53 protein-coding genes (2 of these 53 cut by a window edge) are annotated in these 56995 nt (G+C 64.5%); 28 read left to right on the top strand and 25 right to left on the bottom strand.

Annotation, left to right across the window (positions count from 1 at the left end; all coding sequences use genetic code 11):
• The 4 genes from K6301_RS10805 to K6301_RS10790 form a co-directional block, all read right to left on the bottom strand.
• Nucleotides 1-778, bottom strand: partial view of an ABC transporter permease gene (locus tag K6301_RS10805; RefSeq protein WP_134646811.1) — the 5' portion only. Its footprint begins 242 nt before the window's first position; only the first 778 of its 1020 coding nucleotides appear in the window; the start codon lies at nt 776-778; its stop codon lies beyond the left edge, outside the window.
• 32 nt (nt 779-810) lie between these two features.
• Complete coding sequence (locus tag K6301_RS10800; protein WP_247216824.1) at nt 811-2349, bottom strand: sugar ABC transporter ATP-binding protein; 1539 nt, start codon at nt 2347-2349, stop codon at nt 811-813.
• 90 nt (nt 2350-2439) lie between these two features.
• The gene (locus K6301_RS10795) at nt 2440-3369 is read right to left on the bottom strand and encodes a sugar ABC transporter substrate-binding protein (RefSeq protein ID WP_134646816.1); all 930 of its coding nucleotides are present in this window, start codon (nt 3367-3369) and stop codon (nt 2440-2442) included.
• Between the two features lie 249 nt (nt 3370-3618).
• Nucleotides 3619-4431 (bottom strand): TIM barrel protein, encoded by an 813-nt coding sequence (locus tag K6301_RS10790; RefSeq protein ID WP_247216822.1) that lies wholly within the window; start codon nt 4429-4431, stop codon nt 3619-3621.
• A 191-nt stretch (nt 4432-4622) separates the two neighbouring features.
• Here K6301_RS10790 and K6301_RS10785 point away from each other — a divergent pair, with 191 nt between their 5' ends.
• Nucleotides 4623-4853, top strand: a complete 231-nt coding sequence (locus K6301_RS10785; protein WP_134646820.1) for a hypothetical protein — start codon at nt 4623-4625, stop codon at nt 4851-4853.
• On the opposite strand, the gene K6301_RS10780 is transcribed toward K6301_RS10785, so the two are convergent.
• A complete protein-coding gene (locus K6301_RS10780) occupies nt 4850-5338 on the bottom strand; it encodes a hypothetical protein (RefSeq protein ID WP_247216820.1) in 489 nt (162 codons plus the stop codon). The genes K6301_RS10785 and K6301_RS10780 overlap by 4 nt on opposite strands.
• A 22-nt stretch (nt 5339-5360) precedes the next feature.
• Nucleotides 5361-6368, bottom strand: coding sequence for a LysR family transcriptional regulator (locus K6301_RS10775; RefSeq protein WP_247216817.1), 1008 nt, complete (start codon nt 6366-6368; stop codon nt 5361-5363).
• Between the two features lie 254 nt (nt 6369-6622).
• Between K6301_RS10775 and chvE the strand changes: the two genes are divergently transcribed.
• The 7 genes from chvE to K6301_RS10740 all read left to right on the top strand — a co-directional run bounded on the left by chvE (nt 6623) and on the right by K6301_RS10740 (nt 15783).
• The gene (chvE, locus tag K6301_RS10770) at nt 6623-7696 is read left to right on the top strand and encodes a multiple monosaccharide ABC transporter substrate-binding protein (protein WP_247216814.1); all 1074 of its coding nucleotides are present in this window, start codon (nt 6623-6625) and stop codon (nt 7694-7696) included.
• A 117-nt stretch (nt 7697-7813) separates the two neighbouring features.
• Complete coding sequence (mmsA, locus tag K6301_RS10765; protein ID WP_247216812.1) at nt 7814-9349, top strand: multiple monosaccharide ABC transporter ATP-binding protein; 1536 nt, start codon at nt 7814-7816, stop codon at nt 9347-9349.
• Nucleotides 9349-10557 carry a multiple monosaccharide ABC transporter permease gene (mmsB, locus tag K6301_RS10760; RefSeq protein WP_134646830.1) on the top strand — a complete coding sequence of 403 codons (1209 nt, stop codon included), beginning with the start codon at nt 9349-9351 and terminating at the stop codon, nt 10555-10557. The genes mmsA and mmsB overlap by 1 nt, the downstream gene beginning before the upstream one ends.
• A gap of 129 nt (nt 10558-10686) precedes the next feature.
• On the top strand, nt 10687-11682 hold the full coding sequence (gene araD1 / locus K6301_RS10755) for an AraD1 family protein (RefSeq protein WP_247216809.1): 996 nt from the start codon (nt 10687-10689) through the stop codon (nt 11680-11682).
• 24 nt (nt 11683-11706) lie between these two features.
• On the top strand, nt 11707-13140 hold the full coding sequence (locus tag K6301_RS10750) for an aldehyde dehydrogenase family protein (protein ID WP_247216806.1): 1434 nt from the start codon (nt 11707-11709) through the stop codon (nt 13138-13140).
• A 48-nt stretch (nt 13141-13188) separates the two neighbouring features.
• The gene (gene araD / locus K6301_RS10745) at nt 13189-14928 is read left to right on the top strand and encodes an L-arabinonate dehydratase (RefSeq protein WP_160869838.1); all 1740 of its coding nucleotides are present in this window, start codon (nt 13189-13191) and stop codon (nt 14926-14928) included.
• Nucleotides 14929-15129: 201 nt separating this feature from the next.
• On the top strand, nt 15130-15783 hold the full coding sequence (locus tag K6301_RS10740) for a hypothetical protein (RefSeq protein ID WP_247216803.1): 654 nt from the start codon (nt 15130-15132) through the stop codon (nt 15781-15783).
• Nucleotides 15784-15820: 37 nt separating this feature from the next.
• Here the strand turns inward: K6301_RS10740 and K6301_RS10735 are convergent, their stop codons facing one another.
• From K6301_RS10735 to K6301_RS10725, 3 genes are read right to left on the bottom strand one after another with little or no spacing between them, the layout of a single operon-like run.
• Entirely contained in the window at nt 15821-16642 is an 822-nt protein-coding gene (locus K6301_RS10735; RefSeq protein WP_247216802.1) for a transglutaminase family protein, read from the bottom strand.
• 20 nt (nt 16643-16662) lie between these two features.
• Complete coding sequence (locus tag K6301_RS10730) at nt 16663-17604, bottom strand: alpha-E domain-containing protein (RefSeq protein WP_134646842.1); 942 nt, start codon at nt 17602-17604, stop codon at nt 16663-16665.
• A gap of 4 nt (nt 17605-17608) precedes the next feature.
• Nucleotides 17609-19003 carry a circularly permuted type 2 ATP-grasp protein gene (locus K6301_RS10725; protein ID WP_202402138.1) on the bottom strand — a complete coding sequence of 465 codons (1395 nt, stop codon included), beginning with the start codon at nt 19001-19003 and terminating at the stop codon, nt 17609-17611.
• A gap of 333 nt (nt 19004-19336) precedes the next feature.
• Between K6301_RS10725 and K6301_RS10720 the strand changes: the two genes are divergently transcribed.
• Nucleotides 19337-20221: a DMT family transporter gene (locus tag K6301_RS10720; RefSeq protein WP_247216799.1), complete on the top strand. Its 885-nt coding sequence runs from the start codon at nt 19337-19339 to the stop codon at nt 20219-20221.
• Between the two features lie 24 nt (nt 20222-20245).
• On the opposite strand, the gene K6301_RS10715 is transcribed toward K6301_RS10720, so the two are convergent.
• From K6301_RS10715 to K6301_RS10705, 3 genes are all read right to left on the bottom strand, one after another.
• Complete coding sequence (locus K6301_RS10715) at nt 20246-21985, bottom strand: peptidoglycan D,D-transpeptidase FtsI family protein (protein ID WP_247216798.1); 1740 nt, start codon at nt 21983-21985, stop codon at nt 20246-20248.
• A gap of 219 nt (nt 21986-22204) precedes the next feature.
• Entirely contained in the window at nt 22205-23614 is a 1410-nt protein-coding gene (locus K6301_RS10710; RefSeq protein WP_247216796.1) for a DEAD/DEAH box helicase, read from the bottom strand.
• Nucleotides 23615-23966: 352 nt separating this feature from the next.
• On the bottom strand, nt 23967-25067 hold the full coding sequence (locus tag K6301_RS10705; RefSeq protein ID WP_247216795.1) for a DNA alkylation repair protein: 1101 nt from the start codon (nt 25065-25067) through the stop codon (nt 23967-23969).
• Between the two features lie 208 nt (nt 25068-25275).
• Here K6301_RS10705 and K6301_RS10700 point away from each other — a divergent pair, with 208 nt between their 5' ends.
• Nucleotides 25276-25728, top strand: coding sequence for a host attachment protein (locus K6301_RS10700; RefSeq protein WP_247216792.1), 453 nt, complete (start codon nt 25276-25278; stop codon nt 25726-25728).
• 7 nt (nt 25729-25735) lie between these two features.
• Here K6301_RS10700 and K6301_RS10695 read toward each other — a convergent pair whose 3' ends face one another.
• Nucleotides 25736-27328 carry a trimethylamine methyltransferase family protein gene (locus K6301_RS10695; RefSeq protein ID WP_247216790.1) on the bottom strand — a complete coding sequence of 531 codons (1593 nt, stop codon included), beginning with the start codon at nt 27326-27328 and terminating at the stop codon, nt 25736-25738.
• Nucleotides 27329-27534: 206 nt separating this feature from the next.
• On the opposite strand from K6301_RS10695, the gene K6301_RS10690 reads away from it, so the two are divergent.
• A complete protein-coding gene (locus K6301_RS10690; protein WP_247216788.1) occupies nt 27535-31161 on the top strand; it encodes a PAS domain-containing hybrid sensor histidine kinase/response regulator in 3627 nt (1208 codons plus the stop codon).
• A 3-nt stretch (nt 31162-31164) separates the two neighbouring features.
• On the opposite strand, the gene mnmC2 is transcribed toward K6301_RS10690, so the two are convergent.
• Nucleotides 31165-31884: a tRNA (5-methylaminomethyl-2-thiouridine)(34)-methyltransferase MnmC2 gene (mnmC2, locus tag K6301_RS10685; protein WP_247216786.1), complete on the bottom strand. Its 720-nt coding sequence runs from the start codon at nt 31882-31884 to the stop codon at nt 31165-31167.
• Here mnmC2 and K6301_RS10680 point away from each other — a divergent pair.
• Nucleotides 31883-33061 carry an NAD(P)/FAD-dependent oxidoreductase gene (locus tag K6301_RS10680; protein ID WP_247216785.1) on the top strand — a complete coding sequence of 393 codons (1179 nt, stop codon included), beginning with the start codon at nt 31883-31885 and terminating at the stop codon, nt 33059-33061. The genes mnmC2 and K6301_RS10680 overlap by 2 nt on opposite strands.
• 6 nt (nt 33062-33067) lie before the next feature.
• Here K6301_RS10680 and K6301_RS10675 read toward each other — a convergent pair whose 3' ends face one another.
• Nucleotides 33068-33442 (bottom strand): PRC-barrel domain-containing protein, encoded by a 375-nt coding sequence (locus K6301_RS10675; RefSeq protein ID WP_247216783.1) that lies wholly within the window; start codon nt 33440-33442, stop codon nt 33068-33070.
• A gap of 150 nt (nt 33443-33592) precedes the next feature.
• Here K6301_RS10675 and puuE point away from each other — a divergent pair, with 150 nt between their 5' ends.
• The 4 genes from puuE to uraH are packed head-to-tail and all read left to right on the top strand — an operon-like array spanning nt 33593 to nt 35937.
• Nucleotides 33593-34525, top strand: coding sequence for an allantoinase PuuE (gene puuE / locus K6301_RS10670; RefSeq protein ID WP_134646867.1), 933 nt, complete (start codon nt 33593-33595; stop codon nt 34523-34525).
• Nucleotides 34522-35019 (top strand): 2-oxo-4-hydroxy-4-carboxy-5-ureidoimidazoline decarboxylase, encoded by a 498-nt coding sequence (uraD, locus tag K6301_RS10665; RefSeq protein ID WP_247216780.1) that lies wholly within the window; start codon nt 34522-34524, stop codon nt 35017-35019. Before puuE ends, uraD begins: the two co-directional genes overlap by 4 nt.
• A gap of 51 nt (nt 35020-35070) precedes the next feature.
• A complete protein-coding gene (locus tag K6301_RS10660; RefSeq protein ID WP_247216778.1) occupies nt 35071-35565 on the top strand; it encodes an ureidoglycolate lyase in 495 nt (164 codons plus the stop codon).
• Between the two features lie 9 nt (nt 35566-35574).
• A complete protein-coding gene (uraH, locus tag K6301_RS10655) occupies nt 35575-35937 on the top strand; it encodes a hydroxyisourate hydrolase (protein ID WP_247216776.1) in 363 nt (120 codons plus the stop codon).
• Here the strand turns inward: uraH and guaD are convergent.
• From guaD to K6301_RS10640, 3 genes are all read right to left on the bottom strand, one after another.
• Complete coding sequence (gene guaD, locus K6301_RS10650; protein ID WP_247216774.1) at nt 35934-37241, bottom strand: guanine deaminase; 1308 nt, start codon at nt 37239-37241, stop codon at nt 35934-35936. The two genes, uraH and guaD, sit on opposite strands and share 4 nt — an antisense overlap.
• A gap of 5 nt (nt 37242-37246) precedes the next feature.
• Nucleotides 37247-38479, bottom strand: coding sequence for a urate hydroxylase PuuD (puuD, locus tag K6301_RS10645; protein WP_247216771.1), 1233 nt, complete (start codon nt 38477-38479; stop codon nt 37247-37249).
• A 1036-nt stretch (nt 38480-39515) separates the two neighbouring features.
• A complete protein-coding gene (locus K6301_RS10640; RefSeq protein WP_247216760.1) occupies nt 39516-40409 on the bottom strand; it encodes a LysR substrate-binding domain-containing protein in 894 nt (297 codons plus the stop codon).
• Between the two features lie 100 nt (nt 40410-40509).
• Here K6301_RS10640 and K6301_RS10635 point away from each other — a divergent pair, with 100 nt between their 5' ends.
• Nucleotides 40510-40689 carry a hypothetical protein gene (locus K6301_RS10635; protein WP_247216757.1) on the top strand — a complete coding sequence of 60 codons (180 nt, stop codon included), beginning with the start codon at nt 40510-40512 and terminating at the stop codon, nt 40687-40689.
• Between the two features lie 37 nt (nt 40690-40726).
• Here K6301_RS10635 and xdhC read toward each other — a convergent pair whose 3' ends face one another.
• A complete protein-coding gene (xdhC, locus tag K6301_RS10630) occupies nt 40727-41536 on the bottom strand; it encodes a xanthine dehydrogenase accessory protein XdhC (RefSeq protein ID WP_247216755.1) in 810 nt (269 codons plus the stop codon).
• Nucleotides 41537-41564: 28 nt separating this feature from the next.
• Nucleotides 41565-42338, bottom strand: a complete 774-nt coding sequence (locus K6301_RS10625) for a 3-hydroxybutyrate dehydrogenase (protein WP_247216753.1) — start codon at nt 42336-42338, stop codon at nt 41565-41567.
• Between the two features lie 196 nt (nt 42339-42534).
• Here K6301_RS10625 and glpK point away from each other — a divergent pair, with 196 nt between their 5' ends.
• Nucleotides 42535-44028, top strand: coding sequence for a glycerol kinase GlpK (gene glpK / locus K6301_RS10620; RefSeq protein WP_247216750.1), 1494 nt, complete (start codon nt 42535-42537; stop codon nt 44026-44028).
• Between the two features lie 24 nt (nt 44029-44052).
• Here the strand turns inward: glpK and K6301_RS10615 are convergent, their stop codons facing one another.
• Nucleotides 44053-44586, bottom strand: a complete 534-nt coding sequence (locus K6301_RS10615; RefSeq protein ID WP_247216748.1) for a GNAT family N-acetyltransferase — start codon at nt 44584-44586, stop codon at nt 44053-44055.
• A 140-nt stretch (nt 44587-44726) separates the two neighbouring features.
• On the opposite strand from K6301_RS10615, the gene K6301_RS10610 reads away from it, so the two are divergent.
• The 7 genes from K6301_RS10610 to sbmA all read left to right on the top strand — a co-directional run bounded on the left by K6301_RS10610 (nt 44727) and on the right by sbmA (nt 51453).
• Nucleotides 44727-45155, top strand: a complete 429-nt coding sequence (locus K6301_RS10610; RefSeq protein WP_247216746.1) for a YkgJ family cysteine cluster protein — start codon at nt 44727-44729, stop codon at nt 45153-45155.
• A gap of 75 nt (nt 45156-45230) precedes the next feature.
• Entirely contained in the window at nt 45231-45605 is a 375-nt protein-coding gene (locus K6301_RS10605; protein WP_134646892.1) for a YciI family protein, read from the top strand.
• Nucleotides 45602-46873 carry an RNA polymerase sigma factor gene (locus K6301_RS10600; protein WP_247216744.1) on the top strand — a complete coding sequence of 424 codons (1272 nt, stop codon included), beginning with the start codon at nt 45602-45604 and terminating at the stop codon, nt 46871-46873. Before K6301_RS10605 ends, K6301_RS10600 begins: the two co-directional genes overlap by 4 nt.
• A gap of 81 nt (nt 46874-46954) precedes the next feature.
• Entirely contained in the window at nt 46955-48016 is a 1062-nt protein-coding gene (locus K6301_RS10595) for an LLM class flavin-dependent oxidoreductase (protein ID WP_247216742.1), read from the top strand.
• A 46-nt stretch (nt 48017-48062) separates the two neighbouring features.
• The gene (map, locus tag K6301_RS10590) at nt 48063-48815 is read left to right on the top strand and encodes a type I methionyl aminopeptidase (RefSeq protein WP_247216740.1); all 753 of its coding nucleotides are present in this window, start codon (nt 48063-48065) and stop codon (nt 48813-48815) included.
• 74 nt (nt 48816-48889) lie between these two features.
• Nucleotides 48890-50080, top strand: a complete 1191-nt coding sequence (locus K6301_RS10585; protein ID WP_247216738.1) for a YbfB/YjiJ family MFS transporter — start codon at nt 48890-48892, stop codon at nt 50078-50080.
• Nucleotides 50081-50175: 95 nt separating this feature from the next.
• Complete coding sequence (sbmA, locus tag K6301_RS10580) at nt 50176-51453, top strand: peptide antibiotic transporter SbmA (protein WP_247216736.1); 1278 nt, start codon at nt 50176-50178, stop codon at nt 51451-51453.
• Between the two features lie 28 nt (nt 51454-51481).
• Here sbmA and K6301_RS10575 read toward each other — a convergent pair whose 3' ends face one another.
• The gene (locus K6301_RS10575; RefSeq protein WP_247216735.1) at nt 51482-52444 is read right to left on the bottom strand and encodes a polysaccharide deacetylase family protein; all 963 of its coding nucleotides are present in this window, start codon (nt 52442-52444) and stop codon (nt 51482-51484) included.
• A gap of 192 nt (nt 52445-52636) precedes the next feature.
• Between K6301_RS10575 and K6301_RS10570 the strand changes: the two genes are divergently transcribed.
• The 3 genes from K6301_RS10570 to der all read left to right on the top strand — a co-directional run bounded on the left by K6301_RS10570 (nt 52637) and on the right by der (nt 55464).
• Nucleotides 52637-53221 (top strand): NnrU family protein, encoded by a 585-nt coding sequence (locus tag K6301_RS10570; protein ID WP_247216733.1) that lies wholly within the window; start codon nt 52637-52639, stop codon nt 53219-53221.
• A 101-nt stretch (nt 53222-53322) separates the two neighbouring features.
• Nucleotides 53323-53994 (top strand): tetratricopeptide repeat protein, encoded by a 672-nt coding sequence (locus K6301_RS10565; protein ID WP_247216731.1) that lies wholly within the window; start codon nt 53323-53325, stop codon nt 53992-53994.
• A 36-nt stretch (nt 53995-54030) separates the two neighbouring features.
• Entirely contained in the window at nt 54031-55464 is a 1434-nt protein-coding gene (gene der / locus K6301_RS10560) for a ribosome biogenesis GTPase Der (RefSeq protein WP_160869783.1), read from the top strand.
• Here the strand turns inward: der and K6301_RS10555 are convergent.
• The 3 genes from K6301_RS10555 to K6301_RS10545 form a co-directional block, all read right to left on the bottom strand.
• Complete coding sequence (locus tag K6301_RS10555) at nt 55415-56272, bottom strand: AraC family transcriptional regulator (RefSeq protein ID WP_247216729.1); 858 nt, start codon at nt 56270-56272, stop codon at nt 55415-55417. The two genes, der and K6301_RS10555, sit on opposite strands and share 50 nt — an antisense overlap.
• A 64-nt stretch (nt 56273-56336) precedes the next feature.
• Entirely contained in the window at nt 56337-56888 is a 552-nt protein-coding gene (locus K6301_RS10550) for a YbhB/YbcL family Raf kinase inhibitor-like protein (protein WP_247216727.1), read from the bottom strand.
• A gap of 93 nt (nt 56889-56981) precedes the next feature.
• On the bottom strand, nt 56982-56995 hold the 3' end of the coding sequence (locus K6301_RS10545) for a sugar kinase (RefSeq protein WP_247216725.1). 904 nt of this gene lie beyond the right edge of the window; 14 of the gene's 918 nt are visible here — the last part of the coding sequence; the start codon falls outside the window, past its right edge — the gene reads right to left on this strand; the stop codon is at nt 56982-56984.

Genomic DNA, 56995 nt, shown 5'->3' with positions numbered 1-56995 from the left:
CCTGGGCCGTCTGGGCGCGCGCCGCCGTGACGACGCCGGCGAGGCCGGCCAGCGCACCGGCGATGGCATAGACCTTCACGAGATGCGATTCGACATTGATGCCGGAGACGCGCGCGGCCTGCACGTTGGCGCCGATGGCATAAGTGAACTTGCCATAGCGGGTGTAGCGCAGCGCGATGTGGAAGATCACGGCGACGACCAGGAAGATGACGACGGGCCAGATGCCGGTGCCGATGAATGTGAACTGCTCGGTGAGGCCGGAGACCGGCTGGCCCTTCGTGTACCACTTGGACATGCCACGCGCCGACACCATCATGCCGAGCGTCGCGATGAAGGGCGGAATCTTGGTCCTGGCGATCAGCTGACCGTTGATGATGCCGGCAAGCAGGCCGACGCCGATGCCGACGGCGAGCGGCACGATGACCGGCAGGTCGGTCAGTGAGGGATAGAGCGCGCGCGGCCAGGTGGAGGCCTGGGCGAGGGAGGCGCTGAACATCGCCGTCATGCCGACGACCGAGCCCGACGACAGGTCGATGCCGCCGGTGATGATGACCTGCGTCACGCCGACCGCGATGATGCCGATGACCGCGACCTGGAGGATGATGATCGTCAGGCGCTGGGTGTTCATCAGGAAGCTCTGGCCGACGAAGATCCAGCCAAGGACTTCATAGACCAGCGCGATGCCGATGAGGACGAGAAAGATGTTGAGTTCCGGCGGGAGCCGGCGGGCAGATTTCTGCGCTGCGGCCTGTGCCTGCGCTGCGGAATTCGTGCTCATGATTACCTCCCTGGTGGCCGTTGGGCCTGAATTTACTGGGCTGCCAGTTCCATGACCTTGACCTGCGTCGCCTCGGCGCGGTCGAGGAAGCCCGTGACGCGCCCCTCATGCATGACCATGACGCGGTCGCTCATGCCGAGAACCTCGGGCATTTCCGACGAGATCATGATGACGGCCACGCCATCGCGCGCGAGCTCGGTCACGAAACGGTGGATCTCGGCCTTGGCGCCGACGTCGATGCCGCGCGTCGGCTCGTCGAGGATGAGGATGCGCGGATTGGTGAGAAGCCAGCGGCCGATCAGCACCTTCTGCTGGTTGCCGCCCGACAGGTTCTCGATGCGCTCCGACAGGTTCGGCGTCTTGACGCGCAGCTTGCGGCTCATCTCCTCGCAGACCTTCGCCAGCTCTCCTTCGGAAACGAAGCCGCCCTTGACGAACCGATCCTGGAGAACGGCGATCTGCATGTTCTCGAGGATGTCGAGGATCAGCAGGCAGCCGGTCTCCTTGCGATCCTCGGTCAGGAACGCCATGCGGTGCCTGATCGCCGTGTTCGGGCTGTCGATGTCGACGTCTTTGCCATGGATCGAGATCGTGCCCGACGTGGCCGGCACCACACCGAAGATCGCCTCGGCGACGTTCGAGCGCCCCGAACCCACGAGCCCGGCGATACCGAGGATTTCGCCGGCGCGCACATCGAAGGATACGTCGTGGAAAACACCCTTGAGGCTCAAGTCCTTCACGGACAGGACGACATCGCCGATCGGGACTTCCTCTTTGGGGAACATCTGCGTGATCTCGCGGCCCACCATCATGCGGATGATATCGTCGCGGGTCACGTCGCTGGAGGCGTGCGTGCCGATATACTTGCCGTCGCGGAACACCGAGAACTCGTCGGCGATCTCGAACAGTTCGTTCATCTTGTGCGTGATGTAGACGATACCGATGCCCTGCGAACGCAGGTCGCGGATGATCGTGAAGAGATGGGCCACCTCGCGTTCGGTCAGCGCGGAGGTCGGCTCGTCCATGATGAGGACGTCGCTTTCATAGGAGACGGCTTTCGCGATCTCCACCATCTGGCGATTGGCGACGGAGAGGTCGCGCACCTGCGTTTCCGGGTCCATCGTAATGTTGAGGCGCTTGAACAGCGCAGTCGTCTTGCGGTTCATCTCGCCGTGGTCGACGAAACCGAAGCGGTTCTTCGGCTCGCGGCGGATCCAGATGTTTTCCGCGACCGTCATGAAGGGCATCAGGTTCAGTTCCTGATGGATCATGGCGATGCCGTTCTCCAAGGCGTCGAGCGGTGATTGCAGGCGGATCTTCTGGCCCTTCAGCAGCACCTCGCCCTGGTCGGGCGTGTAGATGCCGGCAAGGATCTTCATCAGCGTGGACTTGCCTGCGCCGTTTTCGCCCATCAGCGCATGCACCGAGCCGCGCTTGAGCTTGAACTCGACGTCGTCGAGCGCGACGACACCCGGAAATTCCTTGCGGATGCCCTCTGCGGAAAGCAGGTATTCGGCATTCGGAATGGCGCCGCTTGCGCGAACCGCGGCCATGGTGGTCGGACTGACCATCGTCCTCTCCCTCCCGGATCGACCTGAAACCGGAGGACCGCGCGCGGACGCGCGGCCCTCCCTGTCATAGGGTTTCGATGCCCTGTTCGATCAGTTCTTCTGCTGGTAGTCGGCGATGTTGGCGGGGGTCACGAGCTGGAAGGGGATGTAGACCTTCGCCTCGACCTTCTCGCCCTTGGCAAGCTTGATCGCCGCGTCGAGCGCGCCCTTGCCCTGGCCGGCCGCGTCCTGGAAGACGGTGACGTCGAGATCGCCGGCCGCCATCGCGGCGAGCGCGTCCTGGGTGGCGTCGACGCCTGCGATGACAACGCTGTCCATCGAGCGGCCGGCGGCCTTGAGCGCCTGGACCGCGCCGATGGCCATCTCGTCGTTGTTGGCGATCACGGCGTCGAACTCGACGCCGGCAGCAAGCCAGTTGGTGACGAGGTCCTGGCCCTGCGTGCGCTGCCAGTTGGCGGTCTGCTCCTCCACGATCTCGATGCCCTTGCATGCGTCGGTGGCGAGAACGTCATGGACGGCCTTGGTGCGCATGCGGGCACCCTGGTTGGAAAGCTCGCCCATCATGACGACGGCCTTGCCCTTGCCGTTGAGCAGGCGGCAGACTTCCTGCGTTTCCAGCGTACCGGCGACGGTTTCTTCCGAAGCGACGAACGCCTGCTTTTCGGGAAGCTGGTCGACATTGACCGGCTCGCGGTTGACGTAGACGAGCGGAATGCCCGCATCGGCCGCGGCCTTCGACATGGCGGCGGTCGCATCGGTGTCCACCGCAGTCACGATGATGGCGTCGACGCCGGAGGCGATGAAGTTCTGGATCTGGCTCTGCTGCTTGGCGACGTCGTTCTGCGCGTCCTCGATCTGCAGCTGCACGCCGTCCATCGTCTTGGCGTAATCGGACATGCCGTTGCGCAGAACGGTCAGGAAGTTGTCGTCGAACTGCGCCATCGTCACGCCGATCGTCTCGGCATGGGCGGCGGTGGACATCATGACGGCAAGCGCCGAGCCAAGGATGAATTTTTTCATGTCGTATCCTCCTCAATGTGGTGTCCGGCGCACCACAGACATATCCGGATGGTCGGCCCTTGCGGGCCCATGACCTTTGCTCCTCCCGGGATGCAAGGATCAAAACAGAATAAACAAACCGCAAATTTCAAACTTCGGAATGTTTATTCCATTTTGTGCGCATGGCGTCAAGTCTGTTCCATTGCAGTCCGGGTTCGGCATGAGGGGCAGGGAAAAGCAGCGGCGGGACGTGTGGTCCGCTTGGTGCGGTCAGACGGTTTCGCAAAGGAACGCCATGCTCCGGGCGATGGCGGCCTGCGGGTCGGGGAGGTCATGGACGGCGGGTGCGAAGGGTTCGAAGGACAGCGGGCCTGCATAGCCGGCGGCAGCCAGCGCCTTGATCTGCTCGATATTGCCCAGCCTGTCGCCGGGGCCGACCAGCACCCGGTGGCCGTCGCGCATGTCGCCGATGGAAATGCCGCTGTCCTCGACGCCCGAGATGTGGACGAGGCCCGTCAGGTCCGCAAAGAGCGCAGGCTCACCGGCAAGGTGATGATGGAACGTGTCGTGCACAAGGCGGAACGTACCGGCCCCGCCAACGGATCGGATCGCCTCTGCGGCTTCCCGCTTCGAGCGAAGCGAGCAGGTTTCGAAGCCGAGCGGTTCGACGAGCCCGACGATGCCGGCCTCATCCAGCAGCGGTTTGAGTGCCGTCAGGGCCGCGCGCAGGTTGGTCTGTCGTTCGCCGTCGGCTTGTCCGGTGCCGTCGTTCGTCGGCACGAGCACTAGCGCCTGCGCGCCGCAGGCGGCGGCGTAGTCGATGAGCGAACGCGCTTCGGCCGCACGCTCGGGCGACCATTCGTTGAAGCGTTGCAGGGCGTTGATGGAGACAATGGTGACGCCGTGACGATGCGCCGCCGCCTTCACATCGGCGGGCGTCGTGCCGTCGAGAATGGCGTTGCCCGGAAGATCGTTGCGGATTTCGACCGCCGCGATCCCGAGGCCGGCCGCCAGGGCGAAGAAGGCATCGAGCGGCAGGGTCGGCGCGGTCATGTGGTTGAGGGCAAAGGTCAGCTGCGGCATGAATGGTTTTCCTCCGGTCCTTGCGACCGCCGAGCGGCGGTCTCGCATGCACGCACGATGATCGACAGTTCAGGAGGGGGCGTCAAAGCCGATTGTTGCGACGCTGCCTTTGGGTCGCAGGCGCACGCAAAGCCGGTTTCCTAATGCCGGAAAACCGCCTATGTAGGCGCGAGAGGACCGAGGAGACGTTCATGAAAATCATCGACACCGACCACCCGTTCTACCGTCCGCTATGGCGGCGGCTGCTGCTGGTCGCGGTGTGCGCCGCATGGACGGCCGTGGAATTCTACAACAACGAGCAGACCTGGGGCACGATCTTCCTCGTCGTCACCGCCTATGTCTTCGCCAACCTGATCCTCTTCTTCAAGCCGTCCGCCGCTGCCGAAAAATCGGCAGAAGAGACGGGAGAGACGAAGGGCTAGCGCGACAGGCCGAGGTTCTTTTCCACGTTGATCCGGCGGATCGTTTCGTCGATCAGCATGTTGGCGATCTTCATGCGCAGGGTGGCGTTGGCGCGCATGTCCGGCGGGGCCTGGTCGGGATGGTTCTCGCGTGCGAAACGCCGGCGCAGCCCGACGAGATCATCGACGCTCTCCGTCCCATCGAGCGCCAGATCGTCGGCCACTTCCTCGAGCGTGGTGCGCAGCAGATGCGGCGGTGGCGCCGGGGGCGGGGGAGACGGTGCGGGTTCGGCGGGCTCCGGCGGCGTTGCCTCCTCGTAGAGGTCGAGATAGGCGGCGGCCGCCTGCGAGCCGGAAACGAAGGCGTCGTTGCCGCCGGGACCGGTAAAGCCGCTGGTCAGGCCGCGGATCGTCGGAACGGGCGTAATCGGCTCGGCGTCGTCTTCCGGCTCGGCCTGAAGCGCCTCGGCCTTCAGCCTTTCCAGTACCGATTCGAAAACCGTCATGCCGAGCATCGTGTGTCCTTGCTCATTCCGGTGATAGCGTCTGGCTGCGCTGCCAGATCAGATCGTAGAGCAGTTTGGCGCTGGGGGGCAGCGCCCGCCCTTTGACCGAGATAAGGCTGTAAGGCTTGATGTCAATCTCGAAATCCGTGTTGAGAATGCGGATTTCGCCGGCCTGCGCGCCGACATCGGCGATGAAGGTGGCCATGTCGCGCGCGACGGGGGCAATCGCGTTCGAGCCGTGCACGATGGCGGTCGTGAGCAGGATCGACGAGGTGTTGACGACGGTGGACGGCAACGGCACCCCGGCGGCGATGAACAGCTCCTCGATGCGCCGGCGCAAAAGCGTGCCGGCGGACTGGAAGACCCAGTCGTAATGCGGCAGGTCCGTCAGTTGGACGACTGGCTTCTCCGTCAGCGGGTGCCCCTTGCGCACGATGAGGCAGGCCTTCTCGATGCCGATCTCGGTCACGTCGAACAGGCGCGGATTGAGGTCGTCGGGCACACGGGCGATGATGAAATCCTGTTTTGCATCAAGCAGTTCGCGGGCAAGGACGTTGCTCGTTTCGACGCGCACATTCACCTCGATGCCGGGATAGGCGGCGCTGACCTGCTTTATGGCGGGCACGGCCAGGCTGATGGCGGGCGCCGTCACCGAGCCCAGAAAGACCGAGCCGCCGGTGCCGGATTTCAGCGCCGAAAGCTCGCGGTCGACCTCGCGCAGTTCGAGCAGGATGGCACGGGCACGCCGCGCAAGCGCCCGGCCTGCGGCGGTGAGCGTGACGCCCCGCGCCGCGCGTTCACAAAGCTGTGCCTTGAGAATGGTCTCCATGTCCGTCAGCATGCGGGAGGCGGCAGGTTGCGAGATGTTGAGAACGTCGGCGGCGGCGCTGACCTGCTTGTGCTCCTCGATAGCGAGGATCATGCGCAGGTGGTTGAGCTTGAGGCCGCTGCGCAGCAGACCGACATTCTGCAGGGCATCGGCGCCCTCGTCGGTAAAGCCTGGATCGTCTCTGGTGTCTTCGGAGCGCATCGCGACCGCTTTTCCTAAAAATAATATATATCGGCTTTTATATATCAGTTTTGATATCTCATTAGAAGCTTATTGCATTTGACAGTTATGGCAATTCCGTGGATTTTTTGCGGAATGTGCGCTGGGCTCTGGGGAGGGGGACGGCTGGATGAAGTATCCGCCAGTCTGGACCGCCGTCTGAATGCGGCCCATCGCGCACAGAACAATGCCTGGCTGGAAGTTCGGGCCAGTGCGCAAAAGGGAGAGACCTTTCAATGAAAATGATCACTTCGCTGCTCGCCGCCGCTGCCATGAGCGTCGCGTCGTTCGTGGCGCCGTCCTTTGCCCAGGATAAGGGCATGGTCGGCATCTCCATGCCCACCAAGACGTCCACCCGCTGGATTTCCGACGGCGAGACGATGGAAAAGCTGTTCAAGGAAGCCGGCTACACCCCGGACCTGCAGTTTGCTGACGACGATATCCCGAACCAGCTGGCCCAGATCGAGAACATGGTCACCAAGGGTGCCAAGGTTCTGGTCATCGGCGCCATCGACGGCACGACGCTGTCCGACATCCTCCAGAAGGCTGCCGATGCCGGCGTGAAGGTCATCGCCTATGACCGCCTCATCCGCGATTCGGGCAATGTCAGCTACTACGCCACCTTCGACAACTTCCAGGTCGGTGTTCTCCAGGCTACCAGCCTCGTCGACGGCCTCAAGGCGAAGTTCCCGGACACCAAGCCGTGGAACGTCGAGCTCTTCGGCGGCTCGCCTGATGACAACAACGCCTTCTTCTTCTATGATGGCGCGATGTCGGTTCTCCAGCCGCTGATCGACAAGGGCGACATCGTCATCAAGTCGGGCCAGACCGGCATGGAAACCGTCGGCACGCTGCGTTGGGACGGTGCGGTCGCTCAGGCCCGCATGGAAAACCTGCTGTCCTCGACCTACACCGATGGCCGCGTCGATGGCGTTCTGTCGCCTTATGACGGCCTTTCCATCGGCATCATCTCGGCCCTGAAGGGCGTCGGCTACGGCTCGGGCGACCAGCCGATGGCCATCGTTACCGGCCAGGACGCCGAACTGCCGTCCGTCAAGTCGATCCTCGCCGACGAACAGTATTCGACGGTCTTCAAGGACACGCGCGAACTCGCCAAGGTCACCGTCGGCATGGTCAACGCGATCATGGAAGGCAAGGAGCCGGAAGTGAACGACACCAAGACCTACGACAACGGCGTCAAGGTCGTTCCGTCCTACCTCTTGAAGCCGGTTGCCGTCGACAAGTCCAATGCCGAGAAGATCCTCGTCACGGACTCGGCCTACTACACGGAAGATCAGCTCAAGAACTGATCGTTCTTTTGTTCCCGGAGGTTCGCGCGTCATGCGCGGACCTCTTTTCTCCGGATCGCAGAGCGAATAGGCTCGGTTCCCCCGCCGCCCGGTGGGGATGACCGCTGGAAACTGTATATGAGCAAGACCCTTCTCGAAATGCGTGGCATCACGAAGACGTTCCCGGGCGTGAAAGCGCTCGACAACGTCAACCTGAAGGTCCGCGAAGGCGAGATCCACGCCCTTGTCGGCGAAAACGGCGCCGGCAAATCCACCCTGATGAAAGTGTTGAGCGGCGTCTATCCCGCAGGCTCCTACGACGGGGAAATCCATTTCGACGGCGAAGTGCGCCGTTTCTCCACGATCTCCGACAGCGAGCATCTGGGCATCATCATCATCCACCAGGAGCTGGCGCTCGTGCCGCTGCTCTCGATTGCCGAGAATATCTTCCTCGGCAACGAGGTCGCGACGAACGGCGTCATCGACTGGAAGAAGGCGTTCCGCCGCACACAGGAACTGCTGGACAAGGTCGGCCTCAAGGAATCGCCCGGCACGCTGATCACCGATATCGGTGTGGGCAAGCAGCAGCTTGTCGAGATCGCCAAGGCGCTTTCCAAGAAGGTGCGCCTGCTCATCCTCGACGAGCCGACGGCCTCGCTCAACGAGAAGGACTCCGATGCGCTCCTGAAGCTGCTCATGGAGTTCCGCACACAGGGCATGACCTCGATCATCATTTCGCACAAGCTGAACGAGATCAAGAAGGTCGCCGACCAGATCACCATCCTGCGCGATGGCGGCACGGTCGAGACGCTCGACTGTCATAACGAGGACATTTCCGAAGACCGCATCATCAAGGGCATGGTCGGCCGCGAGATGGAAGACCGTTACCCGCCGCGCGAGCCAAAGATTGGCGAGACGCTGCTGGAGGTGAAGACCTGGAACGTCTTCCACCAGCACCACCGCGACCGGCAATTCCTGCACGATGTGAACTTCACCGTGCGCGCCGGCGAAGTCGTCGGCATTGCCGGCCTCATGGGGGCAGGGCGGACGGAAACGGCGATGAGCCTGTTCGGCCGCAGCTGGGGCCACAAGATCACCGGCGAGGTCACCATGCGCGGCAAGCCGGTCGATGTCAGCACGATCCCCAAGGCCATCGACGCCGGCCTCGCCTATGTGACGGAGGACCGCAAGCATCTCGGTCTCGTGCTGATCGACAACATCATGCACAACACGACGCTCGCCAATCTCGGCGGTGTGTCCAAGGGCACTGTCATCGACAACCACGAGGAGACGAAGGTCGCCTCCGGCTATCGCCAGAAGCTGCGCATCCGCTCGCATTCGATCTATCAGGAAGCGGTCAATCTTTCGGGCGGCAACCAGCAGAAGGTGGTTCTGTCGAAATGGCTGTTCACAAATCCCGAGGTGCTGATCCTCGATGAACCCACGCGCGGCATCGATGTCGGCGCCAAGTTCGAAATCTATACCATCATCAACCAGCTTGCCGCCGAGGGCAAGGGCATCCTGATGATCTCGTCGGAGATGCCGGAACTGCTCGGGACCTGCGATCGCATCTATGTCATGAACGAAGGACGCATCGTGGCCGAGCTTTCCAAGGCGGAAGCAAGCCAGGAATCCATCATGCGCGCCATCATGCGCTCCGGGGAGAAACACTAATGGCCACCGATACAGCGACAAAGACGACCCAGCCTTCGGTGGGGGATTATCTCAGGAAGAACATCCGCGAGTATGGCCTGCTGGTCGCGCTCGTCGTCATCATGATCTTCTTCCAGGTCATCACCAACGGCGTTCTCTTCCGTCCGGTCAACATCACCAACCTCGTCCTGCAGAACTCGTTCATCGTCATCATGGCGCTGGGCATGCTGCTGATCATCGTGGCGGGGCATATCGACCTGTCGGTCGGCTCCATCGTCGCCTTCATCGGCGCGATATCGGCGATCATGCTGGTGAAATGGGGGCTGCCGGCCATCGTCGTGGTGCCGCTCTGCATCCTGGTCGGCGCCGTCATGGGCGCGGCACAGGGCTACTGGGTCGCCTACCAGAAGATCCCGTCCTTCATCGTGACGCTCGCCGGCATGCTGGTCTTCCGAGGCATGACCTACGTCGTGCTCGGCGGCCGCCCCGTCGGTCCGTTCCCGAAGGACTTCCAGATCCTCTCGACGGGTTTCGTGCCGGATTTCCTGTCCTTTACCGATCCCGCGACGAGCCTGATCAAGAACTACTTCGCGCTTGTCATGGTCGTGCTGCTCGTGGCCTACGCCATCTATGCCGGCCTGCGCGAGCGTCGCCTCAATGCGCTGCATGAGACCGAAAACGAGCCCTTCGCCTTCTTCGCCGTGCAGATGCTCATCATCGGTGCCGTGGCGATCTTCCTCGGCTTCCAGCTCGCGACCTATCGCGGCCTGCCGAACGTTCTCGTCGTCATGGGCGTGCTGATCGCCTTCTACACCTTCGTGACGACGCGCACGACGATCGGCCGTCGCGTCTACGCGATGGGCGGCAACGAGAAAGCGGCGAAGCTTTCGGGCATCAACACCGAGCGGCTGACCTTCTACACCTTCGTCAATATGGGCGCGCTTGCCGCACTCGCCGGCATGATCATCGCGGCCCGCCTGAACTCGGCGACGCCGAAGGCCGGCGTCGGCTTCGAGCTCGACGTCATCGCGGCCTGCTTCATCGGCGGCGCCTCGGCGTCGGGCGGCGTGGGCAAGATCACGGGCGCGGTCATCGGCGCGTTCATCATGGGCGTCATGAACAACGGCATGTCGATCATGGGCATCGGCATCGATTACCAGCAGCTCATCAAGGGCCTGGTGCTCCTCGCTGCCGTGTTCTTCGACGTCTACAACAAGAACAAGGGCTGACCGGGAAACCGGTCGGGCCGCACGGATTGCAAGCATGTTTGACCGGCCGCGCCTGCGGCCAGTGCGGTGGCGTGTGTCCGCCGCAGGTGCGAAGCCTTGGCTGATGCCGGCTTGAGGAAGGAAACGGAAATGCTGATTTCGCAGGTATCCAACGCTGACGGTTCGATCACGGTCGTGGCACGCGAAGAGGGCGGCAAGGGCCGCGCGGTCAAGGGTGCTGAGAGCGTCTATGCGCTCGCCATGGAAGCCGCCAATGCGGGCACGTCGCTGAAGGCCGTCATCGACGGCAAGGGCCTCGGCGACGAGGTCGATCTCGAAGCCGCCTATGCCGCGGGCCGCCTGCTGCCGCCGATCACCCATCCGGACGCCGCGCATCTGCATCTCACCGGCACGGGCCTCACCCATCTCGGTTCGGCCGCCACGCGCGATTCCATGCACAAGAAGACCTCCGAAGCCGCCGAGGAATCGCTGACGGATTCGATGAAGATGTTCCGCATGGGGCTTGAGAACGGCAAGCCGAAGCCCGGCGAAAAGGGCGTCCAGCCGGAATGGTTCTACAAGGGCAACGGCACGCAGGCCGTCGCGCCCGGTGCCGCGCTCACCTCGCCGTCCTTCGCGCTCGATGGCGGCGAAGAGCCGGAAATGGCTGGCATCTACGTCATCGCCGCCGATGGCGCGCCGTTCCGCATCGGCTTTGCCGTGTCGAACGAATTCTCCGACCACGTGACGGAGCGCATCAACTATCTCTATCTCGCCCATTCGAAGCTGCGCCAGGCGAGCTTCGGCCCGGAAATCCGCGTCGGCGCGGCACCCGATGACATCAGGGGTTTCTCGCGCATCGTCCGCGTTGGCAAGGTCCTTTGGGAAAAGCCCTTCGTCTCCGGCGAGGCGAACATGTCCCACACCTTCGCCAATCTCGAATACCACCACTTCAAATACGGCCTGTTCCGCGTGCCGGGCGATATCCATGTCCATATGTTCGGCACGGCGACGCTGTCCTTCGGCGACGGCATCCGCACGCAGGAAGGCGACGTGTTCGAGATCGGTGCTGACGGGTTCGGCCTGCCGCTGCGCAATCCGCTTGCCATCGCCAAGGAAGAAGAGATCGAAATCCGCCAGCTCTGAGGCTGGGGACTGGAGGCTGATACCATGACGATCCACCAGAACCTGATTGCCGGCGAATGGGTCGGCGCGGACGGCGTCGAGAATATCAACCCGTCGAACACCGGCGATGTCGTCGGCACCTATGCCCGCGCGTCCGTCGAGGATACCAAGGCGGCTATCGCGGCGGCCAAGGCGGCGTTTCCTGCCTGGTCGCGCTCGGGCATTCTCGAGCGCCACGCCATCCTGCGCAAGGCCGCCGACGAGATCCTTGCCCGAAAGGAGGAGCTTGGCCGTCTCCTGTCGCGCGAGGAGGGCAAGACGCTGGCGGAAGGTATCGGTGAAACGGTGCGCGCCGGCCAGATCTTCGATTTCTTCGCCGGTGAATGTCTGCGCCTGGCCGGCGAGGTGCTGCCGTCGGTGCGTCCGAATATCGGTGTCGAGATCACCCGCGAGCCGGTCGGCGTCGTCGGCATCATAACGCCCTGGAATTTCCCCATCGCCATTCCCGCCTGGAAGATCGCGCCCGCACTCTGCTATGGCAACACGGTCGTCTTCAAGCCGGCCGAACTGGTGCCGGGTTGCTCCTGGGCCATCGTCGATATCCTGGTGCGCGCCGGCCTGCCGAAGGGTGTGCTGAACCTCGTCATGGGCAAGGGCTCGGTCGTCGGCCAAACCATGCTCGACAGCCCCGATGTCAACGCCATCACCTTCACCGGCTCCACCGGAACGGGCAAGCGCGTTGCCGTCGCCTCCGTCGAGCATAACCGCAAGTACCAGCTCGAAATGGGCGGCAAGAACCCCTTCGTCGTGCTTGACGATGCGGACCTCGGCGTCGCCGTCGAAGCCGCCGTCAATTCGGCCTTCTTCTCGACCGGCCAGCGCTGCACGGCGTCCTCGCGCGTCATTGTGACGGAAGGCATCCACGACCGCTTCGTCGCGGCCGTGGGCGAGCGGCTGAAGAGCGTCGTCGTGGACGATGCGCTAAAGGCCGGCACGCATATCGGCCCGGTCGTGGACGAAACGCAACTCAAGCAGGACACCGACTATATCGAGATCGGCCAAAAGGAAGGCGCAAAGCTTGCCTTCGGCGGCGAGCTGCTGAAGCGTGACACGCCCGGTTTCTACCTGGCGCCGGCGCTCTTCACCGAGGCGACGAACGACATGCGCATCTCGCGCGAAGAAATCTTCGGCCCGGTCGCCGCCGTCATCCGCGTCAAGGATTACGAGGAGGCGCTGGCGATTGCCAACGACACGCCGTTCGGTCTCTCCTCGGGCATCGCGACGACCAGCCTCAAGCACGCCACGCATTTCAAGCGCAATGCCGAGGCCGGCATGGTGATGGTCAACCTGCCGACGGCGGGCGTCGATTTCCATGTGCCTTTCGGCGGCCGCAAGGGATCGTCCTTCGGCTCGCGCGAGCAGGGCAAGTACGCCAACGAATTCTACACAACCGTCAAGACCGCCTACACCCTGGCGTGAGACAAAGGCCGTTCGGGCTTCCGGGCGGTCCCTTCGAGGACTGGAAAGATGACGAAGAAAGCGGAATGGCCGCGCAGGCTGCGGTCGCAGGAATGGTACGGCGGCACCAGCCGTGACGTGATCTACCATCGTGGCTGGATGAAGAACCAGGGTTATCCGCACGACCTGTTCGACGGGCGCCCGGTGATCGGCATCCTCAACACGTGGTCGGACATGACGCCGTGCAACGGCCACCTGCGCGAGCTTGCCGAAAAGGTGAAGGCCGGCATCTGGGAGGCCGGCGGCTTCCCGATGGAAGTGCCCGTCTTCTCGGCCTCGGAAAATACCTTCCGCCCCACGGCGATGATGTACCGCAACCTCGCGGCGCTTGCCATCGAGGAAACCATTCGCGGCCAGCCGATGGACGGCTGCGTCCTCATGGTCGGCTGCGACAAGACCACGCCGTCGCTGATCATGGCGGCCGCCTCCGTCGACCTGCCCTCGATCGTCGTCACCGGCGGCCCGATGCTGAACGGTTACTTCCGCGGCGAGCGCGTCGGCTCCGGCACGCATCTGTGGAAGTTCTCCGAGATGGTGAAGGCCGGCGAGATGACGCAGGAGGAGTTCCTCGAGGCCGAGGCTTCGATGAGCCGCTCGTCGGGCACCTGCAACACGATGGGCACGGCCTCCACCATGGCCTCCATGGCCGAGGCGCTCGGCATGGCGCTGTCGGGCAACGCCGCCATTCCCGGTGTCGACAGCCGCCGCAAGGTCATGGCGCAGCTCACCGGCCGGCGCATCGTGCAGATGGTCAAGGACGACCTGAAACCCTCCGACATCATGACCAAGCAGGCCTTCGAGAACGCCATCCGCACCAATGCGGCGATCGGCGGCTCGACCAATGCCGTCATCCACCTGCTCGCCATGGCCGGCCGCGTCGGAATCGATCTGACGCTGGACGATTGGGACCGCTGCGGCCGCGACGTGCCGACGATCGTCAACCTCATGCCGTCGGGCAAGTACCTGATGGAGGAGTTCTTCTATGCCGGCGGCCTGCCGGTCGTGCTGAAGCGCCTCGGCGAAGCGGGCCTCCTGCATAAGGACGCGATCACCGTCTCCGGCGAGACCGTCTGGGACGAGGTGAAGGACGTCGTCAACTGGAACGAGGACGTCATCCTGCCTGCCGAAAAGGCGCTGACGCAGTCGGGCGGCATCGTCGTCGTGCGCGGCAATCTCGCGCCCAAGGGGGCCGTGCTGAAGCCTTCGGCAGCCTCGCCGCACCTTTTGACGCATCGCGGCCGCGCCGTAGTGTTCGAGGATATCGACGACTACAAGGCCAAGATCAACGACGACAATCTCGATATCGACGAGACCTGCGTCATGGTCATGAAGAACTGCGGCCCCAAGGGCTACCCGGGCATGGCCGAGGTCGGCAATATGGGCCTTCCGCCGAAAGTTCTGAAGAAGGGCATCACCGACATGGTGCGCATCTCGGACGCCCGCATGTCCGGCACCGCCTATGGCACCGTCGTCCTGCACACCTCGCCGGAAGCCGCCGTCGGCGGTCCGCTGGCAGTGGTCAGGAACGGCGACATGATCGAGCTCGACGTGCCGAACCGCCGCCTGCATCTCGACATTTCCGATGAAGAGCTGGCGCGCCGCCTTGCGGAGTGGACGCCGAACCACGAGCTGCCGACGTCGGGTTATGCCTGGCTGCACCAGCAGCACGTGCAGGGTGCCGATACCGGTGCTGACCTCGATTTCCTCAAGGGCTGCCGCGGCAGCGCGGTGGGCAAGGACAGCCACTAAAACGTTTGCGGGCGCGGTTCTGTGAACCGCGCCCGTTTTGTGTCATTTCGATACAGTTCGGGTGACGCCTCGGCCCGCTGGCAACAATTTTTTTCCCCTCGTCAATTTTTTATACAGCCGCACGGAACCGGCGAGCCGGGATCTTCTTTCAACTTACGATACCGGTCCAATTCCGGCCCGGTCGCTGAAGGGAGGTTCCCCATGTTTGAAAGATCACAAGGCGTATCGATCCCCAGAATAACGGGTGTATTGCTGGCCGCGGCGGTTCTCGCCGTTCCGGTTCATGCACTCGCCCAGCAGAAAAGCCGTAGCGGCGGACTGGGCGTTGGCGTCGGCGTCAGCGTCGGCGGTCTGAATGCCGGTGTCGGTGCGAAGGTTGGCGGTAGCGGAGGGCTTGCAAACGTTGGTGTCAATGCCAGCGTCGGCGGCTCCAACGGTATCAATGCACGCTCGAACACAACGGTCGGCGGCTCGCGCGGACTGGCGGATTCCCGCACGACCGCATCGATCGGCGGCCGTAACGGCGTGAATGCCGGCGTGAATGCGAACGTCGGCGGTTCGAACGGCCTGCGTGCCAATGTCGGCGCCAATGTCGGCGGGCGCGGATTGGTCGATGCGAATGTCGATGTCGGCATCGGCGGCGGCACGGGTACCAACCCGGGCACGGGCGTGAACCCTGGCAATCCGGGTGGCGGCGTGTCGAGCGGCCGGGACCGCGACGTCGTGCGGCAGTTCTCGCAGATGTCGCGCGGCGAACGCATGCAGCTCATCAAGCGCTGCCGCAGCGTCAACAGCAGCGGTTACGATGCGAGCCTCGTGTCGCTCTGTCGTCTGCTGGAAACGGCATCCCGCTGATATGAATGGCGTGGCGGCCGTTTGGGGCCGCCACGCCTCAACTCTGGCTTTGCGACTGGCTCTGGCCGGCCGTCTCCACGCGGATCGCGACGTTCATCGTCTCCGCGGCATGGCCCACCACCATGCCGGAAACGGGTGCGGCGTCCTTGTAGTCGAGGCCCGTCGACAGGCGCACATAGCGGTCGTCCGGGCAGATCTTGTTCGCCGCATCGAACCCCACCCAGCCGAGGCCCTGCAGATGCACCTCCGCCCAGGCGTGGCTCGCCGTCTGCGCCGGCTCGTCCATGAGGAGGTAGCCTGAGACATAGCGCGCCGGCAGGCCGAGGTAGCGTGCAGCGGAGAGGAAGATATGGGCGTGGTCCTGGCAGACGCCCTGCTTCTTCTCCAGCGCCTGTTCGGCCGTCGTGTCCGGTGCGGTCTCACCCGGCCGGTAGGCCACCGCCGCGTGCAGCTTCGCCATCAGGTCGTGCATGCGCGAAAGCTCGCTGTCGCCGGCAGACGACTTGGCCAGCTCACGGACCAGCTTGCCGGGCTTGGTGAGCGGCGTCTCGCGCAGGTAGAGCCAGAGCGGCACGAAGCCCTGATGCGGGCCGAAGACGCCGGCCCGGTCTTCTGTCTCCACCTCGCCTTCGGCGACGATGCGGATCGTCACCTGCTCGGCCTCGGTGCTCACGAGATCGACATGGTTGCCGAAGTGGTCGGTGTAGCCTGCCTCCAGATGGGCGCCATGCACGGTGGTCTTCCAGTCCCGCACCGTCTGGCCCGGATGGTTCCTGGGCGTCAGCCGCAGCCTTTGCAGCGAATATTGCACGGGGTCGGCGTAATGATACTCGGTCGTGTGGCTGATCTTCAGTCGCATCCTTTGTCCTCGTCCAGCCACTAGCGATAGAAACGGTAGCCTTCGGAGATCTCTTCCCCGAGGCGGTTGTTGTGCACGATGAATTCCTCGATGAATTCGTGCAGGCCCTGTTCCATGATGTCTTCCATGGCGCGGCTGCGCAGCAGCATCATGGTCGACGACGCCGTGTCATGGGCGGCATGGTTCTCGCCGTAGAGCTTGGCGAGGTAGCCGAGATTGGTGACGATCTTGTCGTAGCTATAGGCCAGCGAGCGCGGCATGCGGTCGTTGAGGATCAGGAAATCCGCGATATTGGCCGGCGAGTAGTCGCCGTCATAGACCCAGCTGTAGGAGCGGTGCGCCGAGACAGAGCGCAGGATGGATTCCCATTGCTTGTTGTCGAGCGATGAACCGACCTTGGCGATGGCCGGCAGCAGCACGTAGTACTTGACGTCGAGGATACGCGCGGTGTTGTCCGCCCGCTCGATGAAGGTGCCGATGCGCGAGAAGTTGTAGATGTCGTCGCGCAGCATGGTGCCGTGGAACGCGCCGCGGATGAGGCCGGTCCGGCGTTTGATCACGTCGATGATCTCGGGCATGTCGGCCGGCTTCGCGCGCCTGGACAGGAGCTGCTTGAGCTCGATCCAGCACTCGTTGGTCGCTTCCCAGGTCTCCCGGGTCAGCGCGGTGCGCACCATGCGGGCATTGTTGCGCGCCGAATCGATGCACGACATCACGCTCGAGGGATTGGCGCGGTCGCGCAGCAGGAAGTCGATCGCATCCGCGCTTGTCAGCGTGGCGTGCACGGCGTCGAAATCTTCTCGCACGCCGGCGCTTTGCAGCACGCCGTCCCAGTCCTCGTCGGAGGAGCCGGAGCGCGTGAGCGCCATGCGCAGGCCCGCGTCGATGAGGCGGGCAATGTTCTCAGCCCGCTCGATATAGCGGAACATCCAGTATAGGCCGTTTGCAGTGCGTCCCAGCATCGGCTCAGTCCTCCAGTACCCAGGTGTCCTTCGTGCCGCCGCCCTGGCTGGAGTTGACCACCAGCGAGCCTTCTTTCAGCGCCACGCGGGTCAGCCCGCCGGGAATGATCTGCACCTTGTCGGACACGAGCACATAGGGTCGAAGGTCGACGTGCCGCGGCGCGATGCCCTTGTTGACCATGATGGGAACGGTGGAAAGCGACAGCGTCGGCTGCGCGATATAGTTGGAGGGCCGGGCCTTCAGCTTTTCGGCGAAGGCCGCGCATTCCTTCTTCGAGGCGGTGGGGCCGACCAGCATGCCGTAGCCGCCGGAGCCGTGCACCTCCTTCACGACGAGTTCGCTCAGATGTTCCAGCACGTATTTCAGGCTGTCCTCTTCCGAGCAGCGCCAGGTCGGCACGTTCTCCAGCATGGCCTTGCGGCCCGTATAGAACTCGACGATCTCGGGCATGTAGGAATAGATCGCCTTGTCGTCCGAAATGCCGGTGCCGGGCGCGTTGGCGATGGTGATGTTGCCGGCGCGGTAGACGTCCATGATGCCGGGAATGCCGAGGGCGGAATCCGGCCGGAAGGTCAAGGGATCGAGGAAATCGTCGTCGACGCGGCGGTACAGCACGTCGATGGCTTCGTAGCCGCGCGTCGTGCGCATCTTCACCTTGCCGTCGACGACGCGCAGGTCCGAACCCTCCACCAGCTCCACGCCCATCATGTCGGCGAGGAAGGCGTGCTCGTAATAGGCGGAGTTGAAGATGCCGGGCGTCAGCACCGCCACGCGCGGCTTGCCCGAACAGCCGGGAGGGGCGAGCGAGGCAAGGCTCTGGCGCAGGAGTTTGGGATAGTCCTCGACGGGCCGCACCTTGTTGATGTGGAACAGCTCCGGGAACATCTGCATCATGGTTTCCCGGTTTTCCAGCATGTAGCTGACGCCGGAAGGGGTGCGGGCATTGTCTTCCAGCACGTAGAACTGGTCTTCGCCCGTGCGCACGATGTCGGTGCCGACGATATGGGTGTAGACGCCGCCCGGCGGCTTGAAGCCGATCATCTGCGGCAGGAAGGCCTCGTTGCGCTCGATCAGCTCACGGGGGATGCGGCCGGCCTTGATGATTTCCTGCTTGTGGTAGATGTCGTCGAGAAAGGCGTTGAGGGCGATGACCCGCTGTTCGATGCCCTGGGCGAGCTTGCGCCATTCGCGGCCGGAAATGATGCGGGGAATGATGTCGAAGGGGATGAGCTTTTCCGAGCTGTCTTCGTGCCCGTAGACCGCGAAGGTAATGCCTGTCTTTCGAAAGAGGTTTTCGGCTTCCTTCGATTTGGCGATCAGGCGGGCCCGATCCTGCCCCTCGTACCATTCATGATAGTGTTCGTAAGGCTGGCGCGGGTTCGAAGCCGCATTCATCATTTCGTCAAATGCCAAAGGCGTGTTCCCCTTTTTTCCCATTTGAGTACAACACAAGAGGCAATGCAAGAACCATGCTCAATTAGCGATGAAGAATTCGCGTGAGGGTTGGCGCGCCGGCGAAACCGTCCTGCTCGGCCCTTCGCGATCGCAAACGAGGCCGGCTTGCCTGCGCGGCGGCGGGGCCGGGTGGAGTGGTTGCTCAAAAAAACGGCAGTTGCCGCAGGGCTGATCGGCCACATTTTTTGCTGAACCTAAGCTTCAGGGAAATTCCTTTGACCGGCACGCGGGCGGGCCTTATCGCTCGCGCACGATTGTTCTCCTGCCGGTACATCCATGTCGCTCGACCGCCTGGCGCCTGCCATCTTCATTCTGCTCTGGTCGACCGGCTGGGTGGTCGCGAAATATGCGACCATCGTCTCCGAGCCGCTGACCTTCCTCGGCGTCCGCTACCTCGTCGCGGCCGTGCTGTTTGCCGGCCTGTGCCTGGCATCGGGCGTGTCCTGGCCGCGGGACGGGCGCACCATTGCCCACGCCGTCATCTCCGGCGCGTTCCTGCACGGTTTTTATCTCGGTGCGCTGTGGTGGGCGATCGGGCAGGGGGTTCCGGCAGCACTTTCCTCCATCATCGCCGCGCTGCAGCCGCTGATAACCGCGCTCGCCGCACCGTTCTTCATCGGCGAGCGGCTGAGTACGGCGCAGAAGGCGGGCCTCTGTCTCGGCTTTTCCGGCGTGCTGCTTGCCGTCGTACCGAAGTTCTTCGGTCATGGCGCGTCCGAGATCCCGGCCTTCGCCATCGTCATCAACATGCTCGGCATGGCGGCCGTGACCTATGGAACGATCTACCAGAAGCAATATCTGCGCACGGGCGACATCAGGGCGATCGCCACGCTGCAATATATCGGCGCGCTGATCGTGACCGTGCCCTTCGCGTTGGCGCTCGAGACGCAGCATATCGATTTTGGCTTTGCCTTCGTCGCGCTGGTCGCCTGGTCCGTTCTGGGCATTTCGATGGGCGCGATCCTGCTGCTGCTCTATCTCCTGCGCCGCGGACAGGTCTCGCGCGCAGCATCGTTGATCTATCTGGTGCCACCGCTCGCAGCCCTCCAGGCGGCCGCGGTCTTCGGCGAGGAACTGACCGTCCCGATGATCCTCGGCACGACCATCGTGGTCGTCGGCGTCTATCTTACCAACCGCAAGGACGTCGCTCAGGCTGCGTGACGGGACGCCGGCCGCACGGTCCTCTCAGTAGTCCACAAGCTCCAGTGGATTGTCCGTCGTTCCGAACGTGGGGTGTACGCCGAGCAGGGCGGCCGAGCGCGCGATGATGTCCTTGGTGATGGGCGCTGCGGTCGAGGCCGCGGTGCGCCCTCCGTTCTCGCCGGTCTTCGGCGCGTCGACGAAGGTCAGCACGACGTAGCGCGGCTTCGCCATCGGGAAACCTGCAATGAAGGCGTTGAAGTTGATATCCTTGGCGTATCGCCCGTTGATCACCTTGTCGGCCGTGCCGGTCTTGCCGCCAACGTCGAAGCCCTCGACCTGTGCAGAGCGGCCGGAGCCGTTCACGCCGTTCCAGCGGTAGAGGAAGCGCATGTCGTCGCTGGTCTTGTCCTTCACAACCGCGCGGGCGATCTCGGCGGCCGCATCTTTCGACCGGGGAAGGAAGGTCGGGTTGATGAGATTTCCGCCATTGATAAGCGCCGCCGCCGCGACGGCCGTCTGAAGCGGTGTTGTGGCGACGCCGTGGCCGAAGGAGATGGTGACCGAATTGATCTTCTTCCATGTCCGCGGCTGGGTGGGTGTCGCGACACCCGGCATCTCGGTTTCCATCTTCGACAGGAGGCCGAGCCGGGTCAGGAATTCGCGATGCCCGTCGATGCCGACCCGGTCGGCGACGGCGGCCGTGCCGATATTGGAGGAATACTGAAACACCTCCGGGATGGTGAGAGGCCGGTTTTTGCCCCTGAAATCCCGGATGGTGAAGCCGCCCATGCGGATCGGGCGGGAGGCATCGACCACGGAGGACAGCGTGATATGTCCCGCGTCGAGCCCCATGGCGAGCGTGAAACCCTTGAAGGTCGAACCCATTTCGAAGGTCGCGTTGCTGACCCGGTTGAACCAGCCCTTTTCGTAGTCCCGGTCGATGCTGCCGTCGGCCAGCGTGCGCGAGGGCTGGTTTGGATCGTAATCGGGCACGGAGGCCATGGCGAGCACCTCGCCGGTCTCGGCATCGACGATGACGGCGCCGGCGGCTTCCGCCTCGTACTTGGTCATCGCGTTCTGGACTACATCGCGGACGATGTGCTGGACACGCAGGTCGATGGATAGCCGCACGGGCTCCATGCGCGTGTCGTTGGTCAGGCCGGCGGCTCTCAGATCGGCATAACCCTGCTGGTCGATATAGCGCTCCATGCCGGCCAGCCCGAGATTGTCGATGTTGACGTGGCCCACGACATGGGCTGCGGTTGGCCCGCCGGGGTAGAAGCGCCGTTTTTCCGGCCGAAAGCCGATGCCGGGGATGCCGAGCGCGAGAATGTCGGCCTGCTGGCGCGGCGTCAGCTGGCGGCGCAGCCATTGGAAGGCCGACTTCGATTTGAGCCTGCGGTGCGTTTCGCTCCAGTCGAGGTCGGGCATGACGGTGGCAAGCTTCTCGACGACCTCGTCGGCATCGATGACCTTGCGCGGCTCGGCATAGAGCGAGACCGTGTTGATATCCGTCGCCAGAAGCTGCCCGTGGCGATCGAGGATATCGGGGCGGGACGCGACGGTGTGCCGGTTGACGTTGATGGCGCCCGCCGTCAGCGTGTCCGTCAGGCCGTATTGCACGAGGCGCGCGCCGACGCCTGCGTAAAGCATGACGAAGCCGGCGATGAGCAAGGCGATGCGCCGGCGCGGGTCGGGCCGTGAAAGCAGCACGCCGCGGTTCGCCTTGGCCCGGATGGTGAAATGAGCGCGGCTCCTCAGCCTCACGATGAAGGATATCATTCGGGCAAAACTCACGCATGAAACGAAGCGCAAGCTTGCCTGCCGCCGGCCCGAAAGCCAACGGACGGCCGGGCAACTGGCCGTGTGTCGTTAAAACTGCATTAATATACATTTAAAATTGGCAAAGACGGCTTAACGCTTTCGCAGCGATGAAGAGTCGCCTTGCACAGACGAAAACGGCGGGCCAAGGCCCGCCGTCTGCATTGATCTGTCTTTGGCTCAGGCCTGTTCGCGGCGCTGGCCTTCCGGCCGGCGCGGCTTGCCCTGACGCTGCGGACGGCCCTGGCCGTTGCCGCCGCCATGGTTGCGGTTCTGGCGTTCGCCCTGCTTCTGGGCGGGGCGACCGTGCTGTGGACGCTTGGCGCCCGAAGGGGCTGCACCTTCCGCTGCCTGCGCGCCATCGCCGAAGGGCTTGCGGGCCGGGCGCTGGCCGGCGCGGCCGCCGCCGTTGCCGCGACCCTTGCGCGACTTGCCGCCGGGGCCGGCGGTGATGACAGCAGGCGCTTCGCCGCTGGCGACGGTGATCTGGATGCCCATCAGCTTCTCGATGTCGCGCAGCAGGTGCGCTTCGTCGGGCGTGCAGAAGGCGATCGCGATGCCGTCGCGGCCGTTGCGGGCCGTGCGGCCGATGCGGTGGACATAGGCGTCCGGCACTTCCGGCAGGTCGTAGTTGTAGACATGCGTGACGCCGGGAATGTCGATGCCGCGGGCGGCGACGTCGGTCGCCACGAGGACGCGGATCTCGCCGTCACGGAAGGCCTTGAGCGCGCGCTCGCGCTGGCCCTGGCTCTTGTTGCCGTGGATGGACGCGGCCTTGAAGCCAATATGGTCGAGATGCTTCATCAGCTTCTCGGCGCCATGCTTGGTGCGCGAGAAGACGAGCGACAGGCCATCCGGATTGTCGGTGAGCGTCTTGCGCAGGATCTGCGCCTTCTGGTCCTTGCCCGGAACGTGGTGGACATACTGTTCCACCTTGTCGGCGGCCTTGCCCGGAGGGGTTACTTCGACCTTCTTCGGGTTGACGAGATATTCGCCGGCCAGTTCGCCGATCAGTTTCGGCATGGTGGCCGAGAAGAGCAGCGTCTGGCGGTTCTTCGGCACCATCTTGGAAATCTTGCGCAGGTCGTGGATGAAGCCGAGGTCCAGCATCTGGTCGGCCTCGTCGAGCACGAGGTAGCGGGCCTGCGTCAGCGTCACCGACTTGCGGGCGACGAGGTCGAGCAGGCGGCCGGGCGTGGCAACGAGAATGTCCGTGCCGCGGGACAGCATTTCCGACTGCTTGTTGATGGAGGCGCCGCCGACGACGGTGACGACACGCAGCGGCGTCTTCTTCACGAAGTCGCGCAGGTTGTCGGCGATCTGGTTCACCAGTTCGCGGGTCGGGGCGAGGATGAGGGCGCGGATGTTGCGCGGGTCGGGACGGCGGGCGTCGGCCAGCAGCTTCTCGATCATCGGCAGGCCGAAGGCGGCCGTCTTGCCGGTGCCGGTCTGGGCAAGGCCGATCAGGTCGGAGCCTTCGAGGACGAGCGGAATGGCCTTTTCCTGGATCGGCGTCGCTTTTTCGAAGCCGAGAGCGGAGAGGGTAGCGACGATGGTCTTCGAGAGGCCGAGGTCGTGAAAAGTGGTCAAGTCAAATACCTTTCGGGGCGCCAAACGACTTTCCCGTGCAGTTCCGGACGCAAAACCGCGTCACACTTTTGCTGGAACTGCTTCAGGCCGGAACGCACCATGCGTTTCCGGTTTCGTTCGGCGTCAAGAACCCCGCGTGAATTGGGAACTTGTGGGTTGGTTGGCAGTCGTCTGCGCAGTCATCCGAAAAACGGCAGTCGGATCGTTCTCTTGCGCTTGTCCTTCTTAGCATCCCTAAAGCGGGAAATCGCAGGCTCGCTCACGCGGCGGCCGAAGGGCGACGCTGGGCCTCATGTCGTTGTTTTACGGCAAAAAGTCAAGTCCTGATTTCGCAGCTGCGAAAGCCGAACCTTCATTCCATGCGCAGATCGAAGTCGGCCGACGCGGATATGGTGCCATTGATCAGCACCTCGATGCGGTGCGTTCCGGGATAGTAGACGCGCGTGGTGATCGCCCGGATGGCGTGGTCCTTGGTGATGGTCTGGCGCGCACCGGCAGGCAGGTCGAGCTGCTTCCATTTGAAGACCTTCGGCGCCAACGTGCCGTTCGCCTTCACATGGTGGATGGCATAGTCGATCATCAGCCGCTGCGGGGTCGTGTCGCCGTTGGTGACGTCTATCGAGAAGCCCAGCTTGTCGCCGAAGACGACGACGGGCGTAGCGACCGCCAGTGTTGCCTCTATGCCCCTGGCGGCGGCAAAGCCGAAATTGGCGAGCGCCTTGGCATCGCCCTTTTTGAGCAGGGTGCGCGAGGCGTGGCGCAGCAGTTGCCGACGCTCTGGGGAAGCGCCCTCGATATGGCGCTCCACGAAATCAGCGACGAGGGCAGGATGGTCCTTTGCGATGTCGTTCAGGCTGTTGGCGACGGAGCGGCGCACATAGTCCTCGGGGTCGTCGAGAAGGGCAACCAGGATGGGCAGGATCGGATGAGGGTTCCTGACGAGACCGGGCAGGCGCATGGCCCAGGGCAGGCGGGGCCGGGTGCCCTCGCTGGCGAGCCGGCGGACATGGTGATTGGGATCCGTCACCCAGCCGGAGATTTCGGCAAGCGCCCGGTCCTCATCGGCGTGGATGAAGCGGCGAATGCCGAACTCGGCGGTGAAATGCGGCGTCAGCGCTTTCAGGAGTGCGAGCGACAGATCGAAATGCGCGAGGCCGTATTCGGACACGAACTGGTTGACCGGCAACAGCGCCCAGCCGGAGAGACCGGGCCGGCCTTCCGCCGGCAGGGCGCGGTGCAGGATGCCGGCGGCAGCGGGATAATCGGCGGGAAGGGTTTGCGCCAGCGCCTGACGGATCCGGTCGGCCCGCTGCATCAGCTCGAGCGCATCCATGCCGGCGGTCGCCAGCTCCGTGAACCGGCCGCCGTCGAAATCGGGCGCCGCGCGGGAGATATGCGTGGCCATCTCCTTCACGAGCCCGGGATGCAGCAGGTTCTTCAGCGGTTCGGCCATCGGTCTTCTCCTGTCGGTGGGCGAGTTTACCGGGCGTCTGCGCCACGGTGATAGGGGGCCGCACGGCTTTCCAACAGCTTCGTGCGTACCGCCACCCGGAACCGGAAAGGGCGCCTTGCGTTGGATGATACGTATCTGGCCACAATCATGTGGGATGCTTCTCGGTGCAGACGATCTGCACTGATGAACCTTGCTACGGGAGTGAAATATGACCGCTACGACTTGGATTCTCGCCGCCGACGGCAATCAGGCCCGCCTCCTCAAGGGCGTGAACCTGCTGAAGGACGAACAGCAGAGCCCTGAGCAGGAAGTCTTCCGCTGGGAGCCGAAGCGGGTGCAGGACATCATGGCCGACAAGCCCGGCCGCAGCCATTCTTCGGTCGGCCCCGGCCGCTCCGCCATGGAATATTCCAGTGATCCGGTGCGTGACGAACAGCAGAAATTCACCGCCGAGGTGGCCGGCCGTATCGATGATTACGCTGCCGAAGGCGCCTTCGACCGTCTGGTCGTCTGCGCCGCCCCGCAGACGCTCGGCGATCTCCGTAGCAAGCTTTCCGACAAGTCCCGCACGCTGACCATGGCCGAGATCGACAAGAACTTCTCGAACCTGCCAACGGAGAAGCTGATCTCCTCCGTCCGCTCGATCATGTTCAACGCGTGATCCCGGTTTAGAAGTCCGTGGGAACGCCGCCCTCTTCCTTGCGCCTTGCGACGAACGCGTCCAGTTCGTCCTCGATCGCAGGGTCGAGCGGCGGCCGCTCATAGGCGTTGAGCTTTTCCTTGAAGACCCGGTTGGCGTGATCGTAGGTGGTCGGCCGGCCGGCTTCCGTCCAGGTCTCGAAATTGCGCCAGTCCGACAGGATCGGTGAATAGAACGCGGTTTCGTAGCGCGCCAATGTATGCGGCGTGCCGAAGAAATGCCCGCCCGGGCCGACATCGCGCACCGCGTCCACACCCAGCGCATCCGCGCTCACATCGAGCGGCGTCAGGAACTCGGCCACCATCTGCAGCATATCCACGTCGAGGATGAACTTCTCGAAGGACGCCGTCAGGCCGCCCTCGGTCCAGCCGGCCGCATGCATGATGAAATTGCCGCCGCCCTGGGTCAGCGCCCACAGCGAGAAGGCGGACTCATAGGCCGATTGCGCATCGAGCGTGTTGGACGCATTGGTGTTGGAGGTGCGGTAGGGGATGTTGTACTTGCGGGCGAGCTGGCCGCCGGCAATCACCGCCTTCATGTATTCCGGCGTGCCGAAGGCCGGTGCGCCCGTCTTCATGTCGACATTCGAGGTGAAGCCGCCATACATGACCGGCGCGCCGCGCCGCACCATCTGCGTGAAGGCGATGCCGGCGAGCGCTTCGGCATTCTGCTGCACCACCGCGCCGGCGACGGTGACCGGCGCCATGGCGCCCGCAAGCGTGAAGGGCGTGACCACCACGACCTGGTTGCGCGACGACATCTCGATGATGCCTTGCAGCATCGGCCCGTCGAGGCGTAGCGGCGAGGAGGTGTTGATGATGGTGAAGAGCGAAGGCTCGCGCTCCATCTGCTCCATCGAGATACCGCGGCCGATACGGGCGATCTCGATGCCGTCGAGATTGCGCTGCTTGCCGAGCGAATAGACGTGGAACACCTTGTCGGTGAGCTTCACGAGGTCGGACAGGCAATCGAGGTGGCGCACCGAAGCGTGGATGTCGACCGGCTCGACGGGATAGCCGCCCGTCGTGTGGATGACATCGTAGGACTGGGCGAGCTTCACCAGCTTGCGGAAATCTTCCTGGTTGCCGGCGCGGCGGCCACCCTCGCGGTCCGCCACGAAGGGTGCGGACGCGACCTGCGCGAAGACGAGATTGTTCCCGCCGATCTCGACATTGCGATCGGGATTTCGCGCATGCATCGTGAAGCCCGACGGCACGGAGGCGATCATGTCCATGATGAGGCCGCGGTCGAAGCGCACCCGGTCGGTGCCGGGCGTGACGTCGGCGCCGGCCGCCTTCATGCGCTCGCGGGCTTCCGGCAGGATGATATCCATGCCGATCTCTTCAAGGATGGTGAGCGAGGCCTGATGCACGGCCTCGAGCGCGTCTGCCGAAAGCACGGCCGACGGGGCCGTCGTGTTGATGAGGTTGAGATATTTCGCGGTGGCCGGCGGTCTTCGCACCCTCTCGGCGCTGCGTCCGCCGGTGCGGCGACGGCGCTCCAGCGGCGCGTCGGCCGCTTGATGGTCGAGATGGTTTTCGAGCTTGATGACGTCACCCATGCGGCGCGACCCCGGTCTGTTCTGCCATTCACGCCTTTTCGCATATCTGCCGGCGGCATGCGCAGCCATTTGCGACAGGCAAGCGCCCTGATGGATAAGAGTCCCTCAAGTCGTGGCAACGAAGTGTTAACCATCCGTTCAAGGATTGGTGATACTCCCCGAGCTGTGTGAAACCTTCCTTCCGTGCCGCTTCGGGGAGTACTGGCATGGCCGAAACGCAAGACGAGTTGCTGGAAGCGGCCTGCGCACGGGTCCGCGCCCATCCGCATCCGGCCTATGTCAAGAGCAGCGAACTGCGCTATCTTTCGGTCAACGCGGCCTATGCGGACCTCTTCGGCCTGGATGCTGCGACGATGATCGGCCAGCGCAGCGACGAGATCGGCGAGGCCCCGGGTCTCGGCGACCGGGACGACCCGGAACGTCGCTGTCTCGTCTTCGGCAATCCCGAACAGGCCCGTTTCATCCATCCCTACGGCGGCGGCAGTTTCGACATCGCGCTTCGTCGTGAGCGCCTTTCGCCGGCGCTCTCCATCCTCGTCGGCCTGTTCACGCCGTCGGCCGCCACCGCCGCGCCTCCTCCGGCAAACGGCAACGGAACGCTTCCTGCAAGCCCCGACAGCCGGGAGGGGATCGTGGATGCGCTCGAAACGCTGGGCGCGGGCGTCGCCGTCTTCGGTTCGGACAATCGTCTGACCTATGCAAACCGCGTGATGCGGGAATTCTACAAGGGGCTTCTCGGCGACGCGGCGGATGGATCGGTCGATCTTGCCGCCGTTGCCGCCGCCCTTCATGACCTTGAGGTCGGGGAAAGGCCGCAGGCCGAGCGCGCGGCCTGGATCGCAGCGCGCCTTGCCAGTTACGATCTGCCGCTCTTCGAGACCATCGTTCGGGTCGGCGAGGGGTGGATGCGCATCGTCACGCAGCGCCGGCCGGACGGCGCGCTTGTGGTCCTGCGGATAGACGCGACCGCCGTGCGCGACAGCGAACATCGCCTGACGCAGCAATTGCAGGAGATCAGCCTCTACCGCGCGTTGCTCGACGAGCTTCCCGTCGCCAGCTTCATGCGCGACGAAGAGCAGCGCATGATCTTCGCCAATCGCGCCTTCATCGAGCTGACCGGCCGGCAGCCGGAAGAACTGCTCGGACGAACCACGCGTGAGATGTATCCCGAACAGGGCGAGGCGTTTCACGAGCAGAACCAGTTCGTGCTCGACACCGGTGAACTCGTCGAGAGCGAGATCGAGTATCTGCTTGCGGACGGCTCCGCCTTGCCCACGATTTCGCGGCTCTACCGCGTCACGACGCTGGACGAGAAGCGTTACCTGATCGGCTCGATCACCGACACGACCGTGTTGATGAAGCGCGAGGCGCAGCTGATCGAGGCACAGCGGCAGGCCGAAGCCGCCCGCGCGGATCTCGAAAGCGTCGTGGAATCGCTGCCGGTCGGCATCGTTGTGGTAGATGGCATCGGCGTCATCGAGCTCGTCAACGGCGCCTTCCAGTCCTTGTGGGATGGCGCCTTGCCGCCCATGAAGGGGCGTCCGCTGGGGCAGCTGATGCGGTTCCTGCGCGAGCAGGGCGGAGAAAGCGAGGGCGGCTGTGGCTCGAGCCTCGAAAGTCACGAGCAGGCGCTGTGTTCCATTCGGTCCGGCACCCGATCGGCACGCGAGGTTGCCTATGCGAACGGCCGCACGCTGATCGAGGCCGGCTGCACGATTTCGGGCGACCGCTGCCTGCTGACCTTTATCGACATCACGGACCGGCGTGAACACGAGCGCGAGGTTCTTCAAACCCGCAGCGCGCTGGAAGAGGTCGGCAGCCTCATGAAGGACGCGGTTTCCTCGATGAGCCAGGGCCTGCTCATCGTCGAAGACGGGACGGTCGTCCTGTCCAACGAGGCGCTGGCGTCGATGATCGCGATGCCGCCGCACCTGCTGCAGCCCGGCGCGCGGCTTGAGGATCTGGTGCAAAGCTGCGTCGACCGCGAGATCGCGGGTTTCGTGGGCGACGAGCCGGTCGAGACCAGCGCGTTCGGGCGCATCCTCTTCACCGGAAAGCCGGCCACGCTCACCGTCTTCAGCGGGCACAAGCGCTGGCTGCGCCTGGATGTGACGCCGACGGGACGCGGCCGCTCGGTCATCGTCTTTTCCGACATCACGGACATCAAGAGCCGCGAGGACGAGTTGCGCCGGCTCGTCTCGCATGCCGAGATGGCCGACCGCGCCAAATCCGAGTTCCTGGCCAATATGAGCCATGAAATCCGCACGCCCATGAACGGCGTGCTCGGCATGGCCGAACTGCTCGCCAAATCGCAGCTCGATACGCGCCAGAAGACCTTCATCGACATCATGGTCAAGTCGGGCAATGCGCTCTTGACGATCATCAACGATATTCTCGATTTCTCGAAGATCGATGCCGGTCAGATGACGCTGCGCGATGTGGTGTTCAACCCGGTCGAGGCCGTGGAGGATGTTGCGACGCTGCTGTCGGCGCGCGCGGCGGAAAAGGATATCGAGCTCGTGGTGCGCGGCGCGGCCAACATGCCCGCCGCCGTCAGCGGCGATGCCGGGCGCTTTCGCCAGATCATCACGAACCTCGTCGGCAATGCGGTGAAGTTCACCGAGCGGGGCCACGTCCTCATCGACCTCGCCTCGCGCCCGACGGAAACGGGCGTGGAGATCGTCATCCGTGTCGAGGATACCGGCGCCGGCATTCCCACAGAGAAGATGGAATCGATCTTCGAGAAGTTCTCGCAGGTCGACAGTTCCTCGACCCGGCGCCACGAGGGAACGGGTCTCGGCCTCGCCATTACGGACGGGCTGACGCGCCTTTTCGGCGGCACGCTGGAGGCAAAGAGCGAGATCGGCACGGGCTCGGTCTTCACCGTGCGCCTGCCGATGGCGCTTGCCGTTGCACCGGTGCCGGACCGCATCGTGCCGGCCCGGGTGAAAACCGCAAGGATCGTCGTGGTCGATGCGCATGCGCTGTCACGCAAGGCGTCTCACGATATGCTGCTCGACTGGGGGTTCGACGCCACGGCGGTCGCCTCGGAAGACGAGGCGCTTGCGGTGCTGGCGGCGGCCGAGGATGCCGGCGTGCGGGTCGATGCCGTCATTCTGGATTACCGGCCGGATCATTCCCCTGCCTTCGTTGCGGCCCTTCGCAACCATCCCGGCACGGCGGCCATTTCGTTGATCGTGCTGACCTCGATGAACCTGTCGTCGGAAGACGACATGCTCGCCGGGCAGGATGTGCAGGCGCATCTCATGAAACCGGTGCGCGCGGACCAGCTCCACGAGACCGTATCGGAGGTGCTGCGTGCGGCACGCGGCGCCAAAAACCGGGGCAGCACCCCGCCGGCGGTGGAAAACAATATCCTGCCGCTGCGCCCCGCCTCTGCGACACCCGCAGCACAGTCCGAGGGCGAGACGCTCGATGTCCTTGTGGCTGAAGACAACGAGGTCAACCAGATCCTTTTCACGCAGATGCTGACCGCGGCGGGGCTGCGTTTCCGCATCGTGGGCAATGGCGAGGAGGCGGTCGCGATCTTCCGTGAAAGCCGACCCGGCGTCATCCTCATGGACATTTCCATGCCGTTGATGAACGGGCTGGAGGCGAGCCGCGCGATCCGCGCGCTGGAGCGGGGCACCGGCAACCGCGTTCCCATCATCGCCGTCACGGCGCATGTGCTGCACGGCGACCGCGAGGAATGCCTTGCCGCCGGCATGGACGACTATCTCGCCAAGCCGATCAGCACCGAGAAACTGGAAGAACAGCTCGACCGCTGGCTGAAGCGCAGCAAGGCCGCCGCGGCAAACGGCAGGCCGCACTGAGCGTCAGGAAACGGGTTTTTCGCCGCACAGCATCTCGCGCTTGCCGGCAAAGCCGGGCCGCCGCTCGACGGTGAAGCCGGCTGCGGCGAGATTGCGCCGCACGAAGCCGGCCGCGGCATAGGTCGCAAAACGCCCGCCCGGTGCGGTGAGCCGGAAAACCGCCTGCATCAGCTCCGGCGACCACATGTCCGGGTTGCGGGACGGCGCGAAGCCGTCGAGATACCACGCGTCGAAGGGCTCTTTTCCGCCGTTCAGGCTGTCGAGTGCCGCGCCGCAGACGACGGTGAGGCGGACGCCGGGTTCAAGCGCGATCTCCACGCGTCCGGTCGGCGCATCGGGCCATTTTTCGGTGAGCAGGGTGCGTTCGCGGTCGATTTCCGACCAATGCGCGAGCGCGCGGTCGATGTCGGCGTGGGCCATCGGGAAGAGCTCGAAGGAGGTGAAGTGAAGGCTTGCGCCTTCTGGCGCGCTTTCGCGCCATTGCCGCCAGGTTTCGCATAGGTTGAGGCCGGTGCCGAAGCCGAGTTCGCCGATGCGGAAGGTCCCGTCGCGCTGCCAGCGGCGCGGCAGGTCGTTGCCATCAAGGAAGACATGGCCGCATTCCAGGCGGCCATCGCTGCGGCAATAAAAGTGATCGTCAAAGGCACGGGAATAGGGCATATCGCCCTCGTGCCAATCGAGGGCCGTCGTATCAGCCGTGTTTTCAGGATCGTGATCAGCCATGGCGCATGCCGATAATCGCGGTAAGGCCGCTGGTCAACCGGGCGTGGACCTGCTTGTCGTCGGCGGCGGGGTCATGGGCCTGTGGACGGCGCTCCATGCCGCGCGCAGCGGCCGCTCGGTTACGCTCGTAGAGAAGCGCCGGATCGGCGCCGGTGTCAGCGGCGGCGTGCTCGGCGCGCTGATGGCGCATCTGCCGGATCGTTGGAACGCCAAGAAGGCTTTTCAGTTCGACGCGCTCGTCTCGTTGGAGGCCGAGATCGCCGCGCTGGAGGCTGAAACAGGGCTCTCGGCCGGCTACCGCCGCTCCGGCCGCCTCATTCCGCTGCCCAAGCCGCACAACCGCGATCTCGCCCTGCGCACGGCCGGCGAGGCGCTGTCCCATTGGAGGACGCCGGATCGCGCCTTCGCCTTCGAGATTCTGGATCGCACGCCCGCGGCCGGCTGGCCGGCCTCCGAGGCCATGGCGCATGGCGTCGTGCACGACCATCTTGCAGCCCGTCTCTCGCCCCGCGCGCTTCTTGCCGCCCTGAGGGCTGCGCTTGGGCAACTGGCGAATGTCACGATCCGTGAAGGTGTCGGGGTCTCCGGTCTCGATCCCCATGCGGGAACGGCGCGGTTCGACGATGGTACGCATCTCTCCTTCGACCATTGTGTGCTGGCGGCCGGTGTCGAGGTGTTCGACCTGCTCGAATCCTTTTCTCCCCCGGTCGCGCGTCCGCTCGGCAGTGCCGTCAAGGGGCAGGCGGCGTTACTCAAGGCATCGGTCGATCCGGCATGGCCGGTGATATTCGCCGATGGTCTCTATATCGTGCCGCATGACGATGGCCTCGTCGCCGTGGGCAGCACCAGCGAGAACGACTTTACCGATCCGCACGGAACCGACGGCCTGCTCGATGCCCTGATCGACAGGGCGCGCCTGACGGCGCTGGTCCTTGCCGATGCGCCCGTCGTGGAGCGCTGGGCGGGGCTGCGGCCCAAGGCGATCGGCCGCGAACCGATGGTCGGGCGCCATCCCGATCACGCCCGCATCAGCCTCATGGCTGGCGGCTTCAAGGTCAGTTTCGGCATCGCGCACCGCCTCGCGCGCCAGGTGCTGAACGAGATCGAGGGCGGCACGCTCGACGTACCGCCCTCTTTCGCCGTCTCAGCCCACTTCGAGGAAGCCCGACGTCTCTAGCGTTCCTTACATCCAGTAGGGCGGAACGCCGTAGTAGTCGTGGATCACCTTGCCGTTCTGGCGGTTCCACTCGTATTCCGCATCGCTTTCATAGTGCGGCGCCTTCTCGACCTGGTCCTTTGTGACATCGACGCGGTAGCCGCCGAGGCCTTCGTCATAGTTCAGCTTGCCCCAGGGCAGCGGATAGTGATCGCTGCCGATACCGAGGAAACCGCCGAAGCTGAGCACTGCATAGGAAACATGGCCGCTTCTCTTGTCGAGGATCAGGCGCTCGACCGAGCCGATATGCTTGCCATCGGCACCGTAGACGCTCGTGCCTTCGACCTTGTCACTGGCAATGAGATCCTGGGTTTCGCGAATGTTTGCATCCTGCATGGCCATAGTGTTTCTCCTTGGTTGACATGGACAGAAAACGGTTCCCGACGCTAATGGTTCCTCTCAAGTGCCAGATTTCGTTCGACTTCGGGCGGTCCGGTGCTACGGTGAGGCTCTCCGCGACGGAGGGCGCGAGGATATGGCCAAGGAGGTGGAATGACGGACAAGACTTACGCGCGCGACCTTGTCGGCTACGGCCGTAATGCCCCGCAAGTGCGCTGGCCGGGCGATGCCAACATCGCCGTGCAGTTCGTGATCAACTATGAGGAAGGCGGCGAGAGCTGCATTCTCGACGGCGACCCGGCCTCCGAATGCCTGCTGTCGGAAATCGTCGGCGCTGCGGCCTGGCCGGGCCAGCGCAACCTCAACATGGAATCGATCTACGAATATGGATCGCGCGCCGGCTTCTGGCGGCTGCACCGTCTCTTTACCAGCCGAAATGTCACGACCACCGTCTATGGCGTGACGCTCGCCATGGCGCGCAATCCCGAAGCGGTCGCGGCCATGAAGGAAGCCGGCTGGGAGATCGCCAGCCATGGCTATCGCTGGCTGGAATACAAGGATTTCTCCGAGGAGACGGAACGCCAGCATATCCGTGAGGCCGTGCGCCTGCACAAGGAACTGACCGGCTCGCATCCGCTCGGCATGTACCAGGGCAAGCCCTCGGCCAACACGCTGCGGCTCGTCATGGAGGAGGGCGGCTTCGTCTATTCCTCCGATTCCTACGCCGACGATCTGCCCTACTGGGTGCCGGGGCTCGACGGCGAGCCCTTCCTCATCATTCCCTACACGCTCGAAACCAACGACATGCGTTTCGCCACGCCGCAGGGGTTTAACACCGGCGACCAGTTCTTCACCTACCTGAAGGACGCCTTCGACGTGCTGTATCAGGAAGGTGCCGAAGGCAGCCCGAAGATGCTGAATATCGGCCTGCACTGCCGCCTCGTCGGACGTCCGGGCCGTGTCGCAGCACTTGCCCGCTTCGTCGATTACGTGCTCGGCCACGAGAAGGTGTGGATCCCGCGCCGTATCGACATCGCCCGCCACTGGATCGAGAACCATCATCCATCGAAGGGCCGGGGCGCATGATCGAGCGTGCGGATTTCCTTGCCCGTTTCGGCGGGGTCTTCGAGCATTCGCCGTTCATTGCCGAGCGGGCGCTGGACGCCGGCACCGTGGCGGAGCCGCTGACGGCTGCCGGCGTGCATGCGGCATTGACCGCGGTCTTTCGCAAGGCGAGCCCGGACGAACAGATGGGCGTGCTGCGCGCGCATCCGGACCTTGCCGGCAAGCTGGCGATTGCCGGCGAGCTGACGGAAGACAGCCGCAAGGAGCAGGCCGGCGCCGGGCTCGACCGGCTGAGCGCCGAAGAACATGCCCGCTTCACCGCGCTCAACACCGCCTATACCCAAAAATTCGGTTTCCCCTTCATCATCGCCGTCAAAGGGCTGACGAAGGACGATATTCTCGCTGCCTTCGAGACGCGGATCGACAATTCCGCGCAGGCGGAATTCGAGACCGCCAAAACCCAGGTGGAGCGCATCGCGCTCCTGAGATTGACTGCTCTGCTCCCCGGAGACTGACGATGCCCGATGACCCACGACCGCCCTTCCTCTCCCCGGGAGGGCTGTCCGATGGCTGAGACACTGACGATCCGGCCCCTGACCCCCGACGCCTTCGCGCCGTTCGGGACGGTGATCGAGGCGGACCCCGCCACCATGCGCCACATCAATGGCGGCACGACCGAGCGCTATCACGCCCTCGCAGAGGCCGAAGCGACGGGCGAGGATGCGAAGGTCATCATCAACCTCTTTCGCGGCAGTCCGCGCACCTTCCCCTACGCGATCGACATGATGGAGCGCCACCCGTTCGGCAGCCAGAGCTTCTCGCCGCTGGACGACCGGCCCTGGCTGGTCGTGGTGGCCGAGGATGAGGGCGGCCGGCCCGGCCGGCCGCAGGTGTTTCGCGCTGGCGGGCGCCAGGGCGTCAATTACCGGCGCAATGTGTGGCATCACCCGCTGATCGCGGTGGGTGCCGTCAGCGATTTTCTCGTCGTCGACCGCCTCGGCGGAGGCGTCAATCTGGAAGAGCATTTCTTCGACACGCCATACATCATCGAGAAACCCTGAGAGGACGCCATGAGCAAGCCCGGACGCCTCACCACCCATGTGCTCGATACCGCACTCGGCAAACCCGCCGCCGGCCTGCGCATCGACCTCTACTGGATCGAAAACGAGGAGCGCCAGCATATCACCACCGTCACGACCAACAGCGACGGACGCGTGGATGGCGCGCTCGTGGAGGGCGTCGGCTTCATGGCGGGTGTCTATGAACTGGTGTTCCACGCCGGCGATTATCTGCGGGGCAGTGGCTCCGTGCTTCCGGAGCCGGCCTTCCTCGACCGCATCCCGTTGCGCTTTGGCGTGGCGGATCCGTCAAGCCACTACCACGTGCCGCTGCTGCTTTCGCCCTACGGCTACTCGACCTATCGCGGGAGCTAGATCGCGGCCTTCATCGCCTTGCCCGCCACATAGGTCTCGCGCACGGCGCGGTCGTCGCCCATGGTCTGGAGCAGGAAAAGCTCGTCGGTGAGGGAGCGTGTGACTTCCATCTTGAGCGCCATCGCGGGGGTGGCTGCGGCATCGAGCACGACGAAATCGGCGTCCGTGCCGGCCTCCAGCGTGCCGATATGGTCGGACAGCGAAAGCGCTTCGGCATTGCCGAGCGTCATGTGATAGAAGCTCTCGAACGGGTTCAGCCGCTCGCCGAGCAACTGCTGGATCTTGTAGGCCTCGTCCATCGTCTTCAGCATGGAATAGCTCGTGCCGCCGCCGATATCGGTGGCGACGCCGATACGCACGGGTTTTTCCCGTCGCGACAGCGCTTTCAAGGGGAAGAGGCCGGAGCCGAGGAAGAGGTTGGACGTCGGGCAATGGACCGCCACCGCCCCGGCCTCGCTCATGGCATCCGCCTCGCGCTCGGAGAGGTGGATGCAGTGGCCGAACAGGCTTTTGGGGCCGAGCAGGTCGTATTTCGCGTAGATATCGGTGTAGTCGATGGCATCGGGGTAGAGTTCGCCGGTGAAGCGGATTTCCTCGTGGTTCTCCGACAGGTGCGTCTGGATGTGCAGGTCGGGGAATTCCCGGGCGAGTGCGGCCGTCATTTCCATCTGCGCCGGCGTCGAGGTGATGGCGAAGCGCGGCGTGATGGCCACATGGTTGCGGCCCTTGCCGTGCCATTCGGCAATGACGGCGCGGGTTTCGTCATACCCCATCTGCGGCGTGTCGAGCAGGCCCTGCGGGGCGTTGCGGTCCATCATGACCTTGCCGCCGACCATGCGCATGCCGCGCTTCAGGGCTTCGGCGAAATAGGCGTCCGCCGAGGCCTTGTGCACGGAGCAGTAGGCGACCGCCGTCGTGGTGCCGTGGCGGATCATCTCGTCGTAGAAGTGCCTTGCGATGCGGGCGGCATGCTCGCTTTCGACGAAGCGGCATTCCTCGGGAAAGGTGTAGGTGTTCAGCCATTCGAGCAGGTTTGCGGCATAGGAGCCGATCACCTGCATCTGCGGGAAATGCAGATGCGTGTCGATGAGGCCGGGCAGGATGAGGTGCGGGCGGTGATCGATCTCGTCGGCATCCGCGGCGGCCTCGGCGCGCACGGCGCCGTAGGGGCCGGCTGCGACGATCGTGCCGTTCTCGACCAGCAGGCCGCCGTCCTCCTCGTAGCGATAGCTTGCCGTGTCGTCGATGGCCTGCGGGCGGCGCAGGAAGGAGAGCAGGCGTCCGCGAACGAGGATTTGTGTCATGGCGGTCAGCTTCCTTCCGTCGATGTTTCGAACCACGCGGTGATGAGGGCGCGCTCCTGCGGCGTCATGCCGGTGAGGTTGCCCGGCGGCATGGCGTGGCTGCGCCCCGCCTGCAGATAGATCTCGCGGGCATGAAGGGCAATCTGTCTGTCGCTTTCGAACACAACGTCTTTCGGTGCAGCCCGCAGGCCTTCCCACACCGGCTCTGCCGCATGGCACATGGAACAGCGCGTCGAGACGAGATCGCGCACCGCGGGGAAGTGGCCATTGGCGGCGAAGCGCTGGGCGGCCGGGGGCAGGGCGGCATCGGCGCTCTCGCCGGTCAGCACCTTCGGCACGGTTGAGAGCCACATGATGACAAGGAAGATCAGCGCCGTCACGAGCCAAGTCCAGGTCGGCCTGCCCTTGCGGGCGTGGGTGGTGTTGAACCAGTGGCGGATGGTCACGCCCATCAGGAAGACGAGGGCGGCGATGACCCAGTTGAAGGCCGTCGCGAAGGCGAGCGGATAGTGGTTCGACAGCATGAAGAAGATGACGGGCAGCGTCAGGTAGTTGTTGTGGGTGGAGCGCTGCTTGGCGATGACGCCGTATTTCGGATCCGGCGTGCGGCCGGCGATGAGATCGGCCACCACGACGCGCTGGTTCGGCATGATGATGAAGAAGACGTTCGCCGACATGATCGTGGCCGTGAAGGCGCCGAGATGCAGGAAGGCGGCGCGGCCGGTGAAGACCTGCGTGTAGCCCCAGGCCATGGCGACCAGGATGAAATAGAGGACGATCATCAGTCCCCAGGTGTTTTTGCCGAGCGGCGACTTGCACAGAAGGTCGTAGAGGATCCAGCCGAGCGCCAGGGAGGCGAGCGAGATGAGGATCGCCACCGGCGTTGAGACATCCAGCACGTTGCGATCAACGAGGAAGAGATCGGCGCCGCCGTAGTAGACGAGACAGAGCAGCGCGAAGCCGGAAAGCCAGGTCATGTAGCTTTCCCATTTGAACCACGTCAGATGCTCGGGCATGGAGGCCGGCGCCACGAGGTATTTCTGGATGTGGTAGAAGCCGCCGCCATGCACCTGCCATTCCTCGCCATAGGCGCCGGCGGGAAGATGCGGTCGTTTCACCAGGCCGAGATCGAGCGCGATGAAGTAGAAGGACGAGCCGATCCAGGCGATGGCGGTGATGACATGCAGCCAGCGGACGGCGAAGGTCATCCATTCCCAGGCAATGGCATATTCGTACATGCGACGCATCCCCTTCTCGATTTTGTCCCGCAGTGCACATTGCGCAAGAATCGACGGGGAGGGAAGGGTGAATGCATATGCTGTTTGCCCATGCGGCGATGATCCCGCGCGGAGACGCCGCCGGGGTGATCAGCATTCGGCAATCCGGAGAACCGCGCGAAAGCGTTGCCTCTGGAAAGGGTGTGTATGGTGGCTTCGCTTTCGCGCGGCCCAGACGTTCTTCGGAGGCGGTCTTGTCCTCCTTCAGGCATGGCAGGGCTTCGCTGCGCATTCTGGCTGGCCCATGCGCCTTGTCCGGAAACCGCGTTCCGCACTTTCCGAGGGCATGGGCTGCCATCCTGCCTGCATGGCGGACCCAAACCGACCCCGCGACCCGGGGAAGGGGGAAGCCCCGCACGACGACGGGCGTCACCCCTTCGCCGCTCCAAACCTCTCTCGCCCCCGCCGCACGTTACGACAGACAACGAAAGCGCCTCCTCCCGCCCGCATCGACACGTTACGCGATCCGTCCGGCGGCGGAAGGACGTTCAGGATAGGCGAGGTGCGGAAGGCGGGGATGATTTGTGGGTGAATTTGGCGATGGGGATTGGAATGATTGGGTTTTTTCGGTGGCGGCGTCCCCGTGTTTCGCGGGTGGTTGTTGTCGTCATTACGCCAACCGCCACCACACCCGCCGTTGCCATACTCGCCGTGGCCACGCGCACCGTCGCCGCACTCGCTGTGGCCACACCCACGGTGGCCACAGCCACCGACGTGATCCTCGGGTCAAGCCCGAGGATGACGGAGGAGAGGGCGGTAGCTCAGTAGAGGCGTAACGCGGAAGGCATGGCGTGGAAGGCGCGGCGCGGAGAGGCGGCGCGGCAGAGGGAGGGCCGCGCGGTAGGCGGAGGCGCGGCGTCGTCGAGACGCAGCGCGGAGAGGGGGCGAGGGTGCGGTGCGGACAGGTATGGTGCGGATGAGAGCGGTGCGGATGAGAGCGGGGGCATACGGAGAGGGTGGTTCGCCGAGGGTGGGGTGAACGGTAAGCCCGCCGGGCTCACACCGCCTTTGGCAAGGCGGCGAGGATCCAGTCGCGGAAGGCCTTGATCTTGCGGATGTTGCGGCGGTTTTCCGGGTAGGCGAGCCAGTAGTCGCGGCCGTCATTGCAGGTGAGCTCGAAGGGCTGGTAGAGCTGGCCGGCGGCGACTTCCTCGCGAAAATGGCCGGGATTGAGGATGGCGACGCCCTGGCCGGCCATGGCGACCTGCGCGTCGATGGTCTGGACGCCCAGTTCGTTGGCCGGAAAACGTTCCAGGCCCGGATCATCGATCCCCGCGGCGGCAAACCAGGTGCGCCACCAGATGTCCAGCGGGCTGATGATGGGCAGTTTCAGGAGGTCGGCGGGCGCGCGGATGCCGCCGATCGTCTCGGCAAGCTTGGGGCTCAGCATCGGTGCGAAATCCATGCGCATGACGCGGTGGCAGGCAAGACCCGGCCAGTCGCCCTTGCCCCAGCGGATCGAGACATCGGCGTCCTCGCGCGAGAAATCGATCAGGTCCTGCGAGGTGGACAGCCGCACCGCGATGGCCGGGTGCTTGAGCTGGAAATCGCCGAGCGTGCGGCTCAGCCACTGCGTGGCGAAGGTCGGCGTCGAATTGATGTGCAGCTTTTCCTCGCTTGCGCCCTTCAGGTCCGCGATCGCTTCGGCGAGTTTGGCGAGACCTTCCGCCACCTTGGGCCGCAGACGCTCCCCCGCTTCGCTCATCACGACCTGACGGGGCTGGCGCAGGAAGAGCGTCACGCCAAGCATCTCCTCCAGAAGCTTGATCTGGTAGCTGACCGCCGTCTGGGTCATGCCGAGCTCGTCGCCGGCGCGGGTGAAACTGCCGTGGCGCGCAGCAGCCTCGAAGACGCGCAGCGCGTTGAGCGGGAGCGACCGGGACATCTTCAAGGCCAAGTTCTCTTTATGGATACAGACGAACGTTCGATTGGAATTCCAGCATTTTTCGGCGCATCGTGCAATCCATCATTGGAATTTTCGAGGCTTCGTCATGTCCTATGCTGTTCAAAGGGAGCCCACCGGCACCCTGCCGTTTCGTGAACTCACCGTCTGGCAAAGGCTGTCCTATGGCATTTTCCGCCGGCGGCGGGCGGGCGTTGCGCGGCTCAACATGGGTGCGCTGTCGGACCACCTGAAGCGGGATCTCGGCTTTCTTGACGGGCGCTGCTAGAGCCGCCGCGCGGTGCCGTGGTCCGGCTCGGCTTCTTTCACGGCTTTGCGGCGAAGGCGACGAGCAGTTCGGCGGCGGTCATGGCGGCGATGACCTCCGGGCGCTTGTCGTTCACGGCCGTTCCGCCGATCGGCAGCACGAGCCTGTCGGCCACGCTGCGGTCAATGCCGTCCTCATCCAGCGTGTGCAGGAAGCTGGCGCGCTTCGACTTCGAGCCGACCATGCCGATATAGGCGAGGTCGGTGCGGGCGAGCGCCTCGCGCGCGATCAGGAAATCGAGCGCGTGATCATGCGTGACGATGACGACGGCCGAACCCGGCGGAATGTCGGCGATGAGCGATTCCGGCATGGCGCTCAGCCGGTGATGCACCTCCGAGGTCATCTGGTCGAGCTCGGTTTCCCGGGCTTCCACGACGAAGACCTTGAACGGCAGGGGCGTGAGCGCATCGGCCAGAGCGCGCCCTACATGGCCGGCGCCGAAGACCCAGACCTGCGGCTTGCGCCGCTCGTCCTCGGCCAGCCGCGCATCCAAGGCGGCGCGGGCGGGCTCGTCCGCAAAGGTGAAGGACAGCGTGACGCGGCCGCCGCAGCACTGGCCGATTTCGGGGCCGAGCGGGATATCGAGCACCGGCTCGCCGCCGGCTCCCGCCAGCAGCTTGCGCGCGTTCTCGATGGCTTCATATTCCAGCTGCCCGCCGCCGATGGTGCCGTGGATATCGGCCGGCGCCACGAGCATGAAGGCGCCCGCGTCGCGCGGGGCCGAGCCCTTGACCTCGGTGATGTCGACGATGATGACGCGGTGTTCCCGGGCGAGAAAACCCTCCAGGCTGTCCTGCAGAAAATTCATTGTTGTCTTCTTGTTTCTTTGTCTCTTCTTACTGGGCGGTCCAGCCGCCATCGACGGAGATATGGGTGCCGTTGATCGATTTCGCCGCATCGGAGGCAAGGAAAAGCGCGATCGCCGCGACCTCGTCCGTGCCGACGAATTCCTTGGTGGGCTGGAATTTCAGCATGACATCCGATTTCACCTCGGCCTCGCTGATGCCGCGGGCCTTGGCCGTGTCGGGGATCTGCTTTTCGACGAGGGGTGTCAGCACATAGCCGGGGCAGATGGTGTTGGCGGTGATGCGGTTCTCGGCGACTTCCAGCGCCACGGTTTTCGTGAGACCCATGACGCCGTGCTTGGCGGCGACATAGGCGGACTTGAAGGGGGAGGCGACCAGGCCGTGCGCGGAGGCGATGTTGATGATGCGGCCCCAGCCCTTGCGCTTCATGTGCGGCACCGCGTTGCGGATGGTGTGGAAGGAGCTGGACAGGTTGATCGCGATGATCTGGTCCCACTTCTCGACGGGGAAGTCCTCGATCTTCTCGACATGCTGGATGCCGGCATTGTTGACGAGGATATCCACACCGTCGAATTGTTCGACCGTCGTCTGGATGAGGTCGGAAATCTCGTGCGGCTTGGTCATGTCGGCGGGATGGTAGAGCACCTTGCCCGTGCCGAGCCCGTCGAGCTTCGCGCGGATCGCCTCGATCTCATCGGCCGCGCCAAAGCCGTTGATGACGACATTGGCGTTGTTTTCGGCAAAGGCGGTGGCGATGGCAAGACCGATGCCGCTGGTCGAGCCGGTGACGACGACGCTTTTCATATGGGCAATCTCCAGTTCATGCTCTGATGTCGGCAGCCTACGCCCAAAATTCAAGCAATGACAATTGCGTTTTGCGCGCGGTACAGTCCCGCTGGAAGCGGAGCGGAAAGTGCGTTTTATTTTCCTTTGACATTCGTTTTTGTATCGTATTGAAGATTTCGAAGGGTCCTGGAGAGGCCCGCAACGGGAGGGCGGAATGAGCGGATATGTTCTCGCGATCGATCAGGGCACGACATCGAGCCGGGCGATCGTTTTCGACGGCAAGCAGAAGGTCGTCGGTTCGGGACAGAAGGAATTCACGCAGATCTTTCCGCAGTCCGGCTGGGTGGAGCACGATCCCGAGGAGATCTGGGAAAGCGTCGTCTGGTCGGTGAAGGCCGCGTTGAAAAAGGCCGACGTCAAGGCCTCCGACATTTCCGCCATCGGCATCACCAACCAGCGCGAGACCGTCTTGGTGTGGGAGCGCGCGAGCGGCAAGGCGATCCACAACGCCATCGTCTGGCAGGACCGCCGCACGGCCTCCTATTGCGAGAAGCTGAAGCGGCAGGATCTGGAAAAGACCTTCACGAAGAAGACCGGCCTGCTGCTCGATCCCTATTTCTCCGGCACCAAGCTGTCGTGGCTGCTCTCCAACGTGAAGGGTGCGCGGGCGCGTGCGGCCAAGGGCGACCTGTGCTTCGGCACCATCGATTCGTTCCTGATCTGGCGGCTGACGGGCGGCAAGGCCCATGTCACCGACGCCACCAATGCCAGCCGCACGCTGATGTACAACATCGCCGACAACAGCTGGGACGACGACCTCCTCGACATCCTGCGCGTGCCCGAGGCCATGCTGCCCGACGTGCTGGACTGCGCGGCGGATTTCGGCGTGACGGAGAAAAGCCTGTTCGGCGCGGAAATCCCGATCCTCGGCGTGGCCGGCGACCAGCAGGCGGCGACCATCGGCCAGGCCTGCTTCGAGCCGGGCATGATGAAATCCACCTATGGCACCGGCTGCTTTGCGCTGCTCAATACGGGCACCGACATGGTGCGCTCGAAGAACCGCCTGCTCACCACCATCGCCTACCGGCTCGATGGCGAGACGACCTATGCGCTGGAAGGATCGATCTTCATTGCGGGTGCGGCCGTGCAATGGCTGCGCGACGGGCTGAAGGTCATCAAGGCCGCGCCCGATACCGGCGATCTCGCGGCAAAGGCCGACCCGACGCAGAATGTCTATCTGGTGCCGGCCTTCACGGGGCTCGGCGCGCCACATTGGGACCCGGATGCGCGCGCGGCGATCTATGGCATGACGCGCAATACGGGGCCGGCCGAATTCGCCCGCGCGGCGCTCGAGGCCGTCTGCTACCAGACGCGCGACCTGCTCGACGCCATGCACAAGGACTGGAAGGCGAACGGCAAGGAAACGGTTCTGCGCGTCGATGGCGGCATGGTCGCCTCCGACTGGACGATGCAGCGCCTTGCCGACATTCTCGACGCACCCGTCGACCGCCCGACGATTCTGGAGACGACGGCGCTGGGGGCCGCCTGGCTTGCCGGCCAGCGCGCCGGCGTTTGGCCGGACCGCAAGGGCTTCGCCAAATCCTGGGCGCGCGACACGTGCTTCGAGCCCAAGATGGACGAGAAGACCCGTGCCGTGAAGATCAAGGGCTGGAAGGATGCGGTGCGCCGCACGCTGAGCGCCGGCTGACCTTCGTTCCGGAAGGGAGGACGGTCAGCCGCCCTTCCTGTCCGCGCGGTTCAGTTCGTACCACACCTCGCCCTGTTCGCAGCCCGGGAAAATGTCCGGGCCGGTGACGGCGACGGTGCGTGTGTGGCGCATGCCGAGCTTTTCCATGACGCGGCGCGAGGGATGGTTCACCGCCATGGTGCAGGCGGTGATGGTGTCGTAGCCGGCGCGTTCGAACCCCCAGTTCACCAGCGCTGTGGCACTCTCCGATGCAAAACCGTGGCCCCATTCGGCCTGTCGCAGGCGGTAGCCGAGTTCGGCCAGCCTTGCCGTTTCCGGCCACAGGCAGATCCAGCCGACGAAGGTGCCGGTGGCCGTGCGGCGCACCGTCCAGACGTAGGGCTCGGTGCCGCGCGGCATAAGGAAGGTCGCATCCGGGTCGCTCTCCTCCTTTCCGACCGCTTGGCCGCCATTCAGGAAGCGCATGACGGCGGGATCGCTTTCGAGCGCGATGAAATCGGCGCGGTCGTCGGGGGTGCACGGGGTGAGTGTCAGCTGCTTCGTCTGCAACACGGTCATCGGTGCGCTCCTTTTTCTGGCTGCGACTATGCCCCGGTTTTTCCGCTTGGCCAGTCCGTTCCGGCGGATCCACGCAGAAAATCGGTGCATGGCGGCGGGCGGGGCTGTATGGATCGGCCGTTTCGTCAAGGGAGATCGCCATGCCGCAGGCCGAAGACCGGTGCGCGCCGCCGACGCCCGCCACCGTGCCGGGCCGGGCTTGCGGCAGTTGCACGCTCTGCTGCCGGCTGCCGGATATCGACCTGTTCGACAAGCCGGCCAATGCCTGGTGCCGGCATTGCATTGCTGGCACGGGCTGTTCGATCTACGCGGCGCGGCCGTCCGTCTGCCGGGATTTCCTCTGTCTGTGGATGACGGACGCGGCACTCGGCGCCGACTGGGATCCGTCGCGTTCCCACATGATGATCTACCGGCAGGGACCGCAGATGACCGTCCTGGTCGATCCTGACCACGCGGATATCTGGCGGCGGGATCCGTATCACGCGCAGTTGCAGGCCTGGGCCGCCGAATGGGCGCCTGCGGGCAATTATGTCATCGTGTTCCAGCAGGACGACGTCTTCAAGATTTGACCCGGTGAAAATAATCCGGTGCGGCCTGTCGGCAGACGCGCTACCTCTACGTCTTCCAGCCAACGGGAGGTTTCCATGCTGTATGCCGTTCTATGCTACGACTCCGAAAGCGAAGTCTGTGCCTGGTCGAAGGAGCAGGACGACAAGGTCATGGCCGATCTCGGCGCCGTCAACCAGCGTTATGCCGAGGCCGGCAAGCTGGGACCCGTCGCCCGCCTGATGCCGACGACGGCGGCCGTGACGGTGCGCAAGGGCGCGACCGACGCCATCGTGATGGACGGACCGTTTGCCGAGACCAAGGAACAGTTCCTTGGCTTCTTCGTGGTGCAGGCCGAGACGCTGGAGGAGGCGATCACCTTCGCGCGCGAGCTGTCCGCCGCCAATCCGGCCCATGGCACCTATGAAATCCGTCCGCTGCAATATTTCATGCCGGGAGTGCCCATCGCATGACGGACCCCGGCTGGATCGATCTTGCGCTCACATCGGCGCGGCCGCAGGCCATGGGCGCGCTTCTGCGCTATTTCCGTGACCTCGACCTCGCGCAGGAGGCCTTTCAGGAGGCCTGCCTTCGGGCGCTGAAGACCTGGCCGGAAAAGGGACCGCCGCGCGACCCGGCGGCCTGGCTGATCTTCGTCGGCCGCAACAGCGGCATCGACCAGGTGCGCAAGCGGGCGAAAACCCAGCCGCTGCCGCCCGAAGAGGTGCTGTCCGACCTCGGGGACCGGGAGGCCGACATGGCCGACCGGCTGGACGGCGCGCATTATCGCGACGATATCCTGCGGCTGCTCTTCGTGTGCTGCCATCCCGAATTGCCGGCCACGCAGCAGATCGCGCTGGCGTTGCGCATCGTGTCCGGGCTTTCCGTGCGGCAGATCGCGCGCGCCTTCCTCGTCTCGGAAGCAGCGATGGAACAGCGCATCACGCGCGCCAAGGCGCGGATCGGCGCGGCGGGCGTCGCCTTCGAGACGCCGGATGCGGTGGCGCGGGCCGAACGGCTCGGCCGCGTGGCTTCTATGATCTATCTTGTCTTCAACGAGGGCTATTCGGCCGGTGCGCCGGAAAAGCTCGACACGCCGTTCTGTTCCGAAGCGATCCGGCTGGCGCGGCTTCTGCTCATGCTGTTTCCGGCTGAGCCGGAGATCATGGGCCTGACGGCGCTGCTGCTCCTCCAGCACGCGCGGCGCAAGGCGCGCTTCGACGGCGACGGGCAGATCGTGCTCCTGGAGGACCAGGACCGGTCGCTCTGGGACCGTGGCATGATCGACGAGGCGCTGGTGCTGATCGACAAGGCGCTGCGCCACCGCGCGCCCGGGCCGTTCCAGATCCAGGCGGCGATCGCCGCGCTGCATGCCCGCGCGCCGATGGCGGCGCAAACCGACTGGCTGGAGATCGACCTTCTCTACCAGACGCTGGAACGGCTTCAGCCGTCACCCGTTGTCACGCTCAACCGGGCCGTGGCGGTGTCAAAGCGCGCGGGGCCGGAGGCCGCACTGGCGCTCGTGGAGCCGCTTGCCGATACGCTTTCGGGCTATTTCTATTTCCACGGGCTGCGCGGCGGGCTCCTGAAGCAGCTCGGCCGCTATGCGGAGGCCCGCGACGCCTTCGGCAAGGCGATCGCGCTTGCCACGAGCGCGGCGGAAGCGGCTCATATCCGCCAGCATCTCGACAGCGTGCAACGCGAAATGGCGGCCGGTACGGCGCCTTCGGCTGCTCCGTAAACACACTGTTTCCAGCGCGGGGCTTTCAACCGCGTCGTCGACGCCATATTTCAGGTGAAACCTTCTCATCTGGAACATCCCATGGAACTTGGTCTCTATACCTTCGCCGATGTCGATCCCAATGCCGCCGACAAGGGGCGGGAAGGGGAGCGGCGGCTGAAAGAGCTGCTGGAAGAGATCGAGCTTGCCGATCAGGTCGGGCTCGATGTGTTCGGGCTCGGCGAGCACCATCGCCCGGATTATGCGGCGTCGGCGCCTGCCGTCGTGCTGGCGGCGGCTGCGGCGCGCACGAGGACCATCCGGCTTTCCAGCGCGGTGACGGTTCTGTCGTCGGACGATCCGGTGCGTGTGTTCCAGCAGTTTTCGACCGTCGATCTCATTTCCGGCGGGCGGGCCGAGATCATGGCGGGGCGCGGCTCCTTCATCGAATCCTTCCCGCTGTTCGGCTATGCGCTCGACGATTACGACAAGCTCTTCGAGGAGAAGCTGGACCTGCTTCTGGCGCTCAACGAGAGCGAGACGGTCTCGTGGAACGGCACCACGCGCGCGCCGCTGCCGGGGCTCGGCGTTTATCCGCGGCCGGTCCATGGCCGGCTGCCGATCTGGATCGCCGTCGGCGGCACGCCGCAATCGGTGGCGCGGGCGGGCGCTTATGGCCTGCCGCTGGCGCTCGCCATCATCGGCGGCACGCCGGCGCGCTATGCGCCGCTCTTCGATCTCTACCGCGAGGCCGCGCGCCGCGCGGGCCAGGACGCAGCGGGGCTGAAGACGAGCATCAACGTGCACGGTTTCATCGCTGACACCACGCAGGAGGCTGCCGACACGTTCTACGGCCCGCAGGCCGCTGTGATGAACCGCATCGGCGGCGAGCGGGGCTGGGGACCGACCAGCCGGGCGCAGTTCGACCAGTCGATCGGGCCGGAGGGCCACCTGTTCCTGGGCGACCCGGAGACGGTGGCGCGCAAGATCGTGGCGCATCAGCGGATTTTCCGCAACGACCGCTTCCTGTTGCAGATGGCGATCGGGCTGATGCCGCATGACCGGCTTCTGCGCGGGATCGAACTCTACGGCACGAAGGTCGCGCCGCTGGTGCGCGAGATGCTGGCCGAGGACAAGACGGCGGAGGCGCCCGCTTCCGCCTGACAGCGGCGCGCGGCTGTGCTAGGACGCCCCGCGAAAGAGAGATGCGATGACCCTGGAGAATGACGAAGACCTGGAGGGCCTGAAAGCCATCGGGCGGATCTGCGCCAATGTGCTGCAGCATATGTCGACGGCCGCGCGGCCGGGCATGACCACCGGTGAACTCGACCTGATTGGCCGGCGCATGCTGGAGGAGGCGGGCGCCACCTCCGCACCGGAGAGCTGCTACAAGTTTCCGGGCGCGACTTGCATCAGCATCAACGAGGAAGTGGCGCACGGCATTCCCGGCGACCGCGTGATCCGGAACGGCGATCTCATCAATATCGACGTTTCTGCGGTGCGGGACGGCTATTTCGCCGATACGGGCGCGTCCTTCACCATGGGCCGGTCGACGCCGGCCGTCGAGCGCCTGTGCCGTGACGGCAAGCGGGCGCTCTGGGTGGGACTGAAGGAAGTCAAGACCGGAAAGCCGTTCGCGCAGGTGGGCAATGCCATCGGCGAATTCGCCCGCAAGAACCGCTATACGCTGATCGCCAATCTTGCGAGCCACGGCGTCGGCCGGTCGCTGCACGAGGAGCCGGCGGAAATCGCGACCTGGCCCGACCCGCAGGAAAAGCGCCGCATGACCGAAGGGCTGGTCTTCACCGTGGAGCCGTTCCTGTCGCTCGGCGCCAACTGGGCGGGCAGCGGTGAGAAGGACGAGTGGACGCTCTACAGCGAGCCGAGCGCGCCGACCGTGCAGTTCGAGCACACGGTCGTGGCCACCCGCAACGGGCCGCTCGTCGTGACGCTGCCGGGCTGAGCCTTCAACGGCGCTGATCGACGGATCAATTTATCTCGTTTGTTCGCCTGCCGCCGCGGTGCCATGGTCGCGCCATGACGCAGTGCACAAAATTCTTGTCCCGCGAGCCGGTCCGCGCCGCGCTATCCGGCGCGGTGGCGATGGCCGTTGCGATGGGCATCGGCCGGTTCTTCTACACACCCGTGCTGCCGGGCATGATGGCGGGGCTCGGCCTCGACGCGGCTGAAGCCGGCGTGATCGCCGCGGCGAATTTCGCGGGTTACCTGCTGGGGGCGCTGCTAGCCGCGCGAGGCTGGGCCGCGGGGCGCGAGAGGCATCTGGCAATCGGCGCGCTCGCCGCCACCGTGCTGTTGCTCTTTGCCATGGCGCTGGCGTCCGAAGTCATCGTGCTCTCCACCATTCGGTTCCTGGCGGGGGTCGCCAGTGCCTTCGCGATGATCTTCACCTCCGGCATGGTGCTCTCCATCGGCCTCAGCCACGGCGATCCGCGTGTGCAGCGGGTGCATTTTTCCGGCGTCGGCTTTGGCATCGCGGTTTCGGCGCTGCTGGTTTATGGGCTGTCGCTGGTTCCGCCGACGGCGATTTCGCCGTGGCGCATCGACTGGCTCGCCGGCGGGCTTCTGGGTGCTGCCGGCCTTGCTTTGGTGCTGCTGTTTCTGCCCCGTCCGGCCGCGCAGAGCGGCATCGGACGCGAGCCGCCCATCCGATGGACGCGGCCGCTCGTCGCGTTGACGGCGAGCTACGGGTTGTTCGGCATCGGCTATGTCGTCACCGCCACCTTCATCGTGGCCATTGCGCGCGAGGGCGCCCATGATCCGCTGCTGGAATGCCTCACCTGGCTGGTGACCGGGGCGACGGCGGCGATCTCCCTCTTTGCCTGGCGCCCGGCCGAGCGCCGCCTCGGTATCGCGGCGACCTATGTGGCGGCACTTCTGCTGGAGGTGGTCGGTGTCGCGGCGACCGTCGTGCTGCCGTTTCCGGCATCGGCCCTCATCGGCGGTGCGCTGCTCGGCTTCACGTTCATGATCGTGACGGCTTACGGGTTGCAGCTCGGCCGAAGGCTGGCGAGCGACAGCCCGCGCCAAGCGCTGGCGCTGATGACGGCTGCCTTCGGGGTGGGGCAGATCGTCGGCCCGCTCGGCGCCGGCGTGCTGGCCGCGCACACCGGCAGCTACGTGCTGCCCAGCCTCGTTGCAGCCGGCATCCTGCTGATCGCCGCGGTGACGGCCGCCGCCGGCGGAACGCTTTCCATTAAATCTCCGTAATGCCGGCGCACGGGAATTGTTGCGGCGCGCAAACTCCTCTAGATTCAGGGTGAATTGGCGGTGCCGCTGCCGCTGAACGATCGAGAGTCTCGCCCTTGTTCCATTCCTTCTTTCCGCAGCCCAAGCTGTTCTTCTCGTCCTTCGTCGTCTGGTCGATCATTTGCATGGTGGTCTGGTATACGGTGGGGCCGCAAATGGGGGCGGCGATCGGCTTGCCGCCGCTGGCGCCCGGTGAGGCCGCGCCGCTCGGCTTCGCCTACTTCATCTCGCCCGACAATCTCTGGTTCTACCTGTATTTCGCGATCTTCGTCGCGATCTTCGGCGGAGCGTGGAAGCTGATCGCGCGTGATCATCCCTGGACGAACTGGTCGATCTGGGGCACCGCGTTCCTGATCTTCATCGCCTATTTTACGGTTCAGGCCTATGTCGCCATCAACAACTGGCGCGGCCCGTTCTTCGACCTCTTCCAGAAAGGCCTGACCGGGCCCGGAAACGTCACCGCAACCGAACTGTGGGACATGCAGATCTACTTCCTGCAGATCGGTGCCGTCGCCGTCGTCATCAATGTCGTCACGGCCTTCTTCACCAACCACTACGTCTTCCGCTGGCGTACCGCGATGAACGACTACTACATGTCGCTCTGGCCGAAGCTGCGCCACATCGAAGGCGCCTCGCAGCGTGTGCAGGAAGACACGATGCGCTTCGCCAATATCGTCGAAGGCCTCGGCGTCGTCTTCATCAACTCCATCATGACGCTCGTCGTGTTCCTGCCGCTGCTCTTCAAGCTGTCGGAGCATATGGCGGATGTGCCTGTTCTCGGCGCCATTCCGCATTCGCTGTTCTGGCTCGCCATCGGCTGGTCGATCTTCGGCACCGCGCTGCTGGCGCTCGCCGGCATCAAGCTGCCCGGCCTGCAATTCCGCAACCAGCGCGTCGAGGCGGCCTACCGTAAGGAACTCGTCTATGGCGAGGACGATGCGGACCGGGCACAGCCGGTCACGGTGCGGGAGCTGTTCAACAATGTGCGCAAGAACTACTTCCGCATGTACTGGCACTATTGCTACTTCAACATCGCGCGCTTCGGCTACAACCAGCTCGACGGCAGCTTCCTCACCTTCATCCTGATCCCGACCGTCGCGGCGGGCAAGATCACGATGGGCCTGTGGCAGCAGATCAGCACGGCCTTCGGGCAGGTGACGGATTCCTTCCAGTACCTCGTCAGCTACTGGTCGACGATCATCGAGCTGCTGTCCATCTACAAGCGCCTGAAAGCCTTCGAGGCGGCCATCGACGACAAGCCGCTGCCGGAAATCGACCAGCGTTACCTGGAGCGGGAAGCCGCCGAAGGGGAGCTTGCGGCCAACCGGCCGTAAGCTTCGGCTCAGACCTTCAGAGAAACGATCAGAGGGTGGCTCCGGCCGCCCTCTTTTCTTTCGCGAGGATGTCCAGCGCCTGCGCATAGCTGACGCAGGCGACATCCGGCTTGCCGCAGGTCTCGGTCAGGAAACGATCGAGCGCGCGCCAATAGGCGCCGGCATTCATCTCGACGAAGTGGAAGCCGAGCTGGAGGGGGATGCGCGCGCCGTCATATTGCCGATTGAAGGCATCACGGTAGGCTTTCAGCGTGCTGTCCTCGAAGGCGGCACTCTTGTCCGGGTTCTCCTTGCCCTTGGAGTGGCGGACATAGAGATTGTAATCCATCGCGATGACCGGGCGCTGCGAGGCGCCTTCAGGGATGAGCGGCAGGCCGAAGCGGGCGATATCGCCGCTCGTGACCGGCATGGCCGGTCCCTTGGTCACGAGGCTTGCATCATAGGTGAAGCCCTTCGCCTCCAGCGCCTTGACGAGGCCGGGGCCGGCCGAGAGGTAGGGTGCGCGAAAGCCCTTGATGTCCTCCTTCACGAAGCGCTGCCAGTCGGTGGGCTCGCGCTCGGGCGCACCGGCATTGCGCCAGCCGTTCTTCAGCGCATCGGCGAAGAAGGCGAATTCGGCCGTCCAGTCCTTTTCGCTCCATTTGCCGCCATCGAAATGGCCGCAGGCATGGCTGCCGATATCGTGGCCTTCCTCCTTGGCCATCCAGATTTCGCTCAGCCTGAGCAGCGTATCCTCTCTGTCGGGCGAGAAGCCCACATTCGAGCGGCCGCGCTTTTCATGCGGTGCCTGGTAGGTCGCGCGGTCCTCTCGCGGAAAGAGGAAGGTGCAGGAGAGGAAATAGGTGAAATGCGCACCGGTGCGTTTGGCCATGGCGCGGCTCTTTTCCCAGAGCGCATTGTCGTGCGCGCCGTCGAAGGAGACGATGACGAGCTGCTTGCGTTTGACCGTTTCGCCGGCCTTCTCCTCGGCGAGCGCCGGCGTGGCCGCCATGGCTGCTGAAAGGCAAAGAAGGACGAAACGAGACGAAAACAACGACAAGAGGACCACCCGCGACAATTTGCAGAGGGGTCGTCATCGATTGTGAATGCGGCAATCCTTTGATCGGGCTGGCATTATCGCTCCGCGACGGATATTCCTGCGCAAACGGCCCTGCGGGCCGAAGGTTCATCAAGGGGCATTATCATGACGCTGCTCGTCGCCGGTCTCGTTCTCTTCATCGCCACGCATCTGCTGCGGCCCATCGCGCCGGGGCTGCGCAATGCCGCCATTGCCGCGCTTGGCAAGCCGGGTTGGATGGCGCTGCACGGCATCGCCTCGCTTGTAAGCCTTGCACTCATCGCCTACGGCTTCGTTCTGGCGCGCGAGAATGTCGGCGAGATGCTCTATTACCCGCCGACATTCCTGTCGCATATCGCGCTGACGCTGATGCTGATCGCCTCGATCTGTCTCGTCGCCGGGTTCCTCCCGGCCGGCCATATCCGCACGAAGCTGAAGTTCCCCATCCTCGTGGCCATCAAGATCTGGGCGCTGGCGCATCTCCTGGCCAACGGCGAGAGCTATTCCGTGCTGCTCTTCGTGACCGTCCTCGCCTGGGCGGTGATCCTGCGCATCACGCTGAAGAAGCGCATCGCCACCGGCGAGACGAAGCTGCCGGTCTTCGTGTCGGCGAAATACGATGCGATTTCCGTCGTCATCGGCCTCATGCTTTACCTCGCGATCGTCTTCAAGCTTCACGAGTGGGTGATCGGCGTCTCTCCGCTGCCGTGATTGCGGGCTGAGCCGGCGCTTTTCGCGCCTGCCCCCTTACAACGCGGCCAAAATGGAGTAGAAGGCGCGAACTCCAATCGTCAGCAAGAGCCGGGCAGGGAATGGTAAATCAGGACGACAGCTTTATCCGCGAGGTGAATGAGGAACTGCGCTCGGATCAGATGCGTCTGGTCTGGAAGCGTTTCGGACGCATCCTCATCGGCATTGCCGTGCTCGTCGTTCTCGGCACGATCGGCAAGGTGAGCTACGAATACTGGCGGGATTCGCAAGCATCCGCCGCCGGCGACGAGTTCCTGGCCGCGCTGACATTGGCCCGCGACGGCAAGAAGGACGAGGCGCTCGCAGCGCTCGGCAAGCTCGAGCAGGAAGGCTTCGGCTCCTATCCCGTGCTCGCCCGCATGCGCTCGGCCTCGCTGCTCGCCGAGACGGATGCGCAGGGCGCGGTCAACGCCTTCACCGCCATCGCCAAGGACACGTCCGTACCGCAGCCGGTGCGCGACGCCGCCCGCCTGCGTGCCGCCTATCTGCTGGTCGATACCGGAACCTACGAGCAGGTTTCCGCCGAAGTGGAGCAGCTGACCACGCCGCAGAGCGCCACGCGCCACTCCGCGCGCGAGGTTCTCGGCCTCTCCGCCTACAAGCATGGGGACTATGCGCGCGCCAAGGAATGGTTCGATGCGATCCTCAACGACAACGAGACGCCGCGCAACGTCGCCAACCGCGCGCAGATGCTGCTTGACCTCATTGCGGCAAGCGGCAAGCTGTCCTCCTGATCCGGCGTTTACCGGACACCGAAACGGAATCGATCCATGAGCTTCACCGTCGCCATTGTCGGACGCCCGAATGTCGGCAAGTCCACCCTGTTCAACAGGCTCGTGGGCAAGAAGCTTGCGCTGGTCGACGACACGCCTGGCGTCACGCGTGACCGCCGCCCGGGCGATGCACGCCTCATCGACCTGAAATTCCGCATCGTCGACACGGCGGGCCTCGAAGAGGCCGCGCCCGACACCTTGCAGGGCCGCATGCGTGCCCAGACGGAAGCCGCCATCGACGAGGCTGACCTGTCGCTTTTCGTGGTGGATGCCAAGATGGGTCTGACACCCGTCGACCAGGCGCTTGCCGAAATGCTACGCAAGAAGGGCAAGCCCGTCGTGCTCGTCGCCAACAAGTCGGAAGCCCGCGGCTCCGACGGCGGCTTCTATGATGCCTTCACGCTCGGCCTTGGCGAGCCGACACCCATTTCGGCCGAACACGGCCAAGGCATGCTCGACCTGCGCGACGCCATCGTCGCCGCCATCGGCGAGGAGCGCGCCTATCCGGAAGACGACGAGGCCGTCACCAACATCGACCTGCGCGCGGAAGCCGCCGAGCAGGGCATCGAGCGCGACGACGATTACGAACCGGAATATGACGAGACGAAGCCGCTGCGCGTGGCCATCGTCGGTCGGCCGAATGCCGGCAAGTCGACCCTGATCAACCGATTCCTCGGCGAAGACCGGCTGCTCACCGGCCCGGAGGCGGGCATCACGCGCGATTCCATCTCCGTCGACTGGAGCTGGAACGACCGCACGATCAAGATGTTCGACACGGCCGGCATGCGGCGCAAGGCGCGTGTGCAGGAGAAGCTGGAAAAGCTCTCCGTCGCCGATGGCCTGCGCGCCATCCGCTTCGCCGAGACCGTCGTCATCGTGTTCGATTCCACCATTCCCTTCGAAAAGCAGGATCTGCAGATCGTCGACCTCGTCTTGCGCGAGGGCCGTGCTGCCGTGCTCGCCTTCAACAAGTGGGACCTGATCGACGACCCGCAGGCAGTGCTGGCGGATCTGCGCGAGAAGACGGACCGGCTGCTGCCGCAGGCGCGCGGTATCCGCGCCGTTCCCGTCTCCGGCCAGACCGGCCGCGGCCTCGACAAGCTGATGCAGGCCGTGATCGACACGGACCGCACCTGGAACCGTCGCATCTCCACCGCCAAGCTCAACCGCTGGCTGGATGCGCAGCAGACCCAGCATCCGCCGCCGGCCGTTTCCGGCCGCCGCCTGAAGCTGAAATACATGACGCAGGTGAAGGCCCGCCCGCCGGGCTTCATGATCTCCTGCACGCGTCCCGATGCCGTGCCGGAATCCTATATACGCTACCTCACCAACGGCCTGCGCAACGACTTCAACATGCCGGGCGTGCCGATCCGCATCCACTTCAGGGCAACGGACAATCCGTATGCCTCGAAGGCAAAGAAGAAGCGCTGATTTTCGGATCGGGCCTGATGTGTCCGCGGATCGCGCTTGGCGCAAAGCCGAAGCGCGCGCGAAACCGCGCGGCAAAACGGGATTGCGAGTCGTAGCCGACCGCCTCCGCGATGCGCAGGATGGAAAGATCCATCGATTGCAGGAGCTGCATGGCGATGGACATGCGCACATCGATCAGCAGCGACTGGAGCGACCATTTTTCCGCCGCGAGCTTGCGTCGCAAGGTGGCCTCGCTGGCGCCGATGAGGCGGCAGAGCCGCGCGCTCGTCCAGTCCCCGTTCGGTTCATTCGAGATGAGGTCGCGTATGCGGTCGCTGAAGCCAGGCGGTCTCGGCGGGGCGAAGTGCCCACCGGCCAGCTCGAGCCAAAGCAGCAGTTCGCCGAGGCGGTGGCGGGCAATCTCGACCGGGATGCTGCCCGGCTCGGTGATCGCCTGCGCGCACTCGGCGAAGGCGTCATGGAAGCCTTTGTGGGGGCTGTGGATCGGGAAAGCGCGGGTGAATGGCCGGCCTTGTCCAGGCTTGGCGGCGAAGGCGGCCACGGTCTCCGGCTCGAAGGCGATCCAGCGCGCCTCATAGGCGTGCTCGCCCTCGGCCGCGTTCACCACATCGAAGGTCTCGCCCTGGGCAAGGGCAATGCATCCGCCGGCCGGCACCACCCATTCCTCCTCGCCACTGCGCAGGATCTTCGTGCCGCGCTCGACGAGGATAAGGACCGGGCGATTGATCAGGATATTGGCATAGCGCAGCCGGTTGTACTGCACGATGCGCGCGGAAGCGCCGATATCGGGGCGTATGGCGATGCTCATCGGGTCCTTCCTGTTCCTGCCCGAGCCTAGCCTTCTGCGGCCGCGCCGGGCAAGGCTTCGGCCGCTACCGCTTGCCCTTGGCGGAGATGGTCGCGGTGGCAAGCGCATTTATGTTGCTCACGAAGCCGACCATGGCGGGCGTCGCATTGTCGGGCACCGGCAGCTTGTCGATGCCGAGCGCTTTCACGGTGATGGTGTAGTCGTGCTCCGGTCCCTCCGGCGGGCAGGCGCCGAGGAAGCCGGGCGCCCCCATATCCGTCGGCGTCATGCGTGCACCATCCGGTATCCTGGCTTTGCCGTTGCCCGCGCCGGCAGGGAGCGAGGTTGAGTCCGCCGGCAGGTCCACCACGACCCAGTGCCACCAGCCGGAGCCCGTAGGGGCATCCTTGTCATAGATCGTCATCACGAAACTCTTCGTACCTTCGGGCGCGTTGGACCAGTGGATATCGGGTGAGAGATTTTGCCCCGTGCAGCCCATGATGTCGGAGAACTGGGCCGGCTGGACCCGGCCGGAGGCGAAGGCCTCGCTGGTGACGGTGAAATCGGCCGCATGGACGGCGAGGGGGCAAAAGGCGAAGGCAGCGGCGAGGGTCGCCATGCAGCGGGATATGGTCATGGTCTTTTCCTGTGTACCGTGGAGACAGGAAAAGTGTAGGCGCAGGCTGCGCCCGCGTCGGTGCGCGGCCGATCGATTTTGGCGCCGATCCGATCAATCGGCTGCCG

Source organism: Shinella oryzae, from assembly GCF_023038235.1.
In the GTDB taxonomy this organism is placed as follows: domain Bacteria; phylum Pseudomonadota; class Alphaproteobacteria; order Rhizobiales; family Rhizobiaceae; genus Shinella; species Shinella sumterensis.
Note: the sequence above shows the minus strand (reverse complement) of the source record. Positions and strands in the feature narration are given on the sequence as shown.

Coding starts and splice junctions, on each gene's coding strand:
- K6301_RS10695 (WP_247216790.1), bottom strand. CDS start 27,328: ATGGGTGACGTCATCAAGCTCGAAAACCATCTCGACCATCAAGCGGCC.
- guaD (WP_247216774.1), bottom strand. CDS start 37,241: ATGACACAAATCCTCGTTCGCGGACGCCTGCTCTCCTTCCTGCGCCGC.
- K6301_RS10675 (WP_247216783.1), bottom strand. CDS start 33,442: ATGGCCATGCAGGATGCAAACATTCGCGAAACCCAGGATCTCATTGCC.
- K6301_RS10555 (WP_247216729.1), bottom strand. CDS start 56,272: ATGAGCATCGCCATACGCCCCGATATCGGCGCTTCCGCGCGCATCGTG.
- araD (WP_160869838.1), top strand. CDS start 13,189: ATGACGAAGAAAGCGGAATGGCCGCGCAGGCTGCGGTCGCAGGAATGG.
- K6301_RS10680 (WP_247216785.1), top strand. CDS start 31,883: ATGGCGCATGCCGATAATCGCGGTAAGGCCGCTGGTCAACCGGGCGTG.
- K6301_RS10625 (WP_247216753.1), bottom strand. CDS start 42,338: ATGAAAAGCGTCGTCGTCACCGGCTCGACCAGCGGCATCGGTCTTGCC.
- K6301_RS10715 (WP_247216798.1), bottom strand. CDS start 21,985: ATGATATCCTTCATCGTGAGGCTGAGGAGCCGCGCTCATTTCACCATC.
- K6301_RS10720 (WP_247216799.1), top strand. CDS start 19,337: ATGTCGCTCGACCGCCTGGCGCCTGCCATCTTCATTCTGCTCTGGTCG.
- K6301_RS10740 (WP_247216803.1), top strand. CDS start 15,130: ATGTTTGAAAGATCACAAGGCGTATCGATCCCCAGAATAACGGGTGTA.
- K6301_RS10795 (WP_134646816.1), bottom strand. CDS start 3,369: ATGAAAAAATTCATCCTTGGCTCGGCGCTTGCCGTCATGATGTCCACC.
- K6301_RS10600 (WP_247216744.1), top strand. CDS start 45,602: ATGACGGACCCCGGCTGGATCGATCTTGCGCTCACATCGGCGCGGCCG.
- mmsB (WP_134646830.1), top strand. CDS start 9,349: ATGGCCACCGATACAGCGACAAAGACGACCCAGCCTTCGGTGGGGGAT.
- K6301_RS10730 (WP_134646842.1), bottom strand. CDS start 17,604: ATGCTGGGACGCACTGCAAACGGCCTATACTGGATGTTCCGCTATATC.
- K6301_RS10570 (WP_247216733.1), top strand. CDS start 52,637: ATGACGCTGCTCGTCGCCGGTCTCGTTCTCTTCATCGCCACGCATCTG.
- K6301_RS10780 (WP_247216820.1), bottom strand. CDS start 5,338: ATGACGGTTTTCGAATCGGTACTGGAAAGGCTGAAGGCCGAGGCGCTT.
- uraH (WP_247216776.1), top strand. CDS start 35,575: ATGAGCAAGCCCGGACGCCTCACCACCCATGTGCTCGATACCGCACTC.
- K6301_RS10705 (WP_247216795.1), bottom strand. CDS start 25,067: ATGGCCGAACCGCTGAAGAACCTGCTGCATCCCGGGCTCGTGAAGGAG.
- puuD (WP_247216771.1), bottom strand. CDS start 38,479: ATGTACGAATATGCCATTGCCTGGGAATGGATGACCTTCGCCGTCCGC.
- K6301_RS10750 (WP_247216806.1), top strand. CDS start 11,707: ATGACGATCCACCAGAACCTGATTGCCGGCGAATGGGTCGGCGCGGAC.
- K6301_RS10595 (WP_247216742.1), top strand. CDS start 46,955: ATGGAACTTGGTCTCTATACCTTCGCCGATGTCGATCCCAATGCCGCC.
- K6301_RS10565 (WP_247216731.1), top strand. CDS start 53,323: ATGGTAAATCAGGACGACAGCTTTATCCGCGAGGTGAATGAGGAACTG.
- K6301_RS10800 (WP_247216824.1), bottom strand. CDS start 2,349: ATGGTCAGTCCGACCACCATGGCCGCGGTTCGCGCAAGCGGCGCCATT.
- K6301_RS10635 (WP_247216757.1), top strand. CDS start 40,510: ATGTCCTATGCTGTTCAAAGGGAGCCCACCGGCACCCTGCCGTTTCGT.
- K6301_RS10690 (WP_247216788.1), top strand. CDS start 27,535: ATGGCCGAAACGCAAGACGAGTTGCTGGAAGCGGCCTGCGCACGGGTC.
- K6301_RS10775 (WP_247216817.1), bottom strand. CDS start 6,368: ATGCGCTCCGAAGACACCAGAGACGATCCAGGCTTTACCGACGAGGGC.
- K6301_RS10735 (WP_247216802.1), bottom strand. CDS start 16,642: ATGCGACTGAAGATCAGCCACACGACCGAGTATCATTACGCCGACCCC.
- K6301_RS10550 (WP_247216727.1), bottom strand. CDS start 56,888: ATGACCATATCCCGCTGCATGGCGACCCTCGCCGCTGCCTTCGCCTTT.
- K6301_RS10585 (WP_247216738.1), top strand. CDS start 48,890: ATGACGCAGTGCACAAAATTCTTGTCCCGCGAGCCGGTCCGCGCCGCG.
- der (WP_160869783.1), top strand. CDS start 54,031: ATGAGCTTCACCGTCGCCATTGTCGGACGCCCGAATGTCGGCAAGTCC.
- K6301_RS10615 (WP_247216748.1), bottom strand. CDS start 44,586: ATGACCGTGTTGCAGACGAAGCAGCTGACACTCACCCCGTGCACCCCC.
- mnmC2 (WP_247216786.1), bottom strand. CDS start 31,884: ATGGCTGATCACGATCCTGAAAACACGGCTGATACGACGGCCCTCGAT.
- K6301_RS10790 (WP_247216822.1), bottom strand. CDS start 4,431: ATGCCGCAGCTGACCTTTGCCCTCAACCACATGACCGCGCCGACCCTG.
- K6301_RS10725 (WP_202402138.1), bottom strand. CDS start 19,003: ATGATGAATGCGGCTTCGAACCCGCGCCAGCCTTACGAACACTATCAT.
- puuE (WP_134646867.1), top strand. CDS start 33,593: ATGACGGACAAGACTTACGCGCGCGACCTTGTCGGCTACGGCCGTAAT.
- chvE (WP_247216814.1), top strand. CDS start 6,623: ATGAAAATGATCACTTCGCTGCTCGCCGCCGCTGCCATGAGCGTCGCG.
- K6301_RS10660 (WP_247216778.1), top strand. CDS start 35,071: ATGGCTGAGACACTGACGATCCGGCCCCTGACCCCCGACGCCTTCGCG.
- K6301_RS10700 (WP_247216792.1), top strand. CDS start 25,276: ATGACCGCTACGACTTGGATTCTCGCCGCCGACGGCAATCAGGCCCGC.
- glpK (WP_247216750.1), top strand. CDS start 42,535: ATGAGCGGATATGTTCTCGCGATCGATCAGGGCACGACATCGAGCCGG.
- araD1 (WP_247216809.1), top strand. CDS start 10,687: ATGCTGATTTCGCAGGTATCCAACGCTGACGGTTCGATCACGGTCGTG.
- K6301_RS10610 (WP_247216746.1), top strand. CDS start 44,727: ATGCCGCAGGCCGAAGACCGGTGCGCGCCGCCGACGCCCGCCACCGTG.
- uraD (WP_247216780.1), top strand. CDS start 34,522: ATGATCGAGCGTGCGGATTTCCTTGCCCGTTTCGGCGGGGTCTTCGAG.
- mmsA (WP_247216812.1), top strand. CDS start 7,814: ATGAGCAAGACCCTTCTCGAAATGCGTGGCATCACGAAGACGTTCCCG.
- K6301_RS10605 (WP_134646892.1), top strand. CDS start 45,231: ATGCTGTATGCCGTTCTATGCTACGACTCCGAAAGCGAAGTCTGTGCC.
- K6301_RS10575 (WP_247216735.1), bottom strand. CDS start 52,444: ATGGCGGCCACGCCGGCGCTCGCCGAGGAGAAGGCCGGCGAAACGGTC.
- xdhC (WP_247216755.1), bottom strand. CDS start 41,536: ATGAATTTTCTGCAGGACAGCCTGGAGGGTTTTCTCGCCCGGGAACAC.
- map (WP_247216740.1), top strand. CDS start 48,063: ATGACCCTGGAGAATGACGAAGACCTGGAGGGCCTGAAAGCCATCGGG.
- K6301_RS10785 (WP_134646820.1), top strand. CDS start 4,623: ATGAAAATCATCGACACCGACCACCCGTTCTACCGTCCGCTATGGCGG.